General features: G+C 68.6%; 55 protein-coding genes (2 of these 55 cut by a window edge). 26 read left to right on the plus strand and 29 right to left on the minus strand.

The features are described 5' to 3' along the window. From EV652_RS05365 to EV652_RS05390, 6 genes are all read right to left on the minus strand, one after another. A protein-coding gene (locus EV652_RS05365; RefSeq protein ID WP_199238033.1) for a PucR family transcriptional regulator crosses the window boundary here: on the minus strand, positions 1-932 show its 5' portion. The gene continues 604 nt to the left of window position 1, outside the view; only the first 932 of its 1536 coding nucleotides appear in the window; it begins with the start codon at positions 930-932; its stop codon lies beyond the left edge, outside the window. Next, positions 929-2005 carry a DUF917 domain-containing protein gene (locus tag EV652_RS05370; protein WP_199238034.1) on the minus strand — a complete coding sequence of 359 codons (1077 nt, stop codon included), beginning with the start codon at positions 2003-2005 and terminating at the stop codon, positions 929-931. The genes EV652_RS05365 and EV652_RS05370 overlap by 4 nt, the downstream gene beginning before the upstream one ends. A gap of 79 nt (positions 2006-2084) precedes the next feature. Continuing rightward, positions 2085-3200, minus strand: coding sequence for an S-methyl thiohydantoin desulfurase family protein (locus EV652_RS05375; protein ID WP_132207875.1), 1116 nt, complete (start codon positions 3198-3200; stop codon positions 2085-2087). 76 nt (positions 3201-3276) lie between these two features. Next, positions 3277-4353: an S-methyl thiohydantoin desulfurase family protein gene (locus tag EV652_RS05380; protein ID WP_132207876.1), complete on the minus strand. Its 1077-nt coding sequence runs from the start codon at positions 4351-4353 to the stop codon at positions 3277-3279. Beyond that, the gene (locus tag EV652_RS05385) at positions 4350-5906 is read right to left on the minus strand and encodes a hydantoinase/oxoprolinase N-terminal domain-containing protein (protein ID WP_132207877.1); all 1557 of its coding nucleotides are present in this window, start codon (positions 5904-5906) and stop codon (positions 4350-4352) included. Before EV652_RS05385 ends, EV652_RS05380 begins: the two co-directional genes overlap by 4 nt. Positions 5907-5970: 64 nt before the next feature. Further along, positions 5971-7317, minus strand: coding sequence for a purine-cytosine permease family protein (locus EV652_RS05390; RefSeq protein ID WP_132207878.1), 1347 nt, complete (start codon positions 7315-7317; stop codon positions 5971-5973). Between the two features lie 124 nt (positions 7318-7441). Here EV652_RS05390 and EV652_RS05395 point away from each other — a divergent pair, with 124 nt between their 5' ends. Continuing rightward, on the plus strand, positions 7442-7909 hold the full coding sequence (locus EV652_RS05395; RefSeq protein ID WP_132207879.1) for a DUF6153 family protein: 468 nt from the start codon (positions 7442-7444) through the stop codon (positions 7907-7909). Between the two features lie 52 nt (positions 7910-7961). Next, a complete protein-coding gene (locus EV652_RS05400; RefSeq protein ID WP_132207880.1) occupies positions 7962-8570 on the plus strand; it encodes a DUF305 domain-containing protein in 609 nt (202 codons plus the stop codon). A 42-nt stretch (positions 8571-8612) separates the two neighbouring features. Here the strand turns inward: EV652_RS05400 and EV652_RS05405 are convergent, their stop codons facing one another. Then, positions 8613-8924, minus strand: coding sequence for a DUF2218 domain-containing protein (locus EV652_RS05405; protein WP_132207881.1), 312 nt, complete (start codon positions 8922-8924; stop codon positions 8613-8615). Positions 8925-8990: 66 nt separating this feature from the next. Here EV652_RS05405 and EV652_RS05410 point away from each other — a divergent pair, with 66 nt between their 5' ends. Further along, entirely contained in the window at positions 8991-9542 is a 552-nt protein-coding gene (locus EV652_RS05410) for a TetR/AcrR family transcriptional regulator (protein ID WP_132207882.1), read from the plus strand. On the opposite strand, the gene EV652_RS05415 is transcribed toward EV652_RS05410, so the two are convergent. The 4 genes from EV652_RS05415 to EV652_RS05430 form a co-directional block, all read right to left on the minus strand. After that, complete coding sequence (locus tag EV652_RS05415) at positions 9519-11627, minus strand: heavy metal translocating P-type ATPase (RefSeq protein WP_132207883.1); 2109 nt, start codon at positions 11625-11627, stop codon at positions 9519-9521. The two genes, EV652_RS05410 and EV652_RS05415, sit on opposite strands and share 24 nt — an antisense overlap. A gap of 93 nt (positions 11628-11720) precedes the next feature. Then, a complete protein-coding gene (locus EV652_RS05420; protein WP_132207884.1) occupies positions 11721-13301 on the minus strand; it encodes an ABC-F family ATP-binding cassette domain-containing protein in 1581 nt (526 codons plus the stop codon). Positions 13302-13455: 154 nt separating this feature from the next. Beyond that, complete coding sequence (locus tag EV652_RS05425) at positions 13456-13674, minus strand: DUF6343 family protein (protein WP_132207885.1); 219 nt, start codon at positions 13672-13674, stop codon at positions 13456-13458. Positions 13675-13682: 8 nt separating this feature from the next. After that, positions 13683-14354, minus strand: a complete 672-nt coding sequence (locus EV652_RS05430) for a FadR/GntR family transcriptional regulator (RefSeq protein ID WP_132207886.1) — start codon at positions 14352-14354, stop codon at positions 13683-13685. A gap of 589 nt (positions 14355-14943) precedes the next feature. On the opposite strand from EV652_RS05430, the gene EV652_RS05435 reads away from it, so the two are divergent. Genes EV652_RS05435 through EV652_RS45730 form a run of 3 tightly spaced genes read left to right on the plus strand, consistent with a single transcriptional unit; the run spans position 14944 to position 19114 of the window. Further along, on the plus strand, positions 14944-18798 hold the full coding sequence (locus EV652_RS05435) for a multifunctional oxoglutarate decarboxylase/oxoglutarate dehydrogenase thiamine pyrophosphate-binding subunit/dihydrolipoyllysine-residue succinyltransferase subunit (protein ID WP_199238035.1): 3855 nt from the start codon (positions 14944-14946) through the stop codon (positions 18796-18798). Between the two features lies 1 nt (position 18799). Continuing rightward, the gene (locus tag EV652_RS44480; protein WP_199238036.1) at positions 18800-18976 is read left to right on the plus strand and encodes a DUF6104 family protein; all 177 of its coding nucleotides are present in this window, start codon (positions 18800-18802) and stop codon (positions 18974-18976) included. Between the two features lie 9 nt (positions 18977-18985). After that, positions 18986-19114, plus strand: coding sequence for a hypothetical protein (locus tag EV652_RS45730; RefSeq protein WP_255512573.1), 129 nt, complete (start codon positions 18986-18988; stop codon positions 19112-19114). Here the strand turns inward: EV652_RS45730 and EV652_RS05445 are convergent. Further along, complete coding sequence (locus EV652_RS05445) at positions 19111-19464, minus strand: ArsR/SmtB family transcription factor (protein ID WP_132207887.1); 354 nt, start codon at positions 19462-19464, stop codon at positions 19111-19113. The genes EV652_RS45730 and EV652_RS05445 overlap by 4 nt on opposite strands. Before the next feature lie 114 nt (positions 19465-19578). Here EV652_RS05445 and EV652_RS05450 point away from each other — a divergent pair, with 114 nt between their 5' ends. Continuing rightward, entirely contained in the window at positions 19579-20814 is a 1236-nt protein-coding gene (locus tag EV652_RS05450) for a calcium:cation antiporter family protein (protein WP_132207888.1), read from the plus strand. A 45-nt stretch (positions 20815-20859) separates the two neighbouring features. Here EV652_RS05450 and EV652_RS05455 read toward each other — a convergent pair whose 3' ends face one another. The 4 genes from EV652_RS05455 to EV652_RS05470 all read right to left on the minus strand — a co-directional run bounded on the left by EV652_RS05455 (position 20860) and on the right by EV652_RS05470 (position 23156). Further along, the gene (locus tag EV652_RS05455) at positions 20860-21156 is read right to left on the minus strand and encodes a WhiB family transcriptional regulator (RefSeq protein WP_132207889.1); all 297 of its coding nucleotides are present in this window, start codon (positions 21154-21156) and stop codon (positions 20860-20862) included. Between the two features lie 145 nt (positions 21157-21301). Continuing rightward, positions 21302-21805 carry a GNAT family N-acetyltransferase gene (locus tag EV652_RS05460; protein ID WP_132207890.1) on the minus strand — a complete coding sequence of 168 codons (504 nt, stop codon included), beginning with the start codon at positions 21803-21805 and terminating at the stop codon, positions 21302-21304. Then, positions 21806-22774: a zinc-binding dehydrogenase gene (locus tag EV652_RS05465; protein ID WP_132207891.1), complete on the minus strand. Its 969-nt coding sequence runs from the start codon at positions 22772-22774 to the stop codon at positions 21806-21808. Positions 22775-22784: 10 nt separating this feature from the next. Beyond that, on the minus strand, positions 22785-23156 hold the full coding sequence (locus tag EV652_RS05470) for a MerR family transcriptional regulator (RefSeq protein WP_242001641.1): 372 nt from the start codon (positions 23154-23156) through the stop codon (positions 22785-22787). A 136-nt stretch (positions 23157-23292) separates the two neighbouring features. On the opposite strand from EV652_RS05470, the gene EV652_RS05475 reads away from it, so the two are divergent. Further along, complete coding sequence (locus tag EV652_RS05475; protein WP_132207893.1) at positions 23293-24627, plus strand: hypothetical protein; 1335 nt, start codon at positions 23293-23295, stop codon at positions 24625-24627. Here EV652_RS05475 and EV652_RS05480 read toward each other — a convergent pair whose 3' ends face one another. Further along, the gene (locus tag EV652_RS05480) at positions 24628-25839 is read right to left on the minus strand and encodes an NAD(P)-dependent malic enzyme (protein WP_132207894.1); all 1212 of its coding nucleotides are present in this window, start codon (positions 25837-25839) and stop codon (positions 24628-24630) included. A gap of 301 nt (positions 25840-26140) precedes the next feature. Between EV652_RS05480 and EV652_RS05485 the strand changes: the two genes are divergently transcribed. The 5 genes from EV652_RS05485 to EV652_RS05505 all read left to right on the plus strand — a co-directional run bounded on the left by EV652_RS05485 (position 26141) and on the right by EV652_RS05505 (position 29878). Beyond that, positions 26141-26992: a transporter substrate-binding domain-containing protein gene (locus EV652_RS05485; RefSeq protein WP_132207895.1), complete on the plus strand. Its 852-nt coding sequence runs from the start codon at positions 26141-26143 to the stop codon at positions 26990-26992. Further along, positions 26989-27816: an amino acid ABC transporter permease gene (locus EV652_RS05490; RefSeq protein ID WP_132207896.1), complete on the plus strand. Its 828-nt coding sequence runs from the start codon at positions 26989-26991 to the stop codon at positions 27814-27816. The genes EV652_RS05485 and EV652_RS05490 overlap by 4 nt, the downstream gene beginning before the upstream one ends. Continuing rightward, positions 27816-28571 carry an amino acid ABC transporter ATP-binding protein gene (locus tag EV652_RS05495; RefSeq protein WP_132207897.1) on the plus strand — a complete coding sequence of 252 codons (756 nt, stop codon included), beginning with the start codon at positions 27816-27818 and terminating at the stop codon, positions 28569-28571. The genes EV652_RS05490 and EV652_RS05495 overlap by 1 nt, the downstream gene beginning before the upstream one ends. Positions 28572-28694: 123 nt before the next feature. After that, on the plus strand, positions 28695-29087 hold the full coding sequence (locus EV652_RS05500; protein WP_132207898.1) for an ATP-binding protein: 393 nt from the start codon (positions 28695-28697) through the stop codon (positions 29085-29087). Beyond that, complete coding sequence (locus EV652_RS05505; RefSeq protein ID WP_132207899.1) at positions 29084-29878, plus strand: RNA polymerase sigma factor SigF; 795 nt, start codon at positions 29084-29086, stop codon at positions 29876-29878. Before EV652_RS05500 ends, EV652_RS05505 begins: the two co-directional genes overlap by 4 nt. Here the strand turns inward: EV652_RS05505 and EV652_RS05510 are convergent, their stop codons facing one another. Beyond that, complete coding sequence (locus EV652_RS05510) at positions 29879-30289, minus strand: hypothetical protein (protein WP_132207900.1); 411 nt, start codon at positions 30287-30289, stop codon at positions 29879-29881. 513 nt (positions 30290-30802) lie between these two features. Here EV652_RS05510 and EV652_RS05515 point away from each other — a divergent pair. Then, positions 30803-31054: a WhiB family transcriptional regulator gene (locus EV652_RS05515; protein ID WP_012922773.1), complete on the plus strand. Its 252-nt coding sequence runs from the start codon at positions 30803-30805 to the stop codon at positions 31052-31054. 90 nt (positions 31055-31144) lie between these two features. On the opposite strand, the gene EV652_RS05520 is transcribed toward EV652_RS05515, so the two are convergent. Further along, positions 31145-32623, minus strand: coding sequence for a sensor histidine kinase (locus EV652_RS05520; protein WP_132207901.1), 1479 nt, complete (start codon positions 32621-32623; stop codon positions 31145-31147). A gap of 118 nt (positions 32624-32741) precedes the next feature. On the opposite strand from EV652_RS05520, the gene EV652_RS05525 reads away from it, so the two are divergent. Further along, positions 32742-33647, plus strand: coding sequence for a DUF2785 domain-containing protein (locus tag EV652_RS05525; protein ID WP_132207902.1), 906 nt, complete (start codon positions 32742-32744; stop codon positions 33645-33647). Position 33648: 1 nt separating this feature from the next. Here EV652_RS05525 and EV652_RS05530 read toward each other — a convergent pair whose 3' ends face one another. Continuing rightward, entirely contained in the window at positions 33649-34626 is a 978-nt protein-coding gene (locus tag EV652_RS05530) for an endonuclease/exonuclease/phosphatase family protein (RefSeq protein ID WP_132207903.1), read from the minus strand. Positions 34627-34706: 80 nt separating this feature from the next. Between EV652_RS05530 and EV652_RS05535 the strand changes: the two genes are divergently transcribed. The 3 genes from EV652_RS05535 to EV652_RS05545 all read left to right on the plus strand — a co-directional run bounded on the left by EV652_RS05535 (position 34707) and on the right by EV652_RS05545 (position 37382). Then, positions 34707-34988, plus strand: a complete 282-nt coding sequence (locus tag EV652_RS05535; RefSeq protein ID WP_132207904.1) for a DUF3311 domain-containing protein — start codon at positions 34707-34709, stop codon at positions 34986-34988. Then, positions 34985-36640 carry a monocarboxylate uptake permease MctP gene (mctP, locus tag EV652_RS05540; protein ID WP_132207905.1) on the plus strand — a complete coding sequence of 552 codons (1656 nt, stop codon included), beginning with the start codon at positions 34985-34987 and terminating at the stop codon, positions 36638-36640. Before EV652_RS05535 ends, mctP begins: the two co-directional genes overlap by 4 nt. Positions 36641-36764: 124 nt before the next feature. After that, complete coding sequence (locus EV652_RS05545) at positions 36765-37382, plus strand: DUF5317 domain-containing protein (RefSeq protein ID WP_242001582.1); 618 nt, start codon at positions 36765-36767, stop codon at positions 37380-37382. Here the strand turns inward: EV652_RS05545 and EV652_RS05550 are convergent. Both EV652_RS05550 and EV652_RS05555 read right to left on the minus strand, forming a co-directional pair. Continuing rightward, on the minus strand, positions 37344-38624 hold the full coding sequence (locus EV652_RS05550) for an HD-GYP domain-containing protein (RefSeq protein WP_242001583.1): 1281 nt from the start codon (positions 38622-38624) through the stop codon (positions 37344-37346). The two genes, EV652_RS05545 and EV652_RS05550, sit on opposite strands and share 39 nt — an antisense overlap. After that, the gene (locus EV652_RS05555) at positions 38624-39970 is read right to left on the minus strand and encodes an HD-GYP domain-containing protein (RefSeq protein ID WP_242001584.1); all 1347 of its coding nucleotides are present in this window, start codon (positions 39968-39970) and stop codon (positions 38624-38626) included. Before EV652_RS05555 ends, EV652_RS05550 begins: the two co-directional genes overlap by 1 nt. A gap of 274 nt (positions 39971-40244) precedes the next feature. Between EV652_RS05555 and EV652_RS46360 the strand changes: the two genes are divergently transcribed. Both EV652_RS46360 and EV652_RS05560 read left to right on the plus strand, forming a co-directional pair. Continuing rightward, positions 40245-40319: a 50S ribosomal protein bL37 gene (locus EV652_RS46360; protein ID WP_369759046.1), complete on the plus strand. Its 75-nt coding sequence runs from the start codon at positions 40245-40247 to the stop codon at positions 40317-40319. Positions 40320-40634: 315 nt separating this feature from the next. Next, the gene (locus EV652_RS05560; RefSeq protein ID WP_132207906.1) at positions 40635-43097 is read left to right on the plus strand and encodes a tetratricopeptide repeat protein; all 2463 of its coding nucleotides are present in this window, start codon (positions 40635-40637) and stop codon (positions 43095-43097) included. Between the two features lie 18 nt (positions 43098-43115). Here EV652_RS05560 and rsrA read toward each other — a convergent pair whose 3' ends face one another. The 5 genes from rsrA to EV652_RS05585 all read right to left on the minus strand — a co-directional run bounded on the left by rsrA (position 43116) and on the right by EV652_RS05585 (position 46569). Then, positions 43116-43394 (minus strand): mycothiol system anti-sigma-R factor, encoded by a 279-nt coding sequence (gene rsrA / locus EV652_RS05565; protein WP_132207907.1) that lies wholly within the window; start codon positions 43392-43394, stop codon positions 43116-43118. After that, a complete protein-coding gene (locus EV652_RS05570; RefSeq protein WP_132207908.1) occupies positions 43391-44005 on the minus strand; it encodes a sigma-70 family RNA polymerase sigma factor in 615 nt (204 codons plus the stop codon). Before EV652_RS05570 ends, rsrA begins: the two co-directional genes overlap by 4 nt. Positions 44006-44134: 129 nt before the next feature. Continuing rightward, complete coding sequence (locus EV652_RS05575; protein WP_132207909.1) at positions 44135-44767, minus strand: alpha/beta hydrolase family protein; 633 nt, start codon at positions 44765-44767, stop codon at positions 44135-44137. Positions 44768-44819: 52 nt separating this feature from the next. Next, on the minus strand, positions 44820-45620 hold the full coding sequence (locus EV652_RS05580) for an SOS response-associated peptidase (RefSeq protein ID WP_132207910.1): 801 nt from the start codon (positions 45618-45620) through the stop codon (positions 44820-44822). A gap of 133 nt (positions 45621-45753) precedes the next feature. Beyond that, positions 45754-46569 carry a hypothetical protein gene (locus EV652_RS05585; protein WP_132207911.1) on the minus strand — a complete coding sequence of 272 codons (816 nt, stop codon included), beginning with the start codon at positions 46567-46569 and terminating at the stop codon, positions 45754-45756. Between the two features lie 273 nt (positions 46570-46842). Here EV652_RS05585 and EV652_RS05590 point away from each other — a divergent pair, with 273 nt between their 5' ends. The 4 genes from EV652_RS05590 to EV652_RS05605 all read left to right on the plus strand — a co-directional run bounded on the left by EV652_RS05590 (position 46843) and on the right by EV652_RS05605 (position 52753). Further along, positions 46843-49068: a sigma-70 family RNA polymerase sigma factor gene (locus EV652_RS05590; protein WP_158441094.1), complete on the plus strand. Its 2226-nt coding sequence runs from the start codon at positions 46843-46845 to the stop codon at positions 49066-49068. 247 nt (positions 49069-49315) lie between these two features. Next, positions 49316-50605, plus strand: coding sequence for an aspartate--tRNA(Asn) ligase (gene aspS / locus EV652_RS05595; RefSeq protein ID WP_132207913.1), 1290 nt, complete (start codon positions 49316-49318; stop codon positions 50603-50605). Positions 50606-50667: 62 nt separating this feature from the next. Further along, complete coding sequence (locus tag EV652_RS05600) at positions 50668-51474, plus strand: phosphotransferase family protein (RefSeq protein ID WP_132207914.1); 807 nt, start codon at positions 50668-50670, stop codon at positions 51472-51474. Then, complete coding sequence (locus EV652_RS05605) at positions 51437-52753, plus strand: ArgE/DapE family deacylase (RefSeq protein ID WP_242001585.1); 1317 nt, start codon at positions 51437-51439, stop codon at positions 52751-52753. The genes EV652_RS05600 and EV652_RS05605 overlap by 38 nt, the downstream gene beginning before the upstream one ends. Before the next feature lie 128 nt (positions 52754-52881). On the opposite strand, the gene EV652_RS05610 is transcribed toward EV652_RS05605, so the two are convergent. Both EV652_RS05610 and EV652_RS05615 read right to left on the minus strand, forming a co-directional pair. Next, entirely contained in the window at positions 52882-54711 is a 1830-nt protein-coding gene (locus EV652_RS05610; protein ID WP_132207915.1) for an HNH endonuclease signature motif containing protein, read from the minus strand. Between the two features lie 54 nt (positions 54712-54765). Continuing rightward, complete coding sequence (locus tag EV652_RS05615; protein WP_242001586.1) at positions 54766-55617, minus strand: aminoglycoside phosphotransferase family protein; 852 nt, start codon at positions 55615-55617, stop codon at positions 54766-54768. Between the two features lie 84 nt (positions 55618-55701). On the opposite strand from EV652_RS05615, the gene EV652_RS05620 reads away from it, so the two are divergent. Both EV652_RS05620 and EV652_RS05625 read left to right on the plus strand, forming a co-directional pair. Then, positions 55702-56427, plus strand: coding sequence for a DsbA family oxidoreductase (locus EV652_RS05620; protein WP_132207917.1), 726 nt, complete (start codon positions 55702-55704; stop codon positions 56425-56427). Positions 56428-56487: 60 nt separating this feature from the next. Continuing rightward, positions 56488-56898, plus strand: the 5' portion of a protein-coding gene (locus tag EV652_RS05625) for a DoxX family protein (protein WP_132207918.1). It continues 168 nt past the right edge of the window; only the first 411 of its 579 coding nucleotides appear in the window; the start codon lies at positions 56488-56490; its stop codon lies beyond the right edge, outside the window.

The following is a 56898-nucleotide window of genomic DNA, read 5'->3' on the forward strand; positions in this document are numbered from 1 at the left end:
TCCACCTGTCCGTCGGCGCCGATCCGGATGCCGGTGTGCCAGCCGTCCAACTGCCAACCCAGGTCGACCGCACGTCGCCGAGTCGCCTCCGACGGCTCACCGTGCAGCAACTCCCCCAGCAGCGACGTACGTTGCCGAGCGTCCCGCTCCAACTCCAACCGCCGCAACGCCAACCGCTGCCCAACCGCCGGCGCAACCACAGTCAGCACAATAGGTACGGCGGCAACCTCAGCCGGCACCACACCAGGCAGTCGAGCCACCAGCCAGCACGCAGGCCCCGCACCAAGCACAGATACCGCGATCAGTACCGCACCACTCGGCAGATCCACCCGGTACGGCGCCGCCCACGTCACAGGCACCGCAGGCAACGCAGCAACCAACTCAGGTCGCTCAGCAGCCTCCAACGGCTCCCCCGCCAACGTTCCGCCGTCAGACCCGGCCAGTGTCACCGGCCTCTCCAGTACGGCGGACGTCGTACGCAGCACCGAGTCGAGCTCACCGTCGGACCGCCGCAGCGCGGTCACCGCCCGCAGCACCAAGTCCGCCCGCACGAGCTCGGGTTCGGCCGTCACCCGGTTGAGGTGCTCATGCGCGGCTAACGGATCCAGACTTCCCAACACCGGCAACTGCAGCCGTTCGGCCAGCAACTGAGCCCCACGCCCCAACGGCTCCACACCGGCCAGCAGCACAGCAGCCACACCCGCCGCCGAGGCTCTGCTGATCAGCGCATCGATCCGCCAGTCGGTGTGATCCGACGCCAGCAGTACGACGAGCAACTCCCCGCGCATCGGCGACGGATGCCCGGCAACATCCATCAAGACCCGCGACCCGGCCAACGAAGGCCCCGGCTCCTGTCCACCACCCAGTACGACGACCCCCCGCCACCCCGGCGACGTCAGCATCGCCGCCAGCGTCGGCGCCAGCCCAGTCACGAGGCCGCCAGCAACAGTGGGTCGCAGGTCAGGCCGAAGGCCCGCGGACCGACGTGAGTCAGACGCTCGCCGTGTCGCCACCACTCCGGCCCTGGCAGGGCGATCACCAGCACCTCGTCACCAGAGCGAATGGCGTCGACCGCGATCGGCTGCAGGGTCCGCCGGTCCAGCACACACACCAGGTCCGGCGTGGTCACCACTGGTTCGCCGTCGACCATCGCCAGCAGGTACTCGTTCTCGGTCTCGATCCGGACCACCGCACGACTCGGCTCGTCGACAACACAGACAGTCCCGCGTCCGAACGCACCACCCGCGCCGTGCGACCGACCGCCGTACCGCGCCACCTCGTCGACTCGCCCGTCACCCAGCAGCCGCCCGCCGAGAGCCCCAGCCACTTCGCTGGGTGCGGCGGAGACGGGCAGACCCGCGTGTGTACGGCCGAGCTCGAGTGCCCTGGCCAGGCTGCCGTTGACCGCATCGGAGATCGCGGCTGCGGCAGGGGTCGGTGCGAGCGCCAGCACGGCCCAACCACCCGTATGTACGACGAAGCTGCGTACGGCGCGCTCCAGCCCGGCCGGATCGATGTTGTCGACGACTACGACCTGACCGCCCGGCTCACTCAACGCACAGGGCGTCAACGAACGCCCGGCCACCGCCCACGAGAACTGGTCGAGTCGCGGCAGCGCCCTGCCCATCAAGTCCGCGTCGACGAACGGCAGACCCATGTCCACCGCGGCAACCAGTGCGCTGAGGCCGTTCAGGCCACCTGCCTCCAGCGACATCAACCCGTCGACCGGCTGATCGGTCCAGCGGCTGACGGCCTGCACAGCTGTAGCGAACTCTCTGCCACTCGGCAGCTTCTCGGAGAGCACACTGGTCGCCCCGACCACGCCGACCGGGCTCAGGTAGCCGTCGGCAACGTCCGCCGCGTCCAGCAGCTCCAGGTCACCGGTCCCCAGCCGCCGCTGCAGGATCCGCCCGAAGGCCCGGCTGTCGCCGCCACCACCGGACCCCAGCAGAGTGACGCCGACGACCAGCGCCTCCAGGTCCCGCTCCCGGATGACGGTCGTCATGGGCTGATGATGTCACCGCAGCCTGCCCACCGGGTGGACCCTCGGCCCACCGTGGAGGGGTCGCGCGGTGGGCCGAGGGTCAGGGGGTGGTGAGGACGGCGTCGGTACGGCGCTCGACCGGCGAGAACTCCACGTCGAGTCCGAAGCACGACGGCCCGAAGACCGCCAGCGCCTCCGGCGTCCGCATCAGGTCCGGTGTCGAGATACCGACGACGGTGACGCGCTGGCCGTACCGCAGGCCCTCAGTGGTGATCGGCTCGGCGGTGTCCGCCTCCAGGACGCAGATGAGATCCGGGACCGTGCAGACAACCGAACCGTCGACCTCAGCGACCAGGTTCTCGTTCTGGAAGCGCAGTTCCAGCGAAGAGGTGTCGTCGTACGACGCGAACCGGACCCGGCCGCGGGCGAAGCCTTCGACAGTACGGCGCTCGACGTCGACCACTTTGCCGCGGAACAGCACTCGCAAGTGGTTGTACAGCGTCGGAGCGAGCGCCGTACGCACAGCCTCGATCGGGTCACCGTGCGACTCGCGCGCGAGTCGGACCGCCCGGCCGAGCGACAGGCCTAGTGACAGCGTCCGCGGTACGGCGGTGCGCTTCACCTCGGCGCCCGTCATCGAGTACTCGGCGATGTGTGCGACTCCGCCCAATCGGATGGTGATCCCGCGGGCCAGCCATTCCATCTGTCGATTGTCGACACCCGTATCGATGACAACTGTTTCGTCGTGTTCGCCCGCGATCGCCATCGGCGACCCTGGTACGCCGTACACCGAGAACGTCTCCATCTGGAGCTCCGGGAACGCGCGGCCCATACCGTCGGCGTCGACCACCGGGAGGCCGGTCCGGGCCGCGACCAGCAGCGGGATCATCGAGTTGATGCCGCCGCACTCGATCGGCATGGTCGCGTCGGCGGTGCGGCCGAGGTGACGTTCGAGGGCCCGCAGCGCGCCGACCGGTTCGCTGCCGCGCGGGATCTTCTCCACGATCACGGTCGGCGCACCCATCTGCGCGGTCGGGATGACGAACGCGTCGTCGTCGAGCTCGTCCGGGTCGAGCACGGTCACCGGCCCGTGCTCCCGGATCGCCTGCTCCACCAGCAACCGCCCGATCAACGGATCCCCGCCACCCCCGGTCCCGAGAATCGCCGCCCCACGCGCAAGATCCCGCAGATGCTCGATGTCCAATGTCCAGCTCATGCCCGTCCTCGCTTCGCTCCGGGCGGGCATGAGGCACGAATCGCGCTGTGTTGAATGATTCCCTCGCTACGCTCGGTCATACCGTCTCCAACGCCCGAATCGGGTCGAGGTCGTAGCCGAAGTAGCGCGGTCCGACCAGGGCGATACCGGCCGGCGAATGCCAGCGTTCGTCGGACGGCGCGGCCAACACACTCACGCGTTGCCCGTAGCGCAGGGCTTCTGTGGTGATCGGCTCGCCGGACTCGGTGTCCAGCACGATGATCAGGTCCGGCGTGGTCGCGACCGCGGCACCGTCGATCTCTGCGACCAGGTGCTCGTTCTGGAAACGCAGTACCAGCACGCGTCCGAGCGATGCGTCCAGCCCGTCGACGGTCGCATCACCGCGCGCGAAGCCGGTCGTCGTACGACGCTGAACGTCGACAACCTTCCCGACATGCAGCAACCGCCCGCCGAGCCGATCGACCACCGCGGCCACCGGATCACTGAGCGAACGCCGCGCCTCGTCGATGGCCAGACCGGTCGCGAGGCACTGGCTGAGCGTCCCCGGCACGAACGCCGCACGCACCTCGGCACCCGTCATCGCGTACAGCGAGACGATCGCCGAACACCCCATGTCCACCGTCGCGGACCGCGCCAGCCGCTCTGCCCAGGTGTTGTCGATCGTGTCGAAAACACCGCGGTTTCCTTTTTCGTCGACAATCGACATCGGTGTTGCCTCGATCCCGGCCAGGGTCGGCAGCACCATCTGCAGTTCGGGGAACGCGCGGCCCATCCCGTCACCATCGACCAGCGGCAGGCCGAGCTGGGCGGCCGCGATCACCGGGACCATCGAGTTGACGCCGCCGGCCTCGATACAGGCGATGTGGGTAGGCGTCTTGCCGACGTACTTGGCCAGTGTCTGGACCGCGATCGCGATCTGGTCCGCGGACGGGAGCTTCTCGACCATCACGGTCGGCGCACCCATCATTGCCACCGGCAACACACAGGCGTCGTCCGGCAGGTCGTTCACGCTCACCAACTCGACGACTCCGTGCGAGCGCAACGCCTGCTCGGCAAGCAGCCGGCCGATGTGCGGATCACCGCCACCACCAGTCCCCAGTACGGCGGCCCCACGCGCGAGCGGCCCGAGATCAGCCGCAGTAAGAGTCGTCATGACTGCCCCAGCCGCAGGTCGCCGACCGCCTTGCAGCGGATACGGGTGGCGTTGCCGGGTAGGTAAGGAATCGGCACCTCGTCGAAGTCGACAATCCGCACCTGTGCCGGATCGGCACCGGCCGCGACCGCTCGGTCGACCGCCTCCTGGCGAGCCTCGTCGACCACCGCGTCGCGACGACCGGGATCGATCGCGTACACCCGATCCACCTCGCCGCCCACCTGTGCGATGGCCGCACCGATCGCGTTCGCGACCGCGAAGTGATCCGGCCGATGCACCGCCAGACTGCCCGGCAGATCGTCGGGCAACAGGATCGACCCACCACCGACCGCCACCACCGGCAGCGGGTCGGGCGACGTCCGCATCCGCTCCACCGCGTCCGCGATATCGGCCGCGACCCGGGCAAGAGCAGCCTTGACCAGCGTCGGGTCCAGATCGGCGACCGCATCAGCCGACCCCACCTCAGCCCGCCCGGCCGCGACCGCGATATCGGTCGCGGTCAACGTCGTACCGCCGAAGACCAAGGCCTCGTCGGTCAACCGGTAGCCCACCGACCGAGGACCGACCGTCACCAGGTCGTTGTCCCCGGCCACCAAACTGCCGCCGCCGATGCCGATGCTCAGCACGTCCGGCATCCGGAAGTTCGTCCGTACGCCGGCCACGTCCACCTCGGTGGTCGCCTCCCGCGGGAATCCGTGCGTGAGTACGCCGACATCGGTCGTCGTACCGCCGACGTCGACGACCGCGCAGGTGTCGAGGCCGGACAGCAGAGCCGCGCCGCGCATCGAGTTCGTCGGGCCGGACGCAAAGGTGGCGACCGGGTAGCGCCGGGCGAAGTCGACGTCCATCAGGGTGCCGTCGTTCTGGCTCAGGTACAGCGGCGCGGCGATGCCGTGCCCGGCGACTGCGCCCGCGAGACCGTCGACAATACTCGCGGCGAGCTCCCGTAGCGCCGCGTTGATGATGGTCGCGTTCTCCCGCTCCAGCAGGCCGATCCGGCCGATCTCGTGTGACAACGAGATGGCCACGTCGTCGCCGAGCTCGGACCGCAGGATCTCCGCGGCACGCAGCTCGAACTCGTTGCTCACCGGCGAGAACACCGACGAGATCGCCACCGACCGGACGCCATGCGCGAGCATGTCCGCGGCGTGCCGGCGCAGCTCATCCTCGTCCAGCTCGGCGATGTGCCGGCCGTCGAACTCGTGCCCGCCGTGCGCCAGATAACTGCGACCGCTGACCGCCTCGACCAGTCGCTGCGGCCAGTCCACCAGCGGCGGCAGCGATGCGGTCGCGGGAAGGCCGAGCCGCAGCGCCGCAGTCGGGGCGAGCCTGCGCGCCTCGACCAGCGCGTTGATGAAGTGCGTGGTGCCGATCATCACCGCCTGCACCTGGGCCGGGTCGAACGACCGCTCGGCCTGCAACCGGTCGAGGGTGTCGATGATGCCCGCCGTCACGTCCTCGCTGGTGGCCGACTTGTTGGCCGCGAGCACAGTGTTGCCCTCGAGCAGCACGGCGTCGGTGTTGGTGCCACCGACATCGATGCCGATACGCATGCGGATCCTCCTGGGTTTCGGGTACGGCGACCGGCTGAGGGCAGGTCGCCGTACCGCAGAGTGGCTAGCTGGTGGCCGGGACGGCGGTGGTTTCGGTCTGCTCGCTGTCCATGGTGCGACTCGTGCCGACACCGCGGATCAGGCCGAGCTTGCCGGCCACGACGTACGCGACGAAGCCGACGACGAGCGAGTTGATACTGGGCAGGCCCCACTCGACGTACTTGCCGATCAGGGCGGCGCCGATCCAGATCACGATCGTGGCCGGCACCCAGGTCGGCGCGGTCGCGGGCAGGGTGCCGTGGTCGCGCGTCTGGTCGAGCTCGGGACGCCAGCGCTTCACCACGAAGTACTCCGCGACCATGATCCCGGCGATCGGCGGGAACGCGACGCCGAGCACGATCAGGAACTCGGTGAACTTGTCCAGGATGCCGCCGGCCGCGAGCACGCTGCCGATGACGCCGACCACGAGGGTGACCGCGGCCCGGTTGACGTGCCGGCCGAAGACGGTGCCGATGAAGTTCACCACGCCGAGGCCGGAGCTGTAGAGGTTCCAGTCGTTGATCTTCATGGTGCCGAGGATGATCACCAGCGTGCCGACCCAGCCGACCGACGAGGTGACGATCGTGATCACGTTCGCCGAGCCGACCGCGTGCGCGAGCAGGACGCCGGACAGGCCGATCACGTACTCGCCGAGAGTGATCCCCAGCAGCGTCTGCTTCACCACGTCGCCGACCCCACGGTTGAACCGGGTCATGTCCGGGGTGATGACGGCGCCGACGATGAAGCCGCCGGCGACGAGCGTCGTACCTTCCAGCAGACTCAGCGGCGGACCGGGTGGCGCGGAGCTGGTCAGCGCGCCGAGGCTGTGGTTGGACAGTTCGCTGATGATCGACCAGCCGACCAGGATGAGGAAGGCCGGCACGGTCACGTAGGCGACCCAGGCCATCGAGTGGAAGCCGCGCAGGACGACGAAGGTCACGGCCAGACCGAACACCAGCGACCATCCCCAGGTGGGCAGTACGCCGACCAGCGCACTAAGGCCGGCCGCGGACACGGCGGACTGGATGCCGAACCAGCCGATCAGGCTGATCCCGATCGCCAGCCCGATCAGCGACGAACCGGCCTGGCCGAACCCGGTCCAGCGCGCGATCACCGAGGTCTGCAGACCCTCGCGAGCGCCGATGATGCCGATCAGGATCGCCACCAGTTCGAGGATCACCGCGCCGAGCGTGAGCGCCCAGAACGCGGTCCAGAAGTCCATCCCGAACCCCAGCGTGGCCCCGAGCAGGAACTGACTGAGTGCGGAGATCTGCCCGAACCGCTGGGTCGCGACAGACCACCAGGAATATCGGGCACTCGCCGGGACCCGGGCGAGCGCATAGTCGTCGGTACCGACCTGTGAAGCGGCCATGGGGAACCTCCAGGACTGGGGATTCCATCGAACGTACGACGCCGGCCGACCCGGCTCACCGTCCATTGTGCACACCTGACGCGGCCGCACTGTGCACCCAGCCCAGGTCGCTACTCTTGTCACGATGAACAGCCGGGTCCCTCGTCGCGGAGCGCTACTGCTGCGCCTCCTGGGTGTGCTCGGAGTAGTCGTCGGCGTCTTCGCCATGCACGGCCTCACCGCCCACCATGACGCCGCGATGCCGACGGGGCACCCGGCCACTGCGATGCAGACAGAACCGGCCACCGCGATGCGGACAGCAGACGTCGCCGCACCTCACGTGAAGCACGAGGTGGCGTTGCCTATCGCTCTCGTCGACGCGTTCGACCGAGTGGCGATCGCACCCGCAGGGGATCAGCACGGGATGGTGTCAGCCTGCGTGGCGATGCTGACCGGGCTCTTGCTGTTCCTGGCGTTGGTGCTGGCGTTGCGGAGTCTGCTGGCGTGGCGGCTCGTGCTCTTGCTCCCGCCCGCCGCGCGGGTCGTGCTGAGTGAGCGCTCTCCGCCCTGGCTTGCTCCATCGCTGTCGAAGTTGTGCGTCCTGCGGACCTGAGCCGATCAGGTTCGTTTCGCCGTACCAACTCTTCGACATCAAAGGATTTGCGATGAAGCACGTCTACGGCACGACCGCCTTACTTGTCGCCACAGTGGCGCTGACCGGCTGTGGTGACTCCGACGCCGGCCCGATGCCGGGGATGAACCACAGCAGTTCGAGTACGCCGACCTCCGCGGCGGCGGCGTACAACGACGCCGATGTCAGGTTCGCGACCCAGATGATCCCACATCACCAGCAAGCCGTGCAGATGGCGAGCATGGCGGGTTACCAGGCGACCACCCCTGAGGTGAAGAAACTCGCCACCGCGATCAAGGCCGCGCAGGACCCGGAGATCAAGCTGATGTCCGGCTGGCTGACCGGTTGGGGCAAACCGGTCCCGACCCCGAGCCACGGCGGCCACGGCGGGCACGAGGAGATGCCCGGGATGATGACCGAGGAGGAGATGTCCGACCTCGGCAAACAGCAAGGCAGCATGTTCGACCGGATGTGGATCCAGTTGATGATCAAGCATCACCAGGGGGCGGTGGCAATGGCCAAGACCGAACAGGCCAACGGCAAGGACCCCGCGTCCATCGCCCTGGCACAGAAGGTCCAGGCTGCCCAGACCGCCGAGATCGCGACCATGCAAAGACTCGTGGGCCAACTCCCCGTGAGCTGATCGGACGACGCCGGGCTCTCCGTGAAGGCGAGCCCGGCCCGATCACTTGCTCATACCGTCGACCCGCTCCCAGCGAACCCGCAGGTCGTCGCGGCGGCCGATCTGCTCGATGCGCTCGGCGACATGAGCACTCACCTCATCAAGCCGCGCGGCGTCGGCAGCCTCCACCCTGAGCACCAGCCGGTCCGGCTCGGCGACGATCCGCCAGGTCGCCGGACCGAGATCGATGAGCAACTCGCCCGGCTGCTGCGCCAGCAGCCGCATCCCGCCCGGCTCGTGCGCGAAGTGACTGCTCAACTGCTCGACATACCGCGCCGCCCGCTCTGTTGCGACGTACGCCTCCATCACCGGCATCCCAGCACTCCTTTTTCAATACATAGTGTCTCGAACAGCGACACTATGTCCAGGTAGTCTTGGGCCGTGCCGAAGCTGTGGGACGACACCATCGACGCGCACCGTCACGCCGTCCGGGAGGCGACTCTCGACGCGACGGCCGCGCTGGTCGCCGAGCGAGGTCTGACCGGTGTGACGATGTCGGAGATCGCGAAGCGGACCGGCATGGGGCGGGCGACGCTCTACAAGTACTTCCCCGACGTCGAGACGATCCTGGTCGCCTGGCACGAACGCCAGGTAGGCAACCACCTGCAGCAGTTGGTCGGCATCCGCGATCGGACGGGGCGTCTCGAGGACGTGCTGGAGGCGTATGCGCTGATCTGTCACGCACACCCGACTGCCGAACCGGCCGCGTCACTGCACCGCGCAGAACACGTCGCGAGAGCCCGTCAGCACCTCGTGGACTTCCTCGCCGAACTGCTGACCGAGGCTGACGTGCGGGACGACGTACCGCCGAAGGAGTTGGCCGCGTACTGCGTGCATGCGCTGGCGGCGGCAGGCGCCGTACCGTCGAAAGCGGCGGTACGGCGCCTGGTCGCGGTGACGCTGGCCGGATTACGAGGTCAGGTGGACAGGTGAGAGGTCGAGGCGACGTAGCAGCTGCGCGTTGAGGGCGACCACGATGGTGGAGACGGACATCAGGATCGCGCCGACGGCCGGCGAGACGAGGATGCCAGCGAAGGCTAGGACTCCTGCGGCCAGGGGGACCGTCACGACGTTGTAGCCGGTGGCCCAGGCCAGGTTCTGCCACATCTTTCGGTAGCTGGCCTTGGACAACTCGATCACCGACAACACCGCCCGCGGGTCGTCGGCGGCCAGGACGACACCGGCTGACTCGATGGCTACATCCGTGCCGGCGCCGATCGCGATGCCGACTTCGGCGCGGGCCAGGGCCGGTGCGTCGTTCACGCCGTCGCCGACCATCGCGACCTTCAGCCCGCGAGCCTGCAACTCCGCGACCTTGGCGTCCTTGTCTTGCGGCAGTACTTCGGCGAAGACCTCGTCGATCCCGAGTTCCTTCGCCACCGCCTCGGCCACCTGATGCGCGTCACCGGTGATCATCGCGACCTTCACACCCCTCCGGTGCAGCGCGTCCACTGCCTGCTTGGACTCTTCGCGGACCTCGTCCTCCAACGCGACCGCCCCGAGCACCTGCCCATCCCGAACCACATGCAGAACCGCCGCACCCCGTTCCTTCCAAGCCTGCACGTCCGCCTCGAGCTCAGCAGGCTCGGGTACGCCGTACTCCCGCAGCAAAGCCGGACCGCCTACGGCAACCTCGGCGCCATCCACGACAGCCTGCACACCGCGTCCGGTGAGCGACCGGAACTCCGAGGCGACCAACCGACCGTTGCCGCCAGCAACCCCGCCGGCCTCGCCAGCCGTCTTGCCGGCACCGACTCGGGATCGCTCGTCGCGCGCCCGGACGATTGCCTTGGCCAACGGATGTTCGCTGTCCGCCTCGACCGCGGCCGCCAGCTCCAGCAGTTCATCCTCGGCCACCGAACCGACGCCCGCGACCCCGGTCACGACCGGCTGCCCCTTGGTCAACGTGCCGGTCTTGTCGAACAGGACGACGTCGATCGTCCGCATCCGCTCCAGCGCCAACCGGTTCTTCACCAGTACGCCGGCCTTCGCGGCGCGCTCGGTGGAGATCGCGATCACCAACGGAATGGCCAGCCCGAGGGCGTGGGGGCAGGCGATCACCAGGACAGTCACCGTCCGGGTCACCGCCTCGCCGACCTCGCCCAGCAACGTCCAGACCAGGAACGTGATCACACCCGCGATCGAGGCGAAGTAGAACAGGAAGGCCGCGGCGCGATCCGCCAGCGCCTGCGCCCGGGACGACGACGCCTGCGCCTCCGCGACCAGTCGCTGGATCCCGGCCAGCGCGGTGTTCTCCCCGACCGCGGTGATCTCGATCCGCAGAGCATTGTCAGTGGCAACGGTCCCGGCCACGACCGGGTCGCCGACGGCCCGCGGGACCGGCCGGGACTCGCCGGTGATCATCGACTCGTCGACCTCGGCCTGTCCGTCGACCACCTTCCCGTCGGCGGGTACGCGACCACCCGAGCGGACCAGGACGACGTCGCCCTCGCGCAACTCCGCCAGCGACACCTCGACCACACCGTCGTCGGTCACCTTCTCCGCCGAGTCGGGCAGCAACGCGGCCAACGCATCGAGCGCGCCCGACGCGGCGCCGAGAGCGCGCATCTCCAGCCAGTGCCCGAGCAGCATGATCACGATCAGCAGCGCGAGCTCCCACCAGAAGTCCAGGTCGAATCCGCCGAGCTCGAGCGTGGTCACCCAAGACGCGACGAACGCGACCGTGATCGCCATCGAGATCAGCAGCATCATCCCGGGCCGGCGGGACTTCAGTTCGCCCCATCCACCGGTCAGGAACGGTTGGCCGCCGTACAGGAAGATCACAGTGCCGAGGACAGGCGCGATCAGGTTCGAGCCGGGGAACTCCGGCGGCATGTACCCGAGCAGGTCGGCGAACATCTCGCTGAAGAACACCACCGGCACCGCCAGCGCCAGGCTGATCCAGAACCGGTCCTTGAACTGCGCCGCATGATCCCCGTGCCCCTCATGTCCACCCTCATGCCCACCCGCGTGGCCGGCGTGCGCGTCATGCCCGGAGTGCTCGTGATGCTCATCCATACTGAGACCATACCCCCTAGGGGTATCTCCACTCAAGCCCGGCACAGAAAACTGCCCCGCCATCCACAGGGATGACGGGGCAGTCGCGGCGTACTACAGAGGCTCGATGTCGGTCAGGGTCTCGGGGGTGAGCTCGACCCAGCGGGTGATGCCGATGTCCCGCAGGAACGGCAGGTCGTGGCTCGCGATGAGCAGCGCACCGCTGTAGGACGACAGGGCGTCCTTCAATTGCGCGACGCTGGCCAGGTCGAGGTTGTTGGTCGGCTCGTCGAGCATGAGCAACTGCGGCGGCGGCTCGGCCAGGAGCAGCGCGGCCAAGGTCGCCCGGAAGCGTTCGCCACCCGACAGCGTGCTGACCAACTGATCGGCTGCACGCCCACGGAAGAGGAAGCGGGCCAACCGCGACCGTCGCTCCTGGTTCTCCGTACTCGGCGCCAGCAGGGCGAGATTGTCGACGATCGACAGGTCGTCCTGCAGCAGATCGAGCCGCTGTGGCAGCAACCGGTACGGCACCTCCGGCAACTCCCCCGACGTGACCGACTCCAGCAATGTCGTCTTACCCGCACCGTTCGGCCCGGTGAGTGCGATCCGCTCCGGCCCGCGGATCTCCAGATCCACCTGCGCACCGGTCCGCAACACGTGATCCTCGAGCCGCAGCACGATCCGCCCCGCCGGTACGGCGGTCTTCGGCAGGTCGACGCGGATCGCGTCGTCGTCGTGGACCAGCGACTCCGCCTCGGCCAGCGCCTCCTGCGCCGAGTCGAGCCGCTCGCTCTGCATGCCGAGGTGCTTCCCGGCCGACACCTGCGCGGACCGTTTCAGACCGCCCGCGATGATCTTCGGGATCCCGCCCTGCTCGAACGCCCGCTGGCCCCGCGCCCGGCGCTGGTCCATCTTCATCCGCGCCTCGATCAGGTCGCGCTTCTGCTTGCGGACGTCGGCCTCCGCCGAGCGCATCATCCGCTCGGCCGCCTCCTGCTCGATCGCCACCGCTTCCTCGTACGCCGTCAGGTTGCCGCCGTACCAGGTGACGTCGCCCTTGCGCAGGTCGCCGATCTGGTCGACCCGGTCCAGCAACTCCCGATCGTGGCTGACGATCAGCAGCGCACCGCGGAACTGGTCGACGGCGTCGTACAGATGCCGCCGCGCCCGCAGGTCGAGGTTGTTGGTGGGCTCGTCGAGCAGCAGTACGTCGGGACGCCTGAGCAACTCGGCGGCCAGCCCGAGCAGGATCGTCTCGCCGCCGGACAGCTCGCCGACGTTGCGATCGAGCTCGATCGCGCCGAGGCCGAGCTTGCCGAGCAGCGCCTCGGCCCGCTCGTCCACGTCCCACTCGTCGCCGACGACGGCGAAGTTCTCCTCCGACGCGTCACCGGACTCGATCGCGGTGATGGCGCGGCGGACGGCGTCGATGCCGAGCGCCTGGTCGACGCGCAGCGTGGTGTCGAGGGTCAGGTCCTGCGGCAGGTACCCGAGTTCGCCGCTCACGCGGATCGCGCCGCGCTGCGGGGTGAGCCGGCCGGCGATCAGCCGGAGCAGCGTCGACTTGCCGGCCCCGTTGCGGCCGACGAGTCCGGACCGCACGGGTCCGGCGACGAAACTGAGCCCGTCGAACAGGACGTCGCCGTCCGGCCAGGCGAAGAAGAGGTCCGTACAGGACAGGGAATGACTCATGTGCGTGTACTCCAGGAAGAGGTCTCGGACGAGACCGCACACCTCGACGGGTGGCGATCACCGGCTGAAAAGAAGACCTCGGAGCTACAACGCAGACCCCTGACGCCGGGAATGGGACGCGACCTAGATTACGGGCACTGCTTCACCGGTTCAACTATTTATCCCCCACGTGCTCGCGATGCTTGCGCCAGGCAACGATTACCAGGTCGACCAGGGCGACGACCGCCAGCACGCCGCAGGCGATCACCCAGCCGGCGGGGACGTCGTACACGAGGAACAGGACCGCGGCCGTGACCCACATGGCGACACCGAAACACGCCAGCACCAGCCGCAGTGTCAGGGCACTGCGCGGCGGTGGCGGCTCGTACGCCATAGCGGCCGCTAAGGCGCCTTGCGGAGCCAGGTCTCGACGCCGGCGATATGGGCGGTCATCCAGGCGCGAGCCGCCTCCGCGTCGCCGATCTCGATCGCGTCCAGGATCGCGGCATGCTCCGACAGCGTCCGCTCGACCGCGCCGGCCTGGGTGACCCCACGCCAGATCCGGGCCCGCTGGGTCGCGCCGGAGATGCCGTCCAGCAGCGAGCAGACGACCTGATTCCCGGTCGCCTCGGCGATCGCGCGATGGAACCGCAGGTCGTTGGCGACCAGCTCCTCCACCGGCGCGTCCGGGGTCAGGTCGCTGCACAGCAGCCGCAACTCCGTCAGCTGTTCCTTGCTGATCCGGACAGCGGCCAGCGCGGCCACCCCCGGCTCGAGCAAGCGCCGTACCTCGAAGAACTGCAGGACCGAGTCGTCGCGATGCAGGTCGACCATGAAGTTCAGCGCATCGAGCAGATGCGCCGAGTCCAGGCTGGTCACGTACGTGCCGTCGCCGTGCTTCACGTCGAGCACGTTGACCAGCGTCAGCGCCTTCACCGCTTCCCGCAGCGAGTTCCGCGACAGGCCGAGCCGCGCCGCGAGATCCGCCTCCTTCGGCAGCCGATCCCCCGGACCCAGTTCCCCCGAGGTGATCATCCCCTTGATCTTGACGATCGCCTCATCCGTCAACGCCATCCAGTCAGTATGGCGCGAGAGGTACCGAAGGACAGGAGGTGGCGCCGATCCGGCAGGTCGCCCCGCCTGCGCCGCGCGCCGCACAAGCTGTTCAGGCGACTACCTCCTGTCCTTCGGTACCTGCCCGACGGCATCCATCACCTGAGCTCGAGCTGCGGCGGTGAGCCCAGTGGGGGCGAACTGGACTGATCCAGAGCGTGAGGTTCACCACATTTCTGCGCAGTCCTGTTCACCACTGACGGCGAGTGGTCAGTTGCATACAGTGGCCAGTCACGCTCAAACGGTGCACCCAGAGTCACCGCGGGAGGGGCCGGAATCCCACCTCTGTAAGGCGTCCAGCACTCCGGCATGCCTTCGACCAGGTCGCTCACATCCGGACCGGCGGCCTGTGAGCTGAAACACCTGCCAGCACAGTGTTTCAGGCCTCGAACGATCAAGCCGACAAGGCCCGACCACTCGACGCACTGGTCCGGTGATCCCGGGCTGTGGAAGTGGTCCGCGTGCTATTAGCCTTGCCCCTGGGGATGCCCCCATAACATCAGCATTAACCACCGCGATACCGGATCGATCGGAAGAGGCGAACTGCCAAGTGGCCACCGAGCCATCAGACACGAATCCACTAGCAGCCTTCGGTGCTAACGAATGGCTGGTCGACGAGCTGTACGAGAAGTACCTGCAGGACCCGAAATCAGTGGATCCGGCATGGCTCGCCATCTTCGAGAGCGGCAGTTTCAAGGATTACAAGCCTGGTGACGCGAAGCCGGTGACGACGACCCCGGCAAACGCTCCCCGGCCCGACGCGGTGTCGGACAACAAGACTCCCGAGGCGCCGAGCCGCGGCACAGCTGCGTCCGCGCCCGCCTCGAGCCAGCCCGCAGCTGCGGCCACCGCCGCTGCCCCTGCCGCCGCAGCTCCGGCCGCGGCTGCCGCAACACCGCCGGCCGGTGCGCAGACCGCCGTACCCCAGAACCAACCTGCAGCGAAAGCGGCACCGGCTCCCAGCAGCGCCGCCCCGACCGGAGGCACGGTGAACCAGCCGCCCAGCGCCCAGCCCAAGCCCGCTCCCGAGACCACCGCGGACGCGGAGCGGAAGATCCTGCGCGGGGCGCCCGCGCGGACGGCGCAGAACATGGAGAGCAGCCTCGCGGTCCCGACCGCGACCAGCGTCCGGCAGGTCCCGGTCAAGCTGCTGATCGACAACCGCATCGTCATCAACAACCACCTCAAGCGCGCCCGCGGCGGCAAGATCTCCTTCACCCACCTGATCGGCTGGGCGCTGGTGAAGGCGCTGAAGACGCTGCCGGAGATGAACGCGTCGTACGACGAGACCGACGGCAAGCCGACCCTGGTCCAGCCGGCCCACATCAACCTGGGCCTGGCCATCGACATGCAGAAGCCCGACGGCACCCGGCAGTTGCTGGTGCCGTCGATCAAGGCCGCCGAGACGATGACGTTCGCCGAGTTCTGGATGGCCTACGAGGACATCGTCCGGCGGGCCCGGGACAACAAGCTGGCGCTGCCCGACTTCCAGGGCACCACGATCAGTCTGACCAACCCCGGCACCATCGGCACCCAGCACTCGGTGCCGCGGCTGATGACCGGCCAGGGCTGCATCGTCGGCGTCGGCGCGATGGAGTACCCGCCGGAGTACCAGGGCGCGGCCGACGAGACGATGGCCAAGCTCGCGGTCAGCAAGGTGATGACGCTGACCTCGACGTACGACCACCGGATCATCCAGGGCGCCCAGTCGGGTGAGTTCCTGCGCCGGCTGCACCAGCTGCTGCTCGGCCAGGAGGGTTTCTACGACGAGATCTTCCAGTCGCTGCGGATCCCCTACGAGCCGATCCGCTGGGCCGCCGACCTCCCGCACAGCCACGAGGACGACATCAGCAAGCAGGCCCGGATCCTGGAGCTGATCCACGCCTACCGGGTGCGCGGCCACATCATGGCCGACACCGACCCGCTGGAGTACAAGCAGCGCAGCCACCCCGACCTGGACGTGGCCACGCACGGCCTGACCCTGTGGGACCTCGACCGCGAGTTCGCCACCGGGTCGTTCGGCCAGGCCACCGACCGCAAGTTCATGAAGCTGCGGGAGATCCTCGGCATCCTGCGTGACTCGTACTGCCGGACCACCGGGATCGAGTACATGCACATCCAGGACCCCGAGCAGCGCAGGTGGCTGCAGGAGCGGGTCGAGCGGCCGCACACCAAGCCGCCGCGCGAGGAGCAGCTGCGGATCCTGGCCAAGCTGAACGAGGCCGAGGCGTTCGAGACCTTCCTGCAGACCAAGTACGTCGGCCAGAAGCGCTTCTCGCTGGAGGGTGGCGAGACCACCATCCCGCTGCTCGACGAGCTGTGCGAGGAGGCGGCCGGCGCCGGCCTGGACGAGGTCGTCATCGGGATGGCGCACCGCGGCCGGCTGAACGTGCTGGCCAACATCGTCGGCAAGTCCTACGGCCAGATCTTCCGCGAGTTCGACGGCAACATCGACCCGCGGACCGTGCAGGGCTCCGGTGACGTCAAGTACCACCTGGGCGCCGAGGGTGAGTTCGTCTCCGAGTTCGGCGACAAGATCAAGGTCTCGGTGGCGGCGAACCCGTCCCACCTGGAGACCGTCGACCCGGTGCTCGAGGGCATCGTCCGGGCCAAGCAGGACATCCTGGACCGCGGCGCGGCGTTCCCGGTGCTGCCGGTCCTGGTGCACGGTGATGCGGCCTTCGCCGGCCAGGGCGTGGTGGCGGAGACGCTGAACCTGTCCCAGCTGCGCGGCTACCGCACCGGCGGCACGATCCACGTGATCGTGAACAACCAGGTCGGCTTCACCACCTCGCCGGCCTCGTCCCGCTCGTCGATGTACTCCACCGACGTCGCCCGGATGGTGCAGGCGCCGATCTTCCACGTGAACGGCGACGACCCCGAGGCCTGTGTCCGGGTCGCCGACCTGGCCTTCGAGTACCGGCAGGCGTTCAACAAGGACGTCGTCATCGACCTGGTCTGCTACCGCCGCCGCGGTCACAACGAGGGCGACGACCCGAGCTTCACCCAGCCGCTGATGTACGACCTGATCGAGCAGAAGCGGTCCGTCCGCAAGCTCTACACCGAGGCCCTGATCGGCCGCGGCGACATCACGGTCGAAGAGGCCGAGCAGGCGATGCGGGACTTCCAGCAGCGGCTGGAGCGGGTGTTCACCGAGGTCCGCGAGGCGAAGAGCCAGCCGGACACCCCGGCGCCGTACGTGACCGTCCCGGTCTACCCGGACAAGCCGGAAGGCCCGGACGCGACCGCCACGACACCCGAGATCCTGAAGAAGATCGCCGACGCGCACACGACGCTGCCGGAGGGCTTCACCGTGCACCCGAAGGTGCTGCCGCAACTGCAGCGCCGGGCGACCGCGATCACCCAGGGTCCGATCGACTGGGCCAGCGCGGAGATGACCGCGTTCGGTTCGCTGCTGCTGGCCGGACGGCCGGTGCGGCTCGCGGGTCAGGACAGCCGCCGGGGCACATTCGTGCAGCGGTTCGCCGCGATCATCGACCGGGTCAACGGCCAGGACTACGTCCCGCTGCAGCACCTGGACGAGAACCAGGCGAACTTCCACGTCTACGACTCGCTGCTGAGCGAGTACGCCGCGCTCGGCTTCGAGTACGGCTACTCCGTGGCCCGTCCGGACGCGCTGACGGTGTGGGAGGCGCAGTTCGGCGACTTCGTCAACGGCGCCCAGTCGATCATCGACGAGTACATCTCGGCCGGTGAGGCGAAGTGGGGCCAGAAGTCGGGTGTCGTGCTGCTGCTGCCGCACGGCTACGAAGGCCAGGGCCCGGACCACTCGTCGGCCCGGATCGAGCGGTTCCTGTCGCTGTGCGCCGAGAACGCGATGACGGTGGCGCAGCCGTCGACGCCGGCGTCGTACTTCCACCTGATCCGCCGGCACACGCTCGGCGAGGAGCACAACCCGATGATCGTCTTCACGCCGAAGCAGCTGCTGCGGCGCAAGGAGGCGGTGTCGCAGCCGGAGGAGCTCACCCACGGCGCCTTCCGGCCGGTCATCGGCGACGCCGAGGCAGAGGCCACCGCGGCCACCGTCGAGCGGGTCGTCCTGGCCTCCGGCCGGATCGTCTACGACCTGCTGGCCGAGCGAAAGAAGGCGGAGCCGGACAAGACCAGCACCGCGGTCGTCCGGGTCGAGCAGCTCTATCCGCTGCCGGTCGACGAGATCGTCGCGGAGCTGGCCAAGTACCCGAACGCGACCGAGATCCGCTGGGTCCAGGACGAGCCCGCGAACCAGGGTCCGTGGCCGTTCATGGCGCTGAACCTGACCGAGCACCTCGGCGGCAGGCCGTTCTACCGGGTCTCCCGGCCGGCCATGTCGGCGACGTCGGTGGGCTCGATGGGCGCGCACCAGGCCGAGCAGGCGACGCTGCTGAAGCAGGCGTTCAGCTGACGTGTACTTCACCGACCGAGGGATCGAGGAACTCGAGGGCCGGCGTGGCGAGGACGATGTCACGCTGGCCTGGGTGGCCGAGCGGCTGCGCGAGTTCGTCGACCTGAACCCAGAGTTCGAGACTCCGATCGAGCGGTTCGCCACCTGGCTGGCCCGCCTCGACGACGAGGACGACTAGCCTGATCGAATGCCCTTCGCCGACCATCCCGTCCGACGGGTCGCCGCGGCGGAGGGCATTCGTCCGTCCGGGCGCCGGCCCCACACCATCCCGGCGTACCTGCAGGCGCCGGAGCGGTACCTGCGGCACGTTCTCTAGTCGGTGTGCGGGGGTCTGGTACGCCGGGGTGGGTCGGGAGCCAGTGAGCCGTCGGGGGCGATGTGCTCGAAGATCTGGTCGACCAGGTTGAGCACGTGCGGGTCGTCGACGGTGTAGATGTGTCGCCGGCCCTCGCGCCGGGCGGTGATGATGCCGGCCAGCCGCAGCTTGCCCAGGTGCTGGCTGGCGGTGGCGATGCTGACGCCTACCCGGTCCGCCAGTGTGCCGACGTCGTACTCGCCCTGCGCCGCCAGTGACACCAGGTGCAACCGGACGGGTGCGGAGAGCATCGCGAAGGTGCCCGCGGCGGATTCGAGCTGCGCCTTCGTCGGTTCAGGGGATGTGGTCATCGCGCAGTCATTGTGACCGCTGGACCGGTCAGGCGGCAGTACGCCGAGCCGCGGTGACGACGGTCTCATACTTTCGCAATTGCGAAAGTGTTAAAACGATGGCAGCCTAGAGACATGCCCAGAGCCCTCCGCCCTGTGTTTCTGTGCCTCGCCGCAGCGCTTCCGGCAATTGCCCTCCGGTTGTCCGGAGTGCATCCGTCGGCACCGCTCGCGATCGTGCTCTTCGGTCTCGGCGTCGTCGCCGCGTCGTTCGTGCTCGCCTGGGCCGCCGAGGCCGCGGAGGTCGATATCTCCGGCGGGCTCGCGATCGCGCTGCTGGCGGTGATCGCGGTGCTGCCCGAGTACGCCGTGGACCTCTACTTCGCGCATACGGCCGGCAGCGAGCCGGCGTACGTCCAGTACGCCGCGGCCAACATGACCGGCTCCAACCGACTGCTCCTCGGCCTCGGCTGGTCGAGCGTCGTACTGATCAGCCTGTACGTCGCCTCGCGGCGCAGCGGGCGGTCGGTGAAGGCGCTGGTGCTGGACTCCGGGTACAAGCGGGAGCTGGGCTTCCTGGGGATCGCGAGCGTGGTCGCGTTCGTCATCCCGGTCACCGGGCAGATCCACCTCGTGCTGGGGATCGGGCTGCTGGCGTTCTTCGGGTACTACTTGTGGCGCGCGGCTGCGTCCGAGCACGACGACGAGCCGGACCTGGTCGGGCCGGCCGCGCGGATCGGCGCACTGCCGACGGTGCAGCGGCGGACCGCGGTGATCGGGATGTTCGTGACGGCGGCCGTGGTGATCCTGCTGTCGGCCGAGCCGTTCGCCGACTCGCTGGTCGAGGGCGGCCACGCACTGGGGATCGACCAGTTCCTGCTGGTGCAGTGGCTGGCTCCGCTGGCGTCAGAGGCTCCGGAGTTCATCGTGGCGCTGTTGTTCGCCTGGCGGGGCAAGGGCGGGGCCGCACTGGGCCTGCTCATCTCGGCCAAGGTGAACCAGTGGACCCTGCTGATCGGCAGCCTGCCGATCGCGTACATGATCGGTGGCGGACCCTCCGCCCTGCACCTGGATGGGCGTCAGGTCGAGGAGTTCCTGCTCACCGCGACGCAGACGCTGCTGGGTCTCGCCGTCCTGCTGAGCCTTCGCTTCCCGCGGTGGGCGGCCTGGACGTTGCTGGGGCTGTTCGCGGTGCAGTTCGCCGTACCGGGTCAGACCGGGCGGTATGTGCTGTGCGGGGTCTACCTGGTGCTCGCGGTGGTCGCGCTGGTCCGCAACCGGCAGTACATCCTGCCGACGATCACCTCTCCGTTCCGCCGGACGGAAAAGCCCGCCGACGCAGAACGCGCCGACGAGCTCATCGAGGTCTGATCTTCGGAGACTTTTCGCCGGTAGGCGGCTATTTCCTTCCGGAGATCAGCTGGCCTGCTGCTCCTCGACGATCGAGGGGCGGCGGCGCTCCTGGGGGCCGGGGCGGCCGCGGCGGCGGCCGTAGAGGAACTTCTCGCCGGCCGCGGTACCGGTGAACTTGGTCCGGCGGGCCCACTCGCGGCATTCCTCGATCACCGGGCAGGACGTCAGGCACAGGGCCTGGGCCTTGCGCTGCTCCCACTGGGTCGCGGTCTCGTCGTACGCCGGCGCCTGGCCGACACAGGCGGCCTTCATCATCCAGCGGTCGGCGGGGTCGGCGATCACCGTCAAGGTCGGCCTCATGGGCACTCCTGGTCGCTCGTCGATCGGGCGGATCGAACCCGCGGGGGTTTCCTGCGGTAGGACCAGACTGGTCCAGTTCGATTGCCCCGGTGCGACGCGCATGTTTCGGGCGTGAAACGGCACCGGCACAACGGTGCCGGTGGCACTATCGCCGTACCATCCGGATCTCCGGCAGCCCGAAGAACGGGTCGTCGACCTGGGAACCGTCCTCGACGAACCCGTGGCGGCGATAGAAGGCACGAGCCCGGTGATTGCCCTCGAACACCCACAGGCTGGCCGGCTCCTTGCCGATGGCAACCTCCAGCAACCGGACGCCGAGGCCGGTGCCCCACCAGGCCTTGCGGACGTAGATCGAGAGCAGCTCCAGCGGCGTCGGCGCATCCTCGTCCCGGGACGGTCCTGGTACGGCGAAGCCGATCACCTGCTCCTGCACCGGCAGACCGGTGGCCGGGTTCAGTGCGATCCAGTGGATCCGCCCCGCCCCGATATGCGTGGTCCATCGCTCGATCCGGCGATCGATATCGTTGGTCCGGTCCACCAGCACGTCCGGCTCGACCAATCCGTCGTACGCCTCCCGCCAGCAGAGCAGATGGCACCACGCCGCGGCCTCGGCATCCTCCACCGTGGCCCGACGGATCTCCGGCTGCATTCAGACAGTAAAGACGATCTTGCCGAAGACGTCGCCCTCGTTCATCTTGGCGAAGCCCTTGCGGGCGTCGGCCAGCGGGAGCACCGAGTCGATGTGCGGCGAGATGCCCGCGTTCGCCATGAACTGCACGAGCTCGGCCAGCTCGGCCCGGGTGCCCATGGTCGAGCCCTGCACCCGCAACTGCAGGAAGAAGATCCGGTTCAGCTCGGCGGACTTCGGTGCCTGGCCGCTGGTCGCGCCGGAGATGACCAGGGTGCCGCCTTGCTTCAGCGACTTCAGCGAGTGTGACCAGGTCGCCTGGCCGACCGTCTCCATCACCGCGTCGACCCGCTCCGGCAGCCGCGCCCCGGACTCGAACGCGTCGTGCGCGCCGATCTCCAGCGCCTTCGCCCGCTTCCCCTCGTCCCGGCTGGTCGCCCAGACCCGGATCCCCGCGGCCCGCGCCAGCGTGATCAAAGAAGTCGCCACCCCACCGCCGGCTCCCTGCACCAGCACGGTGTCACCCGGCTTGAGACCCGACTGGGTGAACAGCATCCGGTACGCCGTCAGCCACGCGGTCGGCAGGCACGCGGCCTGCTCGAAGCTCAGCCCGGCCGGCTTCGGTACGACGTTCCGCGCGGGTACGGCGACCTTCTCGGCCAGCGTCCCCTGGTACCGCTCGCTCAGCAGCGACCGCTTCGGGTCGAGCGTCTCGTCACCCTTCCACGCCGGGTCGGAGATCACCGCGTGCACGACGACCTCGTTACCGTCCGGGTCGATCCCGGCCGCGTCGCAGCCGAGGATCATCGGCAGATTCTGCTCGGCCAGCCCGACACCCTTCAGCGACCACAGGTCGTGGTGGTTGAGCGCAGTCGCCCGTACGTCGATCGTCACCCACCCCTCGGGCACCGTCGGGTCGGGGCGCTCCCCCACCTCCAGTGCGGCGATCGGGTCGTCGGCGGCGAACTTGGCGGCATAGGCAGCAAGCATGCGTACCACCCTAGGGGGTGGTCTGAGCCGAGTCAGTTACCGATTTCACCATGGGTGTGGAAAGCACGCCGTCCAGCAACTGCCGCGACTCCTCGAGCGCCTTGATCGACACGGAGATCCGGTCGCGCTCCTGCTGCAGCTGATCGATCAGCACCGGGCAGGTCGGCTCCAACTTCTCCGTCACGCAGGGCAGCACCTGCGCAATCGTCGACGTCGACAGCCCAGCCGCCAGCAACGTCCGGACCCGCCCCACCAGGTCCACATCGCTCTCGGCGTACTCCCGATACCCGCTCGCCAGTCGCTCCGGCTTCAACAGCCCTTGATCCTCGTAGTACCGCAACAACCGCTCGCTCACCCCGGTCCGGGCGACCATCTCCCGCATCCGCACGCAACCACACCTCCGACTCTGACATCCGTGTCAGAGTTTAGCTTCCGCGCCTCGAGGGCTGGTCAACGAGCCGGTCGTGTGGTTGTATCCGCGAGAATAACGGGCCTGGCCGTAATTCCGAGGAGAACCGATGCGACGTGTCCTGATGATTGCCGGCGTGACTGCCGCCCTGCTGACCGGACAGAGCGTGCCCGCCCCGGCCACGACGACCGCACAGGTCACCGGGGCCTACCTGCAGATCACCGCTGACGGCGTCGCCACCGGCCGGGGTCTCGAGGGCGCGTCACACGCGCACGCGGCACTGTCTGCGATGTACGACGTGACCGGCGACCCGCGGCAGCGCCAGACCGCCGACGAGTTGCTCGACTACATCCTGCAGCGGCGGCCGGGCCACATGAACACCGACATCGCCCTACAACTGTTGCGCAGCCCTTACCTGCAAGGCGATCCGCGGTTGCTCGCCAACCTGGAGACCTACCTGACCGCGCTCCTCGGTCTGTACGCCGCGCAGCCCGACACGGTGTTGCGCAGCGGCGACATCCGCACCTTGACCGGGCGGGCCGAGCTGCTGGTCAACTACGCCGAGCACCTCGAGCAGCGGTCCGGCGACCCGGCCAGGATCCTGTCCGCCGACACCGCGGCTCGGGCCATGCTCGACCGCGTGGCGGCACTGCAGTACACCCGTCAGGAAGCCGTCTCGGCGTTCCACAACGACCGGTACGTCGGCGCCTTCCCGCACTTCATCACCGGTGACGACGGCAACATGGGCAGCTGGGACGTGGAGCACTGGGCGCCGTCGATGCTGTCACTCGACCAGTACGCCGCGGTCCGCGCACTCGCCGTCGGGTACGGCCGGTTCCGCTCCGGCGCCTACAACGACGCGGCCGCGGCCGGAACCCGCCACCTGCTCGGCACCACCGAGATCGATCCGGACCTCATCTACGCCGGCGAACCGGCCGGGTTCCCGCTTGACGGCGCGACGTACGAGATCGGCGAAGAGACCGGCGAGCACCCGTATCTGATCACCTACGGCTGGTCCCCGAACGCGATCGCCCAGATGGGTACGGCGTTGAAGGCGGTCCGCGACAACCGAGTAAAGGTGCCGCACGCGGCTGCCTGGCTGGCGTCGTACTGGCGTGGTACTCCCCCGCGCAGCGTGCTCGCACCGGGACTGTTCTGGCACGGACTGGACGCGAAGATCGAGTACACGCACCGGTTCATCGAGGCCACCCAACTCGCCGTCCCCGCCGACTTCCCGTGGCTCGACCTGGAGCGCACCACGTTCCCCGGAACCGGTGACGACGACATCCGCCGGGGCGGCTGGTACGACGGCTCCGGCCGCGGCGCGATGTCCGCGGTCTACTCCCGGCTGGCGATGACCGGGTACGTCGAGTCCGGCGGCCAGGACGTCGAGATGCTGAACCGAGCCGGCCAGTGGTGGGAGCGCATGGTCGTCCGCGGCTGATCAGGCCCGGGCGACCCCTTCGGCCTCGGCGGCGGTGGCGACTGCGGTGGCGACGGCCGGAGCTACGCGGGCGTCAAACGGCGACGGGATGATGTAGTCGGGACGCAGGTCGGCCTCGGTGATGAGGCCGGCCAGGGCGTCGGCCGCCGCGAGCTTCATGCCCTCGGTGATCCGGGAGGCGTTCGCGTCGAAGGCGCCGCGGAAGATGCCGGGGAACGCGAGCACGTTGTTGATCTGGTTCGGGAAGTCGGAGCGACCGGTCGCGACCACCGCGGCGTGCCGGTGGGCGATGTCCGGGTGCACCTCCGGGTTCGGGTTCGCCAGCGCGAAGATCATCGACCCGTCGGCCATCCGGGAGATCGCCTCCTCGGGCACCGTTCCGCCGGACACGCCGAGGAACACGTCCGCGCCGTCCAGCGCGTCCACCAGCCGGCCGGACAGCCCACCGGTGTTCGTGTCCCGGGCCAGCGAGAGCTTGACCGGGTTCAGGTCGGCGCGGTCCTCGTGCAGCACACCCTTGCTGTCGACAACGGCCAGGTCGCCGACACCTGCCTGCAGAAGGATCCGGGCACACGCGACCCCGGCCGCACCGGCTCCGGAGATCACCACCCGGATGTCCTCGATCGACTTGCCGGTGACCCGGAGCGCGTTCCGCAGCGCGGCCAGTACGACGACCGCCGTACCGTGCTGGTCGTCGTGGAACACCGGGATGTCGAGCCGCTCCTTCAGCCGCCGCTCGATCTCGAAGCACCGCGGTGCCGAGATGTCCTCGAGGTTGATCCCGCCGAAGGTCGGCGCCAGCCGTACGACGGTCTCCACGAACTCGTCCACGTCGGTGCAGTCGAGCGCGATCGGCACCGAGTCGACGCCGCCGAACTCCTTGAACAGCAGGGCTTTGCCCTCCATCACCGGCAGCGACGCGGCCGGGCCGATGTCACCGAGTCCGAGGACGGCGGTCCCATCGGTGACGACCGCGACCACGTTGGACTTCCAGGTGTAGCGCCGTACCAGGGACGGGTCCTCGGCGATCGCCGTACAGACCCGGGCCACACCAGGGGTGTAGGCCTTCGACAGGTCGGCGGCGTCGCGGACGTGAACCGAGGAGGTGACCTCGATCTTGCCGCCGCGGTGCAGCTCGAAGACGGCGTCGCCGGCATACCGGTCGGACTCGGGAACGGCAGCGGCAACGGACGGATGGGGCTGGGCGACCATGCGGGGACCCTTCGGAGAACAGCGAGCAGACGGTTGGTTACAGTGAGTGGGCGGTTCGATCAATGGGTACGTCGGACAGCGCCGCGGCCAGGGGGTCACCCGTCGCACCGAGTAAACCACACACCGCACTGGTCTGCTCTGTGAGGGTCCCCACAACGGCCTTCAGGGCTGCATCCGGGTGACGATGAGGTCTCGGCCGTAGTCAGCAGCCGACACGTGGCTGGTTGCTGTGTCAGGATGCGGCATCCGGACCGGTACCGACCGGTTCGGCGTACCAGTTCCAGTGTCGAGAGGTATCGCGATGAACATCGTCTCCACCCTCCGCAAGAGTCGCGTCCGCGTCACCGTGGCCGCGACCGCCGTACTCGCGCTCACGCTCGCAGCCTGTGGCAGCGGCGACTCGGACTCGGGCAGCGGTGGAACCGAGGACAAGGCCGCCGCGGCCGGGATCACCCTGGTGAAGCCCGGCAAGCTGATGGTCTGCACCCACCTGCCCTACAAGCCGTTCCAGTACAAGGACGGCGCCGACGTGGTCGGCTTCGACGTGGATCTCCTCGACCTGGTCGCCAAGGACCTCGGCCTGGAGCAGGAAGTCGTCAACATCGAGTGGGCCCAGGTCACCTCCGGCGCCGCGTTCCAGGCGAAGAAGTGCGACATGGGCATGGGCGCGATGACGATCACGCCGGAGCGGCAGGCCGCGATCAGCATCACCGAGCCGTACATGGACGCCACCCAGGTGCTGATGGTCAAGAAGGACTCCGGCATCAAGAGCCTGGCGGACCTGAAGGGCAAGAAGATCGGCGCCCAGGCGGACACCACCGGCAAGAAGTACGCCGATGACAACGCCGCGGCCAACGGCTACACGGTGATCCCGTTCAACGACCTGGCGATCCAGACCAACAACGTCAAGTCCGGCCGGGTCGATGCCGCCATCAACGACAACGGCGTGCTCTACGACTTCGTCAAGGCGAACCCGGAGATGGAGATCGCCACCGAGTTCAACACCGGCGAGCAGTACGGCTTCGCCGCGCTCAAGGACGGCAGCGGCCCGAAGCTGGTGGCCAAGTTCAACGAACTGCTGACCAAGGCCAAGTCCGACGGCCAGTACAACGAGATCTACAAGAAGTGGTTCGGGGTTGAGCCGAAGAAGTGAGTGCGCCCACCGAACCCGACATCGTTGAGCGGAAGGGGCTGAGCCCGCGGCAGCGGGCTCAGCGCTCCCGCTGGATCCAGTACGCGATCCTCATCGTCCTGGTCCTGCTCGCCGCGTTCACCGCGGACTGGGGCCAGATCGTCGAGGTCTTCTTCAAGCCGGAGTTCATCAAGGCCTCCTTCGAGGACGGACTGCTCCAGGCTCTGGTCAAGACGCTGGAGTACACCGCCGGCGCGTTCGTGATCGGCCTGGTCGGCGGCACCGTCCTGGCGCTGATGCGGCTGAGCAGCGTCGGGCCGTACCGCTGGCTCGCGACCGCCTACATCGAGTTCTTCCGCGGCCTGCCGGCCATCGTGGTGTTCATCGCGTTCAGCCTGCTGCCGCTGGCCTTCGAGGGTCTGACGATTCCGTGGGACCCCTACGGCGTCGTCTGGCTGGCGCTGGGCATCGTCGCCTCGGCGTACATGGCCGAGGTCATCCGGGCCGGAATCCAGGCCGTCCCGAAGGGTCAGGTCGAGGCGGCCCGCTCGCTCGGGATGCCGGCCGGTCTGGCCACCCGCAAGATCGTGCTGCCGCAGGCGTTCCGGATCGTGCTGCCACCGTTGACCAACGACCTGATCCTGCTGGTCAAGGACTCCTCGCTGGTGTTCATCATCGGCGTCAGCGCGGACGCGTACGAGCTGACCGGATTCGGCCGGGACCTGGCGAACACCTACTCCAACCTGACCCCTCTGGTCACGGCGGGCTTCTGCTACCTGATCATCACGCTGCCGCTGGGCCTCCTGGTCCGACGGCTCGAGGCGAAGGCTGCGAGGGCGTACTGATGGCTCTGGTCGAGATCAAGAACCTGCACAAGTCCTTCGGCAGCAACCACGTCCTGCGCGGGATCGACTTCACCGTCGAGCAGGGCGAGGTCGTCTGCGTCATCGGCCCGTCCGGGTCGGGCAAGTCGACGCTGCTGCGCTGCGTCAACCTGCTCGAGCAGCCGCAGGAAGGACAGGTGATCGTCCGCGGTGAGGACATCACCGACCGGGACTGCCACCTGGACGCGGCCCGGCAGCAGATCGGCATGGTGTTCCAGCAGTTCAACCTGTTCCCGCACCTGACGGTCCTGCAGAACTGCACAGTCGCGCAGACGACCGTGCTGAAGCGCAAATCGTCCGAGGCGGCCCGGGTCGCCCGGGCCAACCTCGAACGCGTCGGCCTGACCGAGAAGGTGACCGCCTATCCGGCCCAGCTGTCCGGCGGTCAGCAGCAGCGGGTGGCGATCGCCCGGGCACTGTCGATGGACCCGGCACTGATGCTGTTCGACGAGCCGACGTCGGCACTCGACCCGGAGCTCGTCGGCGAGGTGCTCACGGTGATGCGCAAGCTGGCGCTGGACGGGATGACCATGCTCGTGGTCACCCACGAGATGGCGTTCGCCCGCGAGGTGGCCGACCGGGTCGCGTTCATGGACGGCGGTGTCATCGTCGAGCAGGGTCCGCCGGCCGAGCTGATCGGCAACCCCGCCCACGAACGCACCCGCACCTTCCTGCGCCGCGTCCTCGACCCCACCCACGTCGAGCCGACCGGCTGAGTTCCACCGCCTGGGCCCGGCCTTGTCCACAAGGCCGGGCCCTTCGCCGTGCATTGCGGGCTGACAGCGTGGAAGATGTACGGCGTGGTGGGGCGATCACCCGCCGAACACGAGGGAGGCAGTGTGGGAAGCACCGGACGATCCGCCGAGGTCCGTCTGAGCATTCCGGCGGACAGTGCGTACATCGCCGTACCGCGGTCGGTGGTCGGCAACCTGGCGGCTCGCAACGACTTCACCGTGGACGCGATCGACGATCTGCGGATCGCCGTCGACGAGGCGTGCGCGCTGCTCCTCCCGCAGGCGTCCGACGGCGTGCTGGACTGCGTCTTCGAGATCGACCCGCCACAGCTGACGGTGCGGACCAGCGCCGTCGTACCGAACGGCTGGCGTCCCGACACCTCGTCGTTCGGCTGGACCGTGCTGACCGCACTGGTCGAGTCCGCGGCCGCGGAGACGATCGACGGCCGGCTCACCATCACCGTGACGGCAACCGCCACCGCCGCGGAGAAGGCGTGACTGAGGAACGAACCCTGGGCGAGCCCCAGGAAACACCCGATCTACGGACCCGGACGGCCGACCTGTTCCGGGCGATGGCGGCCGCCGGTCCGGGAGAGCCAGGCCATATCGGGGCCCGGGACGGCCTGGTCTCGCTGCACATGCCGCTGGTGGAGCACCTGGCCCGCCGGTTCCGGAACCGGGGCGAGCCGTACGACGACCTGGTCCAGGTGGCCACCATCGGCCTGATCAAGGCGATCGACCGGTTCGACTCCGACCGCGGGGTCGAGTTCTCCACGTACGCGACGCCGACGATCCTGGGCGAGATCAAGCGGTACTTCCGGGACAAGGGCTGGGCCATCCGGGTGCCGCGGCGGCTGCAGGAGCTACGGCTCTCGCTGACCGCGGCGACGGCCGAGCTGACCCAGGAGCTGGGCCGGGCACCAACGGTCGCCGAGCTGTCCGATCGACTGGGGTTGTCGCCGGATCTGGTGATCGAGGGACTGGAGTCCGCGAACGCGTACAACACGTTGTCGCTGGACGCACCGGATCAGAACGAGGCGGACGCCACCACGGTCCTGGACGGCCTCGGAGGCGAGGACGAGGCGCTGGAGAGCGTCGAGTACCGGGAGTCCCTGAAACCGCTCCTGGCGCAGCTGGACACCCGGGAGAAGCGGATCCTGACGCTGCGGTTCTTCCGCGGCATGACGCAGTCCCAGATCGCCGACGAGATCGGCATCTCCCAGATGCACGTCTCCCGGCTGCTGGCCCGCACCCTCACCGAACTGAGAGCCGGCCTGCTCAAGGAGTGACTACAGGACGGGGCGGTCCTTGGTCGGGTCGTCCGCAAGGGCCTCGGTGGACGCCTTCTGGAAGATGCCGACCAGTACGCCGACCGCGGCCAGGGCGAGTGCGACCGAGACGGCCTTGGTGGAGCCGCCCCAGAAGCTGTAGGCGACCAGGAGCTGGATCAGCTGGGCGAACACGGCAGGTCCACGGCTCCACGTCGACGCGCGGGACAGGCCACGGGCGACGATCCCGAGGCCCACGCCGTACAGGACGAAGAAGGCGGAGGTGGTCAGTCCGAGGACCAGCCGGGAGCTTTGGATCGTAAATGCTTCGGCAATTCCGAGAACGACCAGCACGAGCCCTTCCGCAGCGACCACAGCCGCGGCTAGCTTGAGCGGTCTCGGTACGGCGGCAGCTGGGGGGTCGGTCGGCATGTCCGTCAGCTTAGGGCGTGTCTCCTGAGCCCGTGCAGTGTGATCTGCGCGGGGTGAGGAGACACTCTCTGGGTGCTCCGTGCCGGACGTGATTCGGGCGCGCGGGTCGACCACCCTGCTCTTCCTGCGTTCCCGCACGGGCCGCAGGAACCCCAGCCCCACAGGGATTTGAGGTTGTGCGTAACCCGAAGGCGGTTAGATCGGTTACTTGCAGTGAACGGGTGATCGCGGGAACGAGTCTCTGTCCGGTTAACGGACGGGGCGAACCGCTGGGCACCGGTTCGTAGTGTTAAGGAAGTGTTGTGATCGGATCGACAACTCCAGAACCCTTGTTTCACCCAGCCGAGATTGGGAACATGGTCTCGTTCGTGAAAACGTTCACAACACGTCTTAGGATCGAACACCTCGCACCACACGCCTCGTGTGCGAGCTGAACCACGAGTAAAGCCGCGCTGCCTGGGCACAGACCAAGCTCACAGCGTACGACAACTACTGAGAGAGATGGGATCCGCCATGGATTGGCGCCACCGGGCCGTTTGCCTCGATGAGGACCCGGAACTGTTCTTCCCCATCGGCAACACCGGGCCCGCGATCATGCAGATCGAGGAGGCCAAGCAGGTGTGCCGTCGCTGCGACGTGCGTGAGCAGTGCCTCGCGTGGGCGCTGGAAGCCGGTCAGGACCATGGGGTCTGGGGCGGACTGAGTGAGGACGAGCGCCGCGCCCTCAAGCGCCGTAACGCTCGCGCCCGCATCCGCACCGCCTGAGCTAGAACTTTCGAGGCCCCGCGGACCTACCCCGCGGGGCCTTTCGCTTCCCCGCACCCCCTCGGTTGGCTGACCCACGAGAGGGGCGCGCTAGTCCTTGACGGGGATGTCGAGGGTGACCTGGGCGCCGTGCTCGCCGTCGTGGCGTGGTCCGAACTCCAGGGTGCCGTCGAGTTCGCCGATGACGAGGGTGCGGACGATGGACAGGCCTAGGTTGCCGGACAGTTCGGAGTCGAAGTTCGCCGGCAGGCCGTGCCCGTCGTCGACGACGGTGACGTGCAGCCGGCCGACCGACCGCTCGGCGGACAGCTCGATCGTCCCGCTGGCCTCTTCCCCGTCCCGGGACCGGAACGCGTGCTCCACCGAGTTCTGCATCAGCTCCGTCAGCACCATCGCCAGCGGGGTCGCGATCTCGGAGTCCAGTACGCCGAAGCTGCCGGAGCGCTTGGTCTCGACCGACGTGGCGACCGTCGACACATCGGCCACCATCGCCCCGACCCGGTCGGCGACGTCGTCGAAGTCCACGTGCTCGTCGAACGACTCCGACAGCGTCTCGTGCACGATCGCGATCGACCCGACCCGCCGGACCGCCTCGGCCAGTGCGGCCTGGGCTTCCGGCACGGTGATCCGCCGGCCCTGCATCCGGAGTAACGCGGCGACGGTCTGCAAGTTGTTCTTGACGCGATGATGAATTTCCCGGATGGTCGCCTCTTTGGTGACCAGCTCCCGCTCCCGGCTGCGCAGCTCCGTCACGTCCCGGAGCAGGATGAGTGCCCCCACGTGCTGGCCGTCGGCGCGCAGCGGGATCGCGCGCAGGAACAGCGTCGCCTCCGGGTTCTCGATCTCGAACTCCTTGGCCGCCCGCCCGGTCAGCACCGACGCCAGGACGTCGTCGACCTTGTGCCCGCTGTGCAGCAGCTCACCGGTGACGTCCTTCAGCCGGCTCCCGACCAGGTCGGTGACGAGCCCCATCCGGCGGTACGCCGACAACGCGTTCGGGCTGGCGAACGTCACCATCCCGTGCCGATCGACGCGGATACACCCGTCACCCACGCGTGGGGTGGTGGACAGCAGCCGCTCCCCGCCGTACGGGAAGATGCCGTCGGTGATCATCCGGGCCAGGTCCGTCGCGCTCTGCAGGTAAGCGATCTCCAGCCGGGACGGCGTCCGGACGCCGAGCAGGTTGGTGTTCCGCGCGATCACCGCGATCACCCGGGTGCCGCGCCGTACCGGGATCGTCTCGACCCGGACCGGGACGTCGTCGCGCCACTCCGGGTCACCCTCCCGGCAGATCCGGCCGCCGTCGTAGGCCTGGTCCAGCAGGTGCCGGCGACCGCGCGGGATGAAGCTGCCGACGATGTCGTCCAGGTACGCCGTGGGTCCGGTGGTGGGCCGCATCTGCGCCCCGGCCCAGAAGCCGAGGCCTTCGGTGTCCGGCAGCCAGAGCACCAGGTCGGCGAACGACAGGTCGGCCAGCATCTGCCAGTCCGAGACGAGCAGCTGCAGGCGGTCCAGGTCGGCCTGGTCCAGGGTCGTGTGGTTCCGCGCCACGTCGCTCAAAGACGGCACAGCCTGAGCCTACCGGCGTGGCCCCGGGTCCTCGGCTACCAGTACCACCACTGGTCCGGCTTGATAGAAGGGCCCGGATGGGTGTTGATTGAGCAGGCACGGATGAAAGGATGCTCGGGTGGAGTCGACGTACTGGCAGGACGTGATGGCCGCGGATTACGCGGTACCGGGCGACCGTGCGCTGACCGACCTCACCGAGGAACTCGTCCGCGGCCTCGCCAGTACCAACCCGCAGGTCCGCGACGCGCTCGCGTATCCGACGCTCGCGACCTGGCTGGAGCGCGGGGTGTACGACGACCTGCTGCCGGGCTTCGGTGACGGCCTGTGCGCCGGACTCGCCTACGGGCTGGGTGAGGACGGCACCGACACCGTCTTCCGCCGCTCCTTCACCGCGCTGACGCTGGCGGAGGTGATCCACCGCGACAACGCCGAGTTCCTGGTGCACGACGAAGTGGTGATGCGCTGGGGTGACCGGCTGGCCACCTGGCTGCTGCGGGAGCGCGACCTGCGGGGGTATGTGCCGGACTGCGGCTGGGCGCACGCAGTGGCCCATGGCGCGGACGCGATCGGCGCTCTGGCCCGGTCACGGCACTGCGACGCCGGGGTGCTTCGGGCGCTGCTCGACGTACTGGCCGACCGGATCGTGAAGGACACGCAGTACCGCTGGGTGCACGAGGAGCACGACCGGGTCGCGCACGCGGTGATGACGATCCTGCACCGGAACATGCTGACCAGCGACGAGCTGGAGCGCTGGCTGAAGCCGGTCGCGGCCACCGCGGCCCAGCAGCCGTTGATGCACGAGACGCTGCCGGAGTGGCCGACTCCCTCGGTCTTCAACGCCCGCGGCGTACTGCATGTCCTGCTGAGCCAGCTGGCGATCGGGGTGAAGGGCTTCCCCATCCCGGGAGACGACGAGCTGTTCGGCCGACCGATCGAGGCTCGTGCGGACATGCTGCTGATGCTCACCGAGGCCGTGCAGGCCTCCCAGCCGTACATCTACCGCCCGGCCGCTACTCCGTCCTAGGCTAGCCAGTCTTGGGCAGGGCGACTGTGGCCACGACGGCCCGGTGATCGCTGCCCTTGATCGCGTACGTCGTGAACCTGCCCGGCTCGAGCTGCCGGGTGATCAGCACGTGGTCGATCTGGGTCCGTGTCACCGCCGGCCGATCCGACGGCCAGGTGCCGACCAGCCCGGAGCCGGTCAACGACGCCACACTGCGGCAATTCGAACCGAGAGCATGCCGGAAGTCGGCGTGGTCCGTGGTCGCGTTGAAGTCGCCCGCCACGATCGTCGGCGGATTCTGGGCGCACCACAGCCGGAGCACCCCGAGATCCTGTTTCCAGGTGGTCACCTCGGACGGCAGCGGCGGAAACCCGTGATACGCGATCAGCCGCACCTCCCCCAGGTTCCCGCCGGTGACGATGATGTGTCCGAAGGTCGTCGCGGACTGGTCCTCGGCGAACCGCACCGCGCCGAGTGACGACGACACCAGGACGCTGGTCGCACTCTCCACCGCCGCACTCGGTTGCAGCGTGTAACCGTTGTAGACAAGGCCTTGCAGCTGCGCCCGGATCTCCTCACGTACGTCGGCCTGTGCCTCCGGCAACGAAACCAGGTCTGGCCTACGCTCACGGATCACCTTGGCCACCGCACCCGCGTCGGCCCCACCGCCGAGCACGTTCGCGACCATGATCGTCAGCACCCGCGACCCGGCCGACGGCGGCTTCGCATCCGAGAACTGCCGGGGTGCGGTCAGCGCCGCGCCGGTCAGCGCCAGCACCATCACCAGAACGGCGGCGATCCGCCATCCGCGCCGTACCGGCATCAGAATCCCCAGCACCAGGAGGACGACCAGTCCCTGCGGGCGAAACGCCACGAGTTGCGCGAACGGGGTGACCTCGTCCAGTCCGAACAGCTCCGGATACAGGGGAACGGCAACGATCAGCAGGAACAGGACGGACAGGACGACCCGCCGGACCAACCATGCGCGTTCGTTATCCATGAACCACCCTGAAGATCTAGTCCGGTGTCCGGTCGAACGGTAGCGTGCTCCGTTGCGCCTGTGTCCCGAGGAGGTTTGCAGTGTCCCGATTGTCCGCGGTCAAACCCGCGTACTGGATCTCCGGCGTCCTGCTGGCGGTCGCGGTCGTCGTACCGCTCCTGGTGTCCACCTACGCCAAGGACGAGCCCCGGCTGTGGGGCTTCCCGTTCTTCTACTGGTACCAGCTCCTGTGGGTCTTCCTCTCCGCGGGCCTGGTCAGCATCTGCTACCGGCTGGTGATCACCGAGGAACGTAAGCGGCGAGCGGCAGCAGGGCTCGGAAACCCGGACAAGCCGGGTACGGCCAAGGAGGGCGACCAGTGAACCACAGCGTCGACTGGGTCCAGCTGATCATCGTCATCGTCATCTTCGGCGCCGTCACCGTGATGGGCTTCATGGCGGCCCGATGGCGCAACACCGGCAACCTGGAGAGCCTGGACGAGTGGGGTCTGGGCGGCCGCGGGTTCGGCACCTTCATCACCTGGTTCCTGCTCGGTGGCGACCTCTACACCGCGTACACGTTCATCGCCGTACCGGCCGCAATGTACGCCACCGGCGCGATCAGCGGCTTCTTCGCGGTGCCGTACACGATCGTGGTCTATCCGATCATCTTCATCTTCATGTCCCGGCTGTGGTCGGTCTCGCACCGCAACGGCTACGTGACCCCGGCCGACTTCGTCGGCGGGCGGTACGGCAGTCGCGCCCTTTCACTCGCGGTCGCGGTGACCGGCATCCTGGCGACGATGCCCTACATCGCCTTGCAGCTGGTCGGTATGCAGGCCGTGTTCGAGACGATGGGTCTCGGCGGCGACAACCTGCTGGCCAAGGACCTGCCGCTGCTGATCGCGTTCGCGGTGCTGGCGGCGTACACCTACTCCTCCGGCCTGCGGGCGCCGGCGATGATCGCGTTCGTCAAGGACGGTCTGATCTACCTGGTGATCGCGGTGGCGATCTTCTACCTGCCCGGCGTGCTGGGCGGCTGGGGCTCGATCTTCGACGCCGCGGAGGCCAAGCTCACTGCGACGAACCCGGCCACCGGGAAGCCGGTCGGCGCGTTCATCCCGGGTGAGTCGGGTTTCTCGGCGTACTGGACGCTGGCGCTCGGTTCGGCGATGGCGCTGTTCATGTACCCGCACTCGGTGACCGCGGTGCTGTCGACCAAGAACCGCAACATCGTCCGGCGGAACGCCGCGATCCTGCCGGCGTACTCGCTGCTGCTCGGCCTGCTCGCGTTGCTCGGCTTCATGGCGATCAAGGCCAATGTGAACACCACCGGCCTGGACGGGCTGGCGAACCCGCAGCTGGCGATCCCGCGGCTGTTCGACCAGGAGTTCCCGTCCTGGTTCGCCGGGATCGCGTTCGCGGCGATCGCGGTCGGCGCGCTGGTGCCGGCGGCAATCATGTCGATCGCGGCGGCGAACCTGTTCACCCGCAACATCTACCGCGACTTCCTCAACCGCGACGCCACCCCGGCCCAGGAGGCGAAGGTCTCCAAGCTGGCGTCGCTGGCGGTGAAGCTGGGTGCGCTGGCGTTCGTGCTCGTGCTGGACAAGACGCTCGCGCTGAACTTCCAGCTGCTGGGCGGGATCTGGATCCTGCAGACCTTCCCGGCGATCGTGGTCGGCCTCTACACCAGGTGGTTCCACCGCTGGGCGCTGCTGGCCGGGTGGGCGGTCGCGATGTTGTTCGGCACCATCGAGGCCTACAACGTGATCAACCCGGCGACGAAGAAACACTTCGGCGGCTCGCTGGCCAACGTCCCGTTCACCGACACCCAGTCCTACATCGCGCTGACGGCGTTCGGGCTCAACCTGATCCTGGTCGTCGTGCTGACGCTGGTGTTCCGGGCGTTGAAGGTGCCGGACGGCGTGGACAACACGCACCCGTCGGACTACCGGGCCGACCAGGGTGACCCGGGTGTGAAGGACCTGCCCGAGCTCCTCGACGAGGGCGGCGCCTCGCCGGCCAAGTCCTAGGTGGTTGACGGCGGCCCCTTTCGCCAGTGGCGCGAGGGGCCGCCATCACTCTTTGCTGTTATGTCGACACGCTGCGGGCTCAGCTTGCCCGGGATTCCGGTGCGGGCGCGGCAGAATCGCGAGGGTGTTGCTGGTCCTCCTCGTTATGGTGCTCGCCGCGGGTGTGGCCTGGGTGACCGGTGGACGCTTCACCCGGCTGGCCGACAACTCCCTGACCGGTGTGCATTGGCTGGCGGCCGCGGCGATCGGGCAGTTCCTCGGCTCGCTCACCGGAGGTACGGCGTACGCGGTCGGCCTGATCGGATCCGCGGTCTGCATCGCGGTCTTCCTCCGCCAGAACCTCCGCCATCCCGGTGTCGGCCTGCTTGCATTGGGTTTCCTCTGCAACGCCTTGGTGGTCGCACTGAACGGCGCAATGCCGGTCGCCACTGACGCCCTGGCCCGCGCCGGCGTAGGGCCCTTCGTCAGCGATCCGCGCCACGAACTGTCCGACGCGACAACCACGTTGCCTTGGCTCGGCGACGTCGTACCAGTGGCCCTCCCCGGCCTCGGACAGGCGGTCAGCCCGGGTGATGTGCTGATCGCCGCCGGCGCGGGTCTCCTGCTGTACGCCGGAATGGGCGGATCGCACCGTATACCGGCCGAAACTGCGCCGGTGTGGGACGAACTGGAGCCCTGCGAGGGAACGCCCGCACTGCTTCGGCTAAAAGTCGAAGCCTCGGCCGATCACCCTCCTGAGTGACTCGACCACGACCGGGTCGTACTCCGCGCCGATGCCCAGACCGATCGACTCCATCGCCTTGCCCGGCGACTGTCCGGTCCCCTCGCCGACCAGTTGCTCGTAGGCCAGCGCGACGTTGACGATCCCGCTCTCCAGCGGGATGTCGGCGTTGTTGGCCCGGCCGTGCCGGTACGGATCGTTCGAGTGCCGGACGATCTCGGCGACGTGATCCAGGACGCCGGACCGTTCGATGACCGAGGCACCGATCTCCGCCGCCCGCTGCCGCTCCTCCCGGGTCCGCAGCAGCGAAGCCCCACCAGGACTGGGATCCGCCAACGCCAACTGGCCGACTCCCGACAGAAGAGCTGCGTACTCCAGTGCCTCCATCCGCGGCGGCGCCAGCCCAAGGTCGTGGCCCAGGGCAACCGCCAGCTGAGCCGTCCGGGCGTTCTGCCCAGGACTGCTGAAGCCCGCGATCTCCGTACTGCGGGCCATCGACCGAACCGTGGTCCGATACGTCCGTTGCGCCGAAGCGAACCGCCGGAACGCGAACTGCGTCAACAACAACGGCACCACGACCAGGGGCGGCGCCCAGAGGCCGAGCAACGCCGTACCGCAGGCGAGCAGGATGCCGCTGATCCCCATCGCCAAGCCGATGCGGCCCATCACCAAGAGCTCGTCGCGCAGCGCCGCCGGGAACGGCCGGTTGTGGCGTTCGGTGGCTTGTCCGGCGCCGATCAGCGCGTCACTGATCCCCGCGCTCAGGACCGCCAGAAGCATGGCGCCGGCCAGCCAGAGCGCGTCCTGCCACCGACCGGTCCAGTCGAGGTCACTGGGCACCAGCGCGGCGAAAACCGCGGCAGCACAGGCGACCGAGATCCCCCGTCGGGAGGACACGACGATGTCCCACCCCAGTCCGGCGATCGCGCGCGGCAGCAGACCCGCCACGGTCGCGACCGCGGTCACCGCCACGATCTGCGCGACATCCGGCGGAAACTCCACCGAGGGTCCGCGCAGCATCGCGTAGCCGAGCGCCGCGCTGGTTGCGATCGGCGCCCGGTTGCGGATCCGGTCGACCCGGAACTGCACCATCTCGCCGATCGCGATCAGCGCGCCGAAGGTCAGGGCGTACGACCACTCGGTCATGCCCTCTCGCGCGGTCAGGATGATCGCGATGAACGCCAGCGCCACACCGGCAGCCACGATGATGACACCACTGCCCATCCGGCGCAGTTCGAGGCCTTCCGTCATATTTCCGGCCATCAGTCGGGTCCTGCCGCGTTGCCGGTCGCGCCGCCGCCGCTGCCGAGGCTGAGGTCGTCGTGGTCGATCGTCACCACCACGGAACCGTCCGGTGCCGGCTGGTCGACGGTCTTCCAGCCGTGCCGCCGGATGACCTCGACGTAGGCGTCCACGAGGTTCGGATCGAAGTGGGTGTAACGGTCCTGGATCAGGATCTGCAGAGTCTCTTCGACACCCCGGGCGGGACGGTAGGACCGCGTCGACGTCAGGCAGTCGAACGCGTCCACGATGCCGATGATCCGGGCGAAGTACGGGATGTTCTCACCGCTGAGGCCGGCCGGATAGCCGCTGCCGTCGTACTTCTCGTGGTGGTGCAGGACCGCGGACTTGACCTCTTCGAGAAAAGGGATGTTGCCGATCAGCTCCACCCCGCGGGCCGGATGGAGCCGGATCGCGTCCATCTCGGAGTCGTCCAGCCGGCCGGGCTTCTGGATAATGCTGGTCGGCACCCCGACCTTGCCGACGTCGTGCAGCAGCCCGGCATGCTCGAGCGCGCTCTGCCGGTCGTCGGTCAGCTCCAGGTGCCGGCCGAGCATCCCGACACCCTCACTGACTCGCTCGGAGTGACCCCGCGTGTACAGATCCTTGGTCTCGATGACTTGGATGAACGCCCGCATGGTCGCCGCCTGCGCCCGCCGCTCGGCCTCGTACTGCGAGAGTGCCCACCGGCTGACGTAGAGCGGGACGAAGATGAGGAGGATGGACAGGAAGCCCAGGCCGGACAGCCAGGCGACCGCGAGCAGCAGGCCGAGCAGCCCGTAGCCGAGCAGGGGCGGCGACGTCGGCAAGGCGACCTTGCGGAGGAAGGTGGCCGGGGTCGGATCACCCGGTTCGAGCGAGAGCACCACGCACAGCAACAACGCATTCACGACCAGCCAGGTCGCGTTCGCCGCCGTAGTGGTCCAGATCGCATCCCATGGATGTGACAGCACTGCGTCGCCTGTCGGCCCACCGGCGAAGTGGAACACCATCCCTCCGGCCGCCGCGCAGATCACCGACTGAGCACCGTTGAAGACCTTCTTGACCAAGGGATGACGCCGATCCTGTGACAGGGCACCGACGGCGCCGACCAGGATCGCGGATCCCACACCGGACAACAGATAGAGCGCAATGACGAGTACGTAGTCGAGTGACGTCCTGTAGACCTGTCCCACCCTCGGCCGGAGGACGGTTCCGGCCAGCATGAGCAGGCCCAGGCAGATGGTGGGCGCGTCAATCCGCGCGTGTGCCACGGCAAGTCCGAGAATGACAACAGCAAGGGTGGTCGTCGTGACAACCACCAGCCGAAGCAGCACCCGCCGGTTCACGCGCGCAACGCTACCCGGACGGACGTCCCCGGACTACCAGTCCCAGCCGTCGGCGAGCATGTCGCACCTCCGTTCAGCGGTCGCAGTCTTGGGGCCTGCCTGAGGCAGCAGGGCACAGGGGGGCAGACAGCACTTCGCTGACTGATCAATATTTTGCTCATATGCGCTGCGCCGAAACACTGTAAGCCAGACCGTGACCCGCCGCACGAAGTGAAGACCCGCGCATGGTATGAGAGACTGTGACTCTTTGCAGTTGTTTCAAGGAGGCTTAGGAATGGGCAAGACCGGCCGCAAGCGCCGCGCACGCAAGAAGAAGGGCGCAAACCACGGTAAGCGCCCCAACGCCTGACTCAGGCGGCTACAGACAGCGAGGACCCCGGCCAAAGCCGGGGTCTTTGCAATTTGGTTACGGGTGGGTTCAGACCACCATTCCCAGAGGTCTTGTATTCGGAGCGTCCGCACCCGAATACCGATTGCAATGTTCAAACGATCGTTGGGCTTTCACCGATGTGATCTGCGGCACTCCGCCTACCGTTGCCAAACCGGTCCAGTCGCTGCTGTGGATAGCGACAGCGCGCAATCGGCCGGGCCTCCTAGAGTTAGCTCCGACGTCCGGCACCGACCGTAGCCGAGCAGGACCCAACGCGTGAGGGAGGTGGGTGGGGTGGCGACCGAGAGCCTCAGCGAACTGCTGCGCAGGTACCGGACCCGAGCCGGGCTCACCCAGGCATCCCTTGCCGACAAGGCCGGTCTGAGCGAGCAGGCGATCAGCGTTCTCGAGCGCGGCACCCGGAGTCGTCCGCGGGTCGACACCGTGCGCGCGCTGACCGCGGCCCTCGGCCTGACCGCCGACGAGACCGCGGAGTTCATGACTGTGGCCCGCGGCAAGGGTCGCAAGCGCCAGGCACCTGCCCCCGACGCCGAAGCGGCCGACTCCCTGCCGATGCCGTGGCAGCTGCCGCCGGCCGCACCGGACTTCACCGGTCGGGCCGCGCAGATCGAGGCGATCCTGTCGGTGCTCCGGGTTCCGGCCAACCCGCGCAACGGCACGGTCGGTCTGGTCGCGGTGACCGGCATGGGTGGGATCGGCAAGACCGCGCTCGCGGTTCAGGCCGCCCACAAGCTGGTGGACAGCTACCCCGACGGCCATCTGTATCTCAACCTCCGCGGGTACGGTCCCGGCCGGCCGATGACCACCGCCGAGGCCCTGCGTCAGTTGCTTCGTTCGCTCGGGCTGGACCTGCGGCTGATCCCCGATGGTGTCGAGGAGGCAGCGGCCCTGCTGCGATCACAGTTGGCCGGCCGCCGGGTGCTCGTGCTGCTCGACAACGCGACCGACGTACGGCAGGTCCTGCCGCTGCTTCCGGGCAGTCCGGGGTCGGCCGTGATCATCACCAGCCGAGGGGCGATGGCGACGCTGCCCGGGGCGCGGCAGATCAGGCTCGATGCGTTGTCGGAGACGGAGTCGGTCGAGCTGCTGTCCGGAGTCGTCGGCGCGGACCGGGTCGCGGCCGAGCCCGATGCGGCCGAGAGCCTCACCCTGCTGATCGGCCGGCTGCCGCTGGCGGTCCGCTTGATCGGTGCCCGGCTGGCCGCCCGGCCGACCTGGCCGATCCAGCACCTGGTCGACCTACTTCGCGACGAGGGCCGGCGACTCGACGGCCTCGGCTCCGACGAAACCGGCGTACGGGCGAGCATCGCCAGCTCCGTGCAGTTCCTGCAGACCAGCGAGCGCAGCCTCGATCGGGAGGCCGCGCAGGCCCTGCCGATGCTGAGCGTCCCGGACGGATCGGACCTGGTCACCGCCATCGCCGCCCACCTGCTCGACATCCCGGTCCAGCGGGCCGATGCCATCCTGGAACGCCTCGTCGACCTGAACCTGCTGGACTCGGTCGCCCCCGAGCGTTACCGCTTCCACGACCTCATCCGCACCTACAGCCGTGAGCTCGCCGACCAGACCCTCACCTCGGTCGAGCGCGATGCCGGAATCGAACGCGTCCTGCGCTTCTATACCGGTTTCGCCTGGGCGTGCCAGAAGCTCACCCATTCAGCCAGTCCGCGACTGTCCCTCGCGGTCACTTCGGTCGGTCCCGTTCCGGCGTTGGGTCGCGCGGCGTCGGCAGTGGGCTGGCTCGACGACGAGCAGCGCAATCTGATGGACCGGTTCCACCAGGCCGCCGCGACTTCGCTGGCCGGGTCCGCGCTGTTCCCGGAGCTGGCGCTCGCGATGTTCGGCTACCACGAGTCCCGATCGCGCTGGGTGGAGATGCGCGAGCTATGCCTGGTGGGTGTGGCGGTCGCGCAGAAGCTCGACCTGCGCCTGATGGCTGCCTGGCTCGAGCACGACAGCGCGATCCCCGAGGTGGAGAACGGAAGTCTCGAAGCGGCCGTGGCCCATCTCTTCAGTGCCCTCGACATGTTCCGTGAGCTGTCCGACGATCCCGGGCAGGCCCGCTGCTGTTCATCGCTCACCCACGTCCTGGGCCGGCTCGACCGACTGGACGAGGCCTTGCAGTTCGGGACCGAAGCACTGCGGCTCAGCCAGGAGCTGGGCTACAAGACCGTGGAGGGTGTTTCGTTCATCGCGCTCGGCGGTCTCTACGACCGCAAGGGCGACGCCGCCCGCGCTGACGAGGCGTTCGAGCGCGGCATCCAGTTGGCCCGGGAGCTGGGCGACGCCCGGTCACTGTCCAAGCGGTACCTGAACATCGGCTTCTCCCACCTGCTGGTCGGCCGGCTGGAGGATGCGAAAGCGCCGCTCTACAACAGTCTCAAGGTCGCCGAAGACGCCGGGAACGACGATCTCACCACCCAAAGCCTGCATTGCCTGGCCGCCGTCTTCGCCAGCCAGGGCGAGCACAAGAGGGCGCAGGAATACCTGGAAAGAGCGCTGGCACTGGCCCGGCAGCTCGGCAACAGACTGCGCGAAGGCTGCTTTCTTCTCGAGCTCGCCAAGTTCAGCGCCGATGTCGGAGATTCCACCGCCGCGATCGACCACCTGAACGCCGCGATCGCCGTTCTGCAGGGCATATCACCGCACTTCGAAGCCGCCGCCCGCGAGCTGCGCGCACTGGTCCAGCGAGGCGACCGCTACACGTATGTCTTCGACGATTCCGGCGTCGGGTAAAGCGAATTCAGCCGGCGTTCAGTCGGTGGTCGTGATGGTGGTTTCGACCTGGATTTGGGTCAGCCGGAGGAGGATTTTCTGCCGGAGTGCGTCGGGCGCGTGATCGGAGCCGCAGGAGCGGTGAACCAGTTTCTTGACGCAGCGCTCCAGGTCGTATTCGTCCAGGCACGGGGCGCACTCTTCCAGGTGCTGCCGGATCTCCTCGGTGCTGGCGCCCTCGAGTTCGTTGTCGATGAAGACGTACACACGCTGCAGGATCTCGCTGCAGTCGACGTCGTGGTGCTCGCCGCAGCTCACGACTCCTCCTCGGTTCCGGTCTCGTCGGACGGGATCAGGCCCCGGTCGCGCGCGTAGTCGCCCAGCAGGTCACGCAACTGGCGGCGGCCACGGTGCAACCGCGACATCACGGTGCCGACCGGCGTCCCCATGATGTCGGCGATCTCCTTGTAGGCAAAGCCCTCGACGTCGGCCAGGTAGACGGCCAGCCGGAAGTCCTCCGGGATCGCCTGCAGGGCTTCCTTGACGTCGGAATCGGGCAGATGCTCGAGTGCGACCGCCTCGGCCGACTTCAGGCCGCCGGGAGTGTGCGACTCGGCAGCGGTCAGCTGCCAGTCCTCGATCTCCTCGGTCGGCGACTGCGTCGGCTGGCGCTGCCGCTTGCGGTATCCGTTGATGAAGGTGTTCGTCAGGATCCGGTACAGCCACGCCTTCAGGTTGGTGCCCGGCGTGAACTGGTGGAACGAGCTGTACGCCTTGGCGAAGGTGTCCTGGACCAGGTCCTCGGCGTCCGACGGATTACGGGTCATCCGCATCGCCGCGGCGTACATCTGGTCGAGGAAAGGCAGCGCCTCGCGCTCGAAGCGCGCGGTCCGCTGCTCGGGTGTCTCAGTCGTGGTGGGAGTCGGCATCGTGATCGAGAATACCGGGGTCTTCCCCGAGGTCCGCGCCGGAGCCTCACTCGTCGCCATCATGCCTGCCACAACACGCCCGGGCGCGGGGGCATTCCCGCTCAGACCGCGGCCATCAGCCCCTGACCACTATCCGGACACCTCGCGGCTGACCCATTCGAACACGGCTTCGACCAGGACGTCGTACGCCTCCTGCTGGGTCAGCTCCGCCCGCTTAGGCACCTTGAACGCGTGCTCGGCCTCCGGTACGACGGCCATCTCGGTGAGCGGCGGGAATTCCTCGGGCGTCCCGAACGGGTCCCGCTCCCCCTGCACCACCAGCGTCGGCAGCCCCGCTCCCTGCAGCTCGTCGACCCGGGACTTCTCCGGTTTGCCCGGTGCATGCAGCGGAAAAGCCAGCGCCAGTACGCCGGACGCACCCAGGCTGCTCGCGGTCCGGCAGGCCACCCGGGCGCCGGCGCTACGGCCGCCGATCACCAGCGGCGTGCGGATCCGGAGCTGGCCGATGATCGCGATCCAGGCCTCGTCGAGGATCTTCGGTCCGGGTGCGAGTTTCTTGCCGGCATGGCGCCAGGGCTGCTCGATCAGGAACACGTTGATGTCCTGTTTCGGCAACCTCGCGGCCAGCGCGGCCAGGTCACCCGACTCGATCCCGCCCCCGGCACCATGACCGAGGGCCAGCGTCGCTACCGGCCGCCGGGCCCGATGCGCCACGATCCGGGCGTCCCCGTGCGGCGTCCCCACTATCCGTTCGTCGGTCACCGCCCCATCCTGTCATCACCCGAGCACGGATCGGCGGTGTGCGCGCGGTGCGTCAGAAGAGAGTGGTCTCCTCCGGCTCCTCCGGCTTGTCGATCGGGTCGACGCCGTCCGGAGGAAGCGGATCGATCAGGTGGGGTCCGTTGTTCTTCACCGAGCTGACCGCCTTCGAGACGGCGTACGCCTCCAGCCGGCCGGGCGCGGCCGGCACCAGCAGGTCGAGGAGGTCGTCGGGGTCGGAGCTCAGCGGGTCGAGCCAGGCGTCGTACCGCTCGCGCTCGACCAGCAACGGCATCCGGTCGTGGATGCGGCCGAGGTCATCGGTGGCCGTGGTGGTCAGGACCGTGCAGGTCCACAGCCAGGCCTCGTCCTGGTCCGGGTCCTCGACCGACTTGTCCCGCCAGATCTCGTACAGCCCGGCCATCGCGAGGACGCCACCGTCGGCGGGGCGGATGAAGTACGGCTGCTTGACCGGCTTGCCGTTCACCTTCTGCTCGGACTTGTACCACTCGTAGTACCCGTCGGCCGGCAGGATGCAGCGCCGGGTCGCGAACGCCTTCTTGAACGCCGGCTTCTCCGCGACCGTCTCCATCCGCGCGTTGATCAGCCGGCTTCCGATCGAGGTGTCCTTCGCCCACGACGGCACCAGCCCCCACTTGACCGTCGTCAGCTTGCGGATCGTCTCGTCCGGCACCTCACGGTTCTTCCGCTCGACCACCGCGATCACCGAGTCGGTCGGCGCGACGTTGTAGTTGTCCGGCAACTCCTGCACGGACTCGCGCACATTCCCCGACTCGATCTCGAACTCGACGACGAGATCGGAGGGGTCCCGGCTGGACGCATATCGACCGCACATGGGAGACAGCCTAGTCAGCCCCGCCGACAGTGACGATGCGACGAGCGGCGGCGGATTGCCCACCCCGTGATGGGCAATCCGCCGCCGGCCTGATGCGTCCGGGCGCCCCCCTGTTGGCGTCCGGACGCAGGTCCTAAGGTCTGGCCAGTTCGTCGAGCACCCGCCCGGCCATCGCGTCGGTGCTCGGAAGTCCCTCGATCCAGATCCGGGCCAACTGGGGTACGTCGGTGTCCAGCCGCCACTCGGTGATCAGGGCTCGTACCGTCTCGACCTGCTCCGGCAGGTTCGGCTCGCGGCCGACGAGCGCCGCCGCGCGGTGTGAGCCGACGCGACCCAGTACGTCACCGCCGCAGAAGACGATCCGCAGGCACTCCGCCACGTCGACGAGCTTGAGTTCGCGGTCGAAGGGCGACGTCCCCGGGGGATTGAGCGGCTCGACAACCACCAGTGCATGGGTCTGCGGTACGGAAGTTCCACGGAATTCCGCCTCTCGATAGAGCTCGCCGAGGCGGGACCGCAGGTGCGACAGGCTGGACAGCCCGGTCAGCGGGTCCTCGCAGGACAGCGAGTGGAGGTAGACCAAAGAGGCCTCGGCCCAGCTGGAACTGAGTGCGCGTACCGCGTCGAAAGCCGGCTCGCCCCCGGCGATCGAGCGGTACAACGCACTCAGCCCATCAAGTGCCTCGAGCAACGAGACTCCGTCGGTCGCCAACTGCCGACCGACCTCGTCGCTCGCAGGCACGACATCGGCTCCGTCCCGCAGCGCCTCGGCAATCGCGAGATAGGCGCTGTGGTCGGTGCCAGCTGCGCCGTGCGAGTCCCTCCACTCGCACGGTTGCTCATCAGGGGACGACGCCTCCGGCCGGGTCCGGGCGGGCGACCCCGCCAGGTTCAGGGACTTGGCCGGACGCAGGTCGAACCGTCTGCGGATGTCCGCGAACAGCGACATGGCCCTCCTCGAATAGCCCCGTCAGTCTCCCGACCGGCCGGCCGGAAGCGTCGTTCCAGGAGTGAGACAGCCAGCGGCGACCTTCATGACGCGGATTCGCCAAACTTTTTCCGCGTAACTTCCGCGTAGGCGCCGTCGTCAGGAAAGGAGCACGGTTCCGCGTCAGGAAACGTGCGCGGATCCGTCCCACGTGGGAACCTTGTTCACGGCAACGATGTGACGGATCGTGACAGCGTTGTACGGACAGTCGTGATGCAGCCCACGGGGAGACAGATGGAGACGCCGGAAGGACCGAGCGACGCCGAACTCATCGCGCGTGTCCGCAACGGCGATCTCGAGGCGTACGGCGAACTGTTCGGCCGGCATCACCACGCCGCCGAGCGGATGGCCCGCCAGCTGGTCCCGGCCAACGACGCCGACGACCTGGCCAGTGACGCGTTCGCCAAGGTGCTCGACGCGCTGCGCTCCGGAGGCGGCCCGGACATCTCCTTCCGGGCCTACCTGCTGACGACGGTACGACGGGTGCACGTGGACCGGATCCGGTCCGGCCGCAAGGTCCAGGCGACCGACGACATCGCGGCGTACGAGCGGGAGCCGGAGACCTTCGACGACCCGACCGTCACCGGCTTCGAGAGCGGCGCGGCGGCCAAGGCGTTCGCGAGCCTGCCCGAGCGCTGGCAGGCCGTGCTCTGGCACACCGAGGTCGAGGGCGAGAAGCCCGCGGCCATCGCTCCGCTGCTCGGCCTGACCGCCAACGGCGTCTCCGCACTCGCCTACCGCGCCCGCGAGGGTCTGCGGCAGGCCTACCTCCAGCAGCACCTGGCCGACGTCGCCGGTGACCGCTGCCGCTGGACCACCGAGCGCCTCGGCGCGTATGTCCGCGGCGGCCTGACCAAGCGGGAGAACCGCAACGTCCGCGAGCATCTGGACGACTGCGCCAAGTGCACCGCGGTCTACCTCGAACTCGTCGAGGTCAACAGTGCGCTGCCGGCCCTGCTCGCTCCGGCCCTGCTGGGCACCGCGGGCCTCGGCTACCTGGCCGCCGCCTCCGGCGCGAAGGTCGGCCTGGTGGGCTTCGTCGCCACGGGCTGGAAGAAGGCGACGGAGAACAGCACGCGTACGGCGGTCAGCGCCGGGGCGGTCGTGGTCGTCGCGGTCGCCGCCGTCCTGGCCGCGATGGCGCTCACCGGCAACGACACTCCCCCGGCGGCGATCAACAACCCGCCGGCGCAGCAGCCGACCCAGCCGCCGGTCGAGCCGCCGACGGTCCCGCCGGTGAAACCGCCGACGGTCAAACCGCCGTCCGCGAAGCCCACCACGGCTCCGACCACCGCGCCGACGACCGAACCGACCGAGTTCGAGCCGACACCCACTCCGACGGCGCCGACGACCGCCACGGCCACGCCGCCGGTGCCGACGACACCGATCCTGGACGAGGGCCTGCTGACGATCAGCATGCCGCCTGGCGGCGGAGGTCCGTCCACCCGCGCCGGGGGAACGCAGGCCGAGGCCGTCAAGTTCGTCATCACGATCAAGACCCCGGCGCAGAACCAGAATCCCGTGGTCATCGGCATCAAGTACGGCGCCGCCCTCGGGTGGCCGCTGAGCGGCAACCCGCGCGGCTGGACCTGCACCCCGGCGACCGGCACCTGTACGGCGACCAACTCGGCCGCACCCCAGCCGCTCCCGGTCACCTTCGACTCGCCCACCGGCGGGACCGCGGCCGAGCGGACCTTCACCGTCTCGGCGAAGACCGGCCGGCTGTACGACGACGACTCCGAGACCCTGACCGCTCCGCCGCGGACCGACGAGAACCTGCTGAAGATCGTCACCGGCAAGGCCGATCCGGACGTCCACCACCGCATCCTGACCGTTGCTCCCGGCACGGGCCGGCCGAGCGTGACCCTGAAGATCACCTACGGCTCCTCGCTCGAGTGGCCGATCGCGGCGAGCCCGGCCGGCTGGAAGTGCACGGCCAAGACCCAGACCTGCACGGCGCTCACCCCGGCCAAACCGGCGCCACTGCCGGCGGACTTCGACGTACCGTCGGACGGCTCATCAGCGGCGCGGACGTTCACCGTGGCCGCGACGGCCGGGCTGGTGAGCGACACGGACTCCCAGACGTTGCCGGGCGTCCGGCAGGACGAGTCGCTGCTGCAGATCATCACACCGACACCGCAGACCGACCCGAACCCGTTCGTCTACAACCGGTTCCTGAAGGTGAACGGCGTCGCCAACCGCCGGGTGACTCTGGATATCTCGTGGGGACGCAACCTGTCGTTCCTGTCCGCGCTGGACAAGGACTGGACCTGCTCGCGCTCCACCGACGTCCGGCGCGCGACCTGCTGGACCGACAACTACAGCAAGCCGTTCAACTCCGAATGGAACGCCTGGCTGCCCGGCACCGGCACCGCCAACCAGATCACCGTGCACGCCCGGGTCGGCGGCCGGCAGGACACCGACTCCGCCCAGATCCCGCCGTCCACCGGCCGGCGGTGAAATCGGCTTGCCGGCTGCTCTATTCTGGTGGTGTTCGCGCTGATGGAACCGAGTAGCGCCGTACACCATGTTCGAGAGAGTCGCCGGTTGCTGTGAGGCGATACATGGAGCGGTGGCGAAGACACTCCTGAGCGAATGCACGGCAAGAGGCCGGGTCCGTCGGATCCGGTGAAGGTGTGGTGGCACCGCGAGAACCCCTTCGCCCACACCTCCGGGGTACGAGAAACGACCTGGAGGTGAAACAGCGATGCGCATTCTCAGCCATGAGATCCCCTCAGCAGTAGGCCAGACCGTCACGGTGGCCGGCTGGGTGCACCGAAGACGACGGCTCGCCACCGTCAGTTTCCTGATCCTGCGCGACCGGTCCGGCCTGAGCCAGATCGTGATCAAGGACCAGGAAACCCAGACACTGCTGGACGAACTCGGTGAGGAGACCGTCGTCCAGGTGACCGGTACGGTCGCCGCCAACCCGCAGGCACCCAGTGGTGCGGAGATCGTCGACCCGGTGATCGAGCCGCTGACCGAGCCGGCGCAGACGCCGCCGATCGAGCTGTGGCGACCCACGGTCGGGGCGGGCTTACCCGTCGTACTGGACAACGCGCCGGTTGCCCTGCGGCATCCTGCTGTGCGGGCGAACTGGGAGATCGCCGCGGCGGCGATGCACGGGTTCCGGGAGGCGATGGGGCACGAGGGCTTCACCGAGATCCAGACGCCGAAGATCGTCGGTACGGCGACCGAGTCCGGGGCCAACGTGTTCGCGCTGGACTACTTCGGCGGTCCGGCGTACCTGGCCCAGTCGCCGCAGTTCTACAAGCAGACGATGGTCGGAGTGTTCGAGCGGGTCTTCGAGGTCGGCCCGGTGTTCCGCGCCGAGCCGCACGACACGGTCCGGCACCTGGCCGAGTACGTGTCGCTGGACGCGGAGTTCGGGTTCATCCAGGACCATCGTGACGTTCTCGCCGTACTGCGGACGACCGTCGCGGGGATGCTGTCGGCGGTGGGTGAGCGGGCTGCTCCGGCGCTGGAGCGGCTGGGCGTCCAGCTGCCCGAGATCCCGGTCGAGGTGCCGCTGCTGCACTTCAGCGAGGCGCTGAAGATCGCCGGTGCGGACCCGGACGAGCCGGACCTGGCGCCGGCCGACGAGCGGGCGATCGGCGAGTGGGCGCTGCGCGAGCACGGCAGCGAGTTCGTCGCGGTCGAGGGCTACCCGATGGTGAAGCGGCCGTTCTACACGCATCCGCAGCCGTCGGACCCGCGCTGGTCCAACTCGTTCGACCTGCTGTTCCGGGGGCTCGAACTGGTGACGGGCGGCCAGCGGCTGCACCGCTACAGCGACTACGTGGCGGCGTTGGAGGCGCGGGGTGAGTCGGCGGAAGCGCCGGCGTACAGCTCGTACCTGCAGGCGTTCAAGCACGGGATGCCGCCGCACGGCGGATTCGCGATCGGGCTCGAGCGGTTCGTGGCGCGACTGACCGGCGCGGAGAACATCCGCGAGGTCACGCTGTTCCCGCGCGACCTGCACCGGCTGACGCCGTAGTGGACACCACCGAGTCGGTTGTCGCCGAGATAAACGTTGCCCTGAGCACCGATTATCACCTGGTGCGGCAACTGCCCGGTGGTCTGCAGTCGAGTGCGTACGAGCTCACCGACGGCGGGACCCGGGTCGTCCTCAAGTGGAGCGACGACCCGGGCTGGGCCCCGCGGGTCCGCCGGGCAGCCGAGCTCGTCCGCCGGGCCCGTACCGCCGGTTACCCGACCCCGCAGTGGCTGGCGGTCGGCACCACTGCGGCCGGATCGCCGTACCAACTGCAGGAGTTCGTTGCGGGCGCTGCTCTTCGCGATGCGTCGACGATCGGGCCGTCCCTTGCCGGCGAGCTGATCGCGATCTGCGAGACGCAGCGGGAGCTCGTCCCGGACCACGACTCGAACTGGTCGGTGTGGGCCGGCGGAGTCGTCTTCGACGGCTGGGACGGGGTGTGGGAGCGCGTCCGCGGGTACGGCGGTGAGACCGTCGAGCTGATCGAGCGGTACGCCGTGCTGTGCAAGCCGTACCGGGGTCATGTGCTCCCAGACGACGATCTCGTCCACGGAGATCTGAATGTCGGCAACGTGATTGTCGACAATGGACGGGTCGCCGGCATCGTCGACATCGAGGCAGCCGGCGGTGGATCGCGCGCCTACGACCTGGTCTCGCTGGCGACCTCGGCGGCACGCGACGGCGCACCCGCCGGTGTCGACGAGCTGTTCCTGCAGGCGGCACTGCGGGCCGGCGGACGGGCTGCGGTCGCGGTCTGCGCGGCGGCGGCGTACGCGAGTCTCGCGGAGTTCGTCCGCGAGCGCTCGAAGTACTCGCAGGACCGTGCCCTCCATGGCGCGCGTCGGCTACTGGAGCTACTCGACGCATGATGAGCGGATGGGTGAGCGCAGGGTGAGTGAGGTCGAGCGGCGGGTGCTCTCGGCGATTGACGACGAGCGGATTGTCGACGATCTGCAGGCGCTCGTGCGGATTCCGAGTGTGGACGGCACGGCCGCTGAGGCGGACGTCCAGGCGTGGTGTGCGCGGCGGCTGACCGACCTCGGGTTGAGCGTCGATCACTGGCGGATCGATCTGCCGTCGGTGACGGCAGACCCGGAGTTCCCGGGCATGGAGGTCGAGCGCGACCAGGCGTGGGGGTGCGTCGGCGTACTCGGTGGGGACGGGACGCCGGGGCTGATTCTCAACGGGCATGTGGATGTGGTGCCGCCGGGTGAGCTCGGGTTGTGGCCGGACGGGGATCCGTTCTCGGCGCGGGTCGAGGACGGGATCATGTGGGGACGCGGGACCTGCGACATGAAGGGCGGGGTCGCGGCGATCCTCGGTGCGGTCGCGGCCATCGTTGCCTCGGGCATCCGGTTGCGGAAGCCGCTGGCCGTGCACACCGTGATCGGCGAGGAGGACGGCGGCGCCGGCGCGTTCGCGACCTTGCAGCGCGGTCACACCGGCGAGGCGTGCCTGATCGCCGAACCGACCGCTGGCTGTGTCATCCCGGCCAACGCGGGCTCGCTCACCTTCCGGCTGGAGGTGGCCGGCCTTGCGACGCACGGCTCGACCCGGACCCGCGGGGTCAGCGCGATCGAGAAGTTCGTCGTGATCCAGGCCGCGTTGCAAGCGCTGGAGGCCGAGCGCAACCGCGATCCGCACCCGCTGCTCGCCCACCTCGACCTGGCGAACCCACTGTCCGTCGGCACGGTCCGCTCCGGCGACTGGGCCAGCACCGTGCCCGACGTACTCGTTGCCGAGGGCCGGTACGGCGTACGACTCGGCGAACCGGTCGTCGAGGCCCGCGAAGCCTTCGAGTCCGCGATCGCCGAGGTCTGTGCGAAGGACGACTGGCTCCGCGACCACCCGGCCAAGGTCACCTGGCCCGGCGGCGCCTTCGCCTCCGGTGTCCTCCCCACCGACGACCCACTCCTTGCCGACACCCTCCAAGCCGCTACTGACACCGGCAGTGCAACCCCGGAGGTCAAGGGCGCGCCCTACGGCTCGGACCTCCGCCAGTACGCCGCGGCCGGCATCCCCACCCTCCAGTACGGCCCCGGCGACGTACGCTACGCCCACGCCACCGACGAACACGTCCGCCTCGCAGAGGTCCTTCACGCCGCCCGCACGTACGCCCTCCTAACTCTCCGCCGCTGCGGCCGATAGCGCCTCCCGCCTGGCCGCGGCACCACTGACCATGCAACACATGAACCAAAGCCGTACTCGCCGGCCGGCCCGGTCCTCAGCGGCCGGCCGCCGCGATCTCGGGTCTTGACCCGGACCTTGGCCCGTGGCTACGTAGTCGTGGGCGGGTCCGATCCGGGTGATGGCGTGCGGTAACAGCGCCCGGTGGGACTCTTCCAGGTCGTGGTTCCGTCGAGGTTGGGGGTGATGATCCAGCCGCCTTGGTGCTTGAGGCGGTGGTGGTGCCGGCACAGGCAATGCAGATTGTCGGTGGTGGTGCGGCCGCCTTCAGCGAACGCGGTGCGGTGGTCAAGGTCGGCGAACTCCGCCGGACGGTTGCACCCGGGAAACTGGCAGGTGCGATCGCGCAGCCGGACATAGCGGTCGACGGCCGCGGTGGGTGTATACGTGTCAGGGTTGCCGTCGGGAGGCTCGTCGGTGATGCGCACGTCGATGCGTGCCCGGATGCGATCGTTTGCTGCAACCACGCGTCGGACTGTGGATGCGGTGTGAGGGTCTGTGGGTCGGTCGGTGCGGTGCCTGCTGGTTGGCGCGGGCCCGGGCAGCAGGGTTCGGCTCAGTGTCCGGATGAGGTGTTTGCGCAAGGAGTTCTGCGGAATCGTCCCGTGGTGGCCAGCCTCGCCACCGGTGCCTTCCTCGCCGTTGATCAAGGCGCGGAGCTCGGCGCCGGTGGCGTGAATGATGACGGTGGTGTCGGCACCGACGTCCGGGTCGTCGGCGGCGTCAGCATCTTGTGCGTCGAAGTTGCCGGGAGGGCTGGGAGCCAGGTGGCTGTCGATCAGGTCGCTCGCCGCTGCGTCAGATTCGCCGGTACGAGCCTCGTGGTTGCCGGCGAGATCCGTGCCGGCCGTGCGGTCCTCAGGCGAGTTGTCGGCCACTGCGGCATAGGCCCGGTCGTCGGTCTTGCTGACGCTGGTCTGTTTCGTACGAGGCAGGAGGCGGGCCAGGGCGATGTCGGCGCGTAGCTGGTCGAGGGTGCGGGAGTCGCCGTGGCGACGGCGATAGGCCGCGGCGCGGTCGAGGCTGGTCATCACCGCGGCGGCGTCGATCGCGTCCTGGGTATGGACGAGCTCCGCGGTGCCGTCACTGGTCGGGAAGATCCGCACCGACCGTTCCTCCATCGCCCGGGCGTGTGCCCTGCTGCGGGCGGCCGGGTCGCGGCGGGCAGCCTCCCGCTGCGCCTGCTGCTTGATCCGTTGCAGCGGATGCTTGCGGGCCCACTCCAGCAGCGCGGACTCAGCGGCCCGGATATCGTCCAGATCCTCCAGCACCGACAACTCCCGCACGATCGTGAACGCGGCCCGCTCGGTCAGCTCGCCCTCGGACAAGGCCTGCAGGGTGGCCGGGAAGTTGTGCACCAGCTGGCACGATGTATGGATCCGCACCGTGGCGCCCCCCTTGCTCAGCTGCAGCACCAACGCGACCTCATCGGCCACCGACCGCAGATCGCCGGCCACCCAGCGCCGCTCTCCGGGAGCCGCGGCCCGGTCACCGGACTCGGGGTAGCGATGCCCGAGATCCGCCGACACACCGTTCAGCGCTGCGTCATGCCCGGCGATCGCCTCGGCCTTCAACGCGGCCAGCCGCGCCTCCAACCGCCCGACTGCCTCCAACCGATCCAGCCACCCAGAATCGGTCAACTCCGAGGTGTCCTGAAAGACCACCGCCTCATACAGCGCCGTGCCACGGTCCGGGTCGTCCGGGTCGTCATACCGCGCCAGCAGCCCATGCCGCGCCGCCAACCGCGCATCCCGCCGTACACGCTCCCTCAGCCGAGCAAGACTCGCCGCACTCTCCTCCGGCGACATCACCCGCGCCGGCTCCGGCACCACCGACAACACACGCCCAGCAGCCCTCGACGGACGTGCGCCCTCGACGGCAGGCTCAGAGACCGACTCAGAGACCGGGCAATCACTCATGAATCGAACATAGCTTCGAATACAGCGGCATTCAAATCGCTTCCTGCTCGGACGTCACCACCCCACCGCCAGCAGCCGCTCCAGGGTCCGGCGGCCCGCGGGACCCCAGGTCGGTTTCCCACCGGGAAGGCCCTTGTCGCCGGCATCGCCGACCGAGATCAGGGCGAGTGCCTTGCCGGCCGCGCAGCCACGAGCGCGGGTGATCGTGGACTCGTCCGCGATCGCGTAGACCTCGAAGAAGCGGTCCGCCGCGCCGTCGGGAAGCAGGATCCAGGCGGCGGCCAGGTCACAGGCCGGGTCGCCGGTACTCAGGTCGCCGAAGTCGATCACCCCGGTCAGGACACCGTCCTCGACCACGACGTTCGCGGGATGAAGATCGCCGTGCAGCCACATCGGCGGCCCGGCCCACTCCGGTGCCGCAACGGCCTCTGCCCAGATCTTGCGTACGGTGTCATCCACCTCGAGATCCGCGAGGATCTCCTCGAAGCCGAGCTCCAGAGTCCGGAGCGGAACGCCACGGCCGGGGCTCACCGGACCGTCGGCAGGCGCTTGCTGGTGCAGCGCCCGGAGGAAGGCGGCCAGGGTGTCCGCCGCTCCGTGGTCGCTGATCGGCGTACGGTCGGCTGGTTGGCCAGGCACCCAGGTAGTGATGAGCCAGGTGTGCGGGAACTGCTCGGTCGGCTCGCCGATCCGCTGCGGGACGGGGACCGGAAGCGGAAGCCGCGGCGCGAGCTCCGGCAGCCAGCGGTACTCCTTCCGCAGCAACTCCGGGCCGCGGGGTGTCCGCGGCAACCGCACGGCCAGGTCGTCCCCGAGCCGCCATTGCTGGTTGTCCCAACCGCCGACCACCTGTAATAGGGGCAGGTCCGCCAGATCCGGATGATGATCCCGTATGAGTCCGCGCACGAAGTCCTCGTCCATGACGCGTCAGACGCGTCACATCGCGGCTTGGTTCGGAATAGGTCCGGAACGGATGAGGTTGCCTCGAGCATGCGTATCGATGTGTGGTCCGACGTGGTCTGTCCGTGGTGCTACATCGGCAAGCGCCGCCTCGAGCAGGCGCTGGCGGAGAACGGCGACCAGGCCGAGATCGTCTGGCACAGCTTCCAGCTGGATCCGTCGTCCACGAACGACGACCCCAGGGACCTTCCGACCCGGCTCGGTGAGAAGTACGGGCGCGGCCGCGAGTGGGGTCTGCAGGCCAACGCGCATGTGACCGAGATCGCGGCCGAGCTCGGGCTGGACTACCACCTCGACCAGGCCAAGTCCGCCAACACCGTCGATGCCCACCGTCTGCTCCACCTGGCCCGTGAGCTGGTCGAGGCCGGCCAGGTCCCCGCCGACACTCAGGACCGGCTGAAGGAGCGCCTGCTCAAGGCCTACTTCACCGACGGCCTCCCGGTCGGCGACCACGCAACCCTCGCCGCCCTGGCCGCGGAGACCGGCCTCCCGGCCGACCGTGTCACCGAGGTCCTCGCGAGTACGACGTACACCGAGGAAGTGGCCGCGGACCAGGCCCAGGCGCTGGCGTACGGCGCGAACGGGGTGCCGTTCTTCGTGATCGACGAGAAGTACGGCGTCAGCGGCGCACAGCCGGTGGAGGTGTTCCGCGAGGCGCTCCGCCGGGCGAACGCGGACCGCAAGCCGGTCACCCTGATCAACAGCCCCGACGCGACCGACGACGCGGCCTGCGGCCCGGACGGCTGCCCGATCTGAGTCTGAACGGCTCAGCGGTGGGTACCGGGAGTCATTCGAGACGTGGTGTATGAAGGAGGCATGACTGTCGTGCGCGCATTGGCCAGGCCGTTGCTGTCCATGATCTTCGTCGTGCAGGGTGTGAACTCGATTCGCAACCCGGAGCCACTGGTGCCGAAGGCCCAGCCGGTGACGGATCGCTTGGTGCCGATGGTGAAGAGGGTCGCGCCGTCGCAGGTCAGCGAGCGCATCCCGGAGACCACGGTGAACCTGGTCCGGCTGAACGGCGCCGTCCAGGTGCTCGGCGGCCTCGCGCTGGCGAGCGGTAAGGGGCGGCGGCTGGGCGCCGCGACGCTGGCCGCCACGCTGGTCCCGGTGACCGTGGCCGGGCACCCGTTCTGGCAGGTGAAGGACAAGGAGGCCCGGGCCGTCCAGCGCATCCAGTTCATGAAGAACCTCGGCCTGCTCGGCGGACTGCTGCTCGCAGCGGTC

The organism is Kribbella steppae, from assembly GCF_004342025.1.
GTDB classification, from domain to species: domain Bacteria; phylum Actinomycetota; class Actinomycetes; order Propionibacteriales; family Kribbellaceae; genus Kribbella; species Kribbella steppae.

Coding starts and splice junctions, on each gene's coding strand:
- EV652_RS05370 (WP_199238034.1), bottom strand. CDS start 2,005: ATGACGACCGTCATCCGGGAGCGGGACCTGGAGGCGCTGGTCGTCGGC.
- EV652_RS05375 (WP_132207875.1), bottom strand. CDS start 3,200: ATGAGCTGGACATTGGACATCGAGCATCTGCGGGATCTTGCGCGTGGG.
- EV652_RS05380 (WP_132207876.1), bottom strand. CDS start 4,353: ATGACGACTCTTACTGCGGCTGATCTCGGGCCGCTCGCGCGTGGGGCC.
- EV652_RS05385 (WP_132207877.1), bottom strand. CDS start 5,906: ATGCGTATCGGCATCGATGTCGGTGGCACCAACACCGACGCCGTGCTG.
- EV652_RS05390 (WP_132207878.1), bottom strand. CDS start 7,317: ATGGCCGCTTCACAGGTCGGTACCGACGACTATGCGCTCGCCCGGGTC.
- EV652_RS05395 (WP_132207879.1), top strand. CDS start 7,442: ATGAACAGCCGGGTCCCTCGTCGCGGAGCGCTACTGCTGCGCCTCCTG.
- EV652_RS05400 (WP_132207880.1), top strand. CDS start 7,962: ATGAAGCACGTCTACGGCACGACCGCCTTACTTGTCGCCACAGTGGCG.
- EV652_RS05405 (WP_132207881.1), bottom strand. CDS start 8,924: ATGCCGGTGATGGAGGCGTACGTCGCAACAGAGCGGGCGGCGCGGTAT.
- EV652_RS05415 (WP_132207883.1), bottom strand. CDS start 11,627: ATGGATGAGCATCACGAGCACTCCGGGCATGACGCGCACGCCGGCCAC.
- EV652_RS05420 (WP_132207884.1), bottom strand. CDS start 13,301: ATGAGTCATTCCCTGTCCTGTACGGACCTCTTCTTCGCCTGGCCGGAC.
- EV652_RS05425 (WP_132207885.1), bottom strand. CDS start 13,674: ATGGCGTACGAGCCGCCACCGCCGCGCAGTGCCCTGACACTGCGGCTG.
- EV652_RS05430 (WP_132207886.1), bottom strand. CDS start 14,354: ATGGCGTTGACGGATGAGGCGATCGTCAAGATCAAGGGGATGATCACC.
- EV652_RS45730 (WP_255512573.1), top strand. CDS start 18,986: ATGCCCTTCGCCGACCATCCCGTCCGACGGGTCGCCGCGGCGGAGGGC.
- EV652_RS05445 (WP_132207887.1), bottom strand. CDS start 19,464: ATGACCACATCCCCTGAACCGACGAAGGCGCAGCTCGAATCCGCCGCG.
- EV652_RS05450 (WP_132207888.1), top strand. CDS start 19,579: ATGCCCAGAGCCCTCCGCCCTGTGTTTCTGTGCCTCGCCGCAGCGCTT.
- EV652_RS05455 (WP_132207889.1), bottom strand. CDS start 21,156: ATGAGGCCGACCTTGACGGTGATCGCCGACCCCGCCGACCGCTGGATG.
- EV652_RS05460 (WP_132207890.1), bottom strand. CDS start 21,805: ATGCAGCCGGAGATCCGTCGGGCCACGGTGGAGGATGCCGAGGCCGCG.
- EV652_RS05465 (WP_132207891.1), bottom strand. CDS start 22,774: ATGCTTGCTGCCTATGCCGCCAAGTTCGCCGCCGACGACCCGATCGCC.
- EV652_RS05470 (WP_242001641.1), bottom strand. CDS start 23,156: ATGCGGGAGATGGTCGCCCGGACCGGGGTGAGCGAGCGGTTGTTGCGG.
- EV652_RS05475 (WP_132207893.1), top strand. CDS start 23,293: ATGCGACGTGTCCTGATGATTGCCGGCGTGACTGCCGCCCTGCTGACC.
- EV652_RS05480 (WP_132207894.1), bottom strand. CDS start 25,839: ATGGTCGCCCAGCCCCATCCGTCCGTTGCCGCTGCCGTTCCCGAGTCC.
- EV652_RS05485 (WP_132207895.1), top strand. CDS start 26,141: ATGAACATCGTCTCCACCCTCCGCAAGAGTCGCGTCCGCGTCACCGTG.
- EV652_RS05495 (WP_132207897.1), top strand. CDS start 27,816: ATGGCTCTGGTCGAGATCAAGAACCTGCACAAGTCCTTCGGCAGCAAC.
- EV652_RS05510 (WP_132207900.1), bottom strand. CDS start 30,289: ATGCCGACCGACCCCCCAGCTGCCGCCGTACCGAGACCGCTCAAGCTA.
- EV652_RS05515 (WP_012922773.1), top strand. CDS start 30,803: ATGGATTGGCGCCACCGGGCCGTTTGCCTCGATGAGGACCCGGAACTG.
- EV652_RS05530 (WP_132207903.1), bottom strand. CDS start 34,626: ATGGATAACGAACGCGCATGGTTGGTCCGGCGGGTCGTCCTGTCCGTC.
- EV652_RS05550 (WP_242001583.1), bottom strand. CDS start 38,624: ATGGCCGGAAATATGACGGAAGGCCTCGAACTGCGCCGGATGGGCAGT.
- EV652_RS05570 (WP_132207908.1), bottom strand. CDS start 44,005: ATGCCGACTCCCACCACGACTGAGACACCCGAGCAGCGGACCGCGCGC.
- EV652_RS05580 (WP_132207910.1), bottom strand. CDS start 45,620: ATGTGCGGTCGATATGCGTCCAGCCGGGACCCCTCCGATCTCGTCGTC.
- EV652_RS05585 (WP_132207911.1), bottom strand. CDS start 46,569: ATGTCGCTGTTCGCGGACATCCGCAGACGGTTCGACCTGCGTCCGGCC.
- EV652_RS05590 (WP_158441094.1), top strand. CDS start 46,843: ATGGAGACGCCGGAAGGACCGAGCGACGCCGAACTCATCGCGCGTGTC.
- aspS (WP_132207913.1), top strand. CDS start 49,316: ATGCGCATTCTCAGCCATGAGATCCCCTCAGCAGTAGGCCAGACCGTC.
- EV652_RS05605 (WP_242001585.1), top strand. CDS start 51,437: ATGGCGCGCGTCGGCTACTGGAGCTACTCGACGCATGATGAGCGGATG.
- EV652_RS05610 (WP_132207915.1), bottom strand. CDS start 54,711: ATGAGTGATTGCCCGGTCTCTGAGTCGGTCTCTGAGCCTGCCGTCGAG.
- EV652_RS05620 (WP_132207917.1), top strand. CDS start 55,702: ATGCGTATCGATGTGTGGTCCGACGTGGTCTGTCCGTGGTGCTACATC.